Genomic DNA, 55,406 nt, shown 5'->3' with positions numbered 1-55,406 from the left:
CGACCGTCTCGACCGGCAGGTCCGAGGCCATCACGGCGTCGGCGATCTCGCGGGCGGTCGCGGGGTCGTCCTCGTCCAGAATCACGATGTCGCCGAGTCGCTCGTAGGTGGGTTCGAAGCCGAGCAGGTCGGCGGGCGTCTCCGGCGTATCGCGTTCGCCGACCGCTCGCGTCACGATCTCCAACTCCTCGGGCACTGCATCGGCGTCCGTGACCGGGAGGTAGAGGCGGCCGTCTTCGACCTCGATTTCGAACTCGTTGGCGAGCAGACCCGCCTCCGCCAGTCGCTTCCGGGTCTCCTCGCCTCGCTCGCGCTCGACGCGCACGCACGGCGCTTCCATACCACTCGCTTCTCGCGGCGGGCGGTAAGCGTGACGCTTCGCGGGCGTCAGGCCCCGCCGGTCGCGGCCCCGTGTCGCGGTGTTCGCGCAGGTGCGCCCCGAGGTCGATGGCCGTCTCTAGCGCGACCAGCAGCACGAGCGCCGAAAGAGGCGACCCGAGCGAGAGACGTCCCGTGACTACGAGACCTCGGCTTCGGTCGACTCCGGGGTGCGCTCGTCGTCGCGCGTCCGGTCGAGCACGTTCATGACCCAGTTGGCCGAGACGCCGTGGACGACGATGGACGCGAGCGCGACGAATCCGATCAACGCCCAGAGTTTGTCGGCGGCGACGAGTAGCTCTATCTCGCCGAACGACGCCTCGTTGAGCGCGAACGCCAGATAGTAGAACGAACCGATGCCCCGGATGCCGAACGAGGAGACGACGAGTCGCTCGCTCCACGGCATCTGCGACCCGAGTAGGCCGACGACTCCGGCGAGCGGCCGGACCACGAAGATGAGCGTGAGACCGACCACGACGTCAAGCAGCGTCAGGGGAGCCAGCAGACCGCCCGCGATGGCCCCGCCGAACAGCACGAGCACGGTCGCCATCACGATTCGCTCTATCATCACGGCGTAATCGTGGAGCGCGACGTAGTACTCGTGTTCCCACTCGTAGTGGCGGAGTTCGAGCGCCGCGACGAACACCGCGATGAAGCCGTAGCCGTGGACGAGTTCGGTCACGCCGTACGTGATGAGGGTAGCCGCCAGCGCCTCCGCGCCCTCCATGACCTTTCCGAGTTGGGTCGTGACGGGTTCGCTGAAGATGAATCGGGCGAGCACTTGCCCGGCGAGGTAGCCCATCACGACGCCGACCACGATTTCGTAGAGGAAGTGGACGAGGAACCACTCGCCCAACCACTCCAGCGACGAGGCTCCGGCGGCCGCCGCCATGGCGATGGCGAGGTGCGTGAACGGGAACGCCAGTCCGTCGTTGAGACCCGCCTCCGAGGTGAGCGCGAACCGGACCTCTCCTTCCTGCTCGGTGGGGTCCACCTCCTCGTCCATCCCCTCGGTCGGCGGCGACGCCTGCACGTCGGAGGCCAACACCGGGTCGGTCGGCGAGACTATCGCGCCGAGCAGGACGGCGGTCGGGAGGAGCGTCCCGAGCACGCCCCACCCGAGCAGTGCGGCCGCGACGATGGTAATCGGCATCGTGATGCCGAGCAGTCGCCACGTGTTCGACCACGCTCTGGGGTCGAAGGGTCGGTCGAGTTTCAGTCCCGCACCCATCAGCGCGATTATCACCACGAACTCGGTGAGTCGCTCGGCGAGTTCCCCGTGTTCGACCGGGTCTGGAACCTCGACCCCCAACGGGAGCGAGAACAAGACCACTCCGGCGGCGACGTATATCAACGGGAACGACATCGGCTTGTCCGAGAGAACTCGCGGCAGTACGACGGCCCCCAAGATTGCGATACCGACGAGCAGCAAGGCGGCTTCGTAAGCGGCCATTCGTCACGACGTACTGTATTTCGACGTAAATGCCCGTGGGCCATATGACGGGGTTGAGATACGTTCCGCGGACCAGACCACGCGGGAGTCGTCTCGGTCCGCACCGACTCGAAAGGCTATAGCCGTCCCCGGTCCCTATCGCTTACATGCTCACATTCGTCGGTCTCGGTCTCTACGACGAGCGTTCGATAACCGTCGAGGGGCGAGACGCCCTGCGAAACGCCGACCGCGTCTTCGCGGAGTTCTACACCAGCAAACTCCTCGGCGCGACGGTCGATGACCTCGAAGCCTACCACGACGCCGACATCGAGGTCCGCGACCGCGCGGGCGTCGAACAGGACCCCGAGGACATCCTACGCGCCGGGAACGACGGCGACGCGGTGTTCCTCACCGCGGGCGACACCATGATTTCGACCACCCACGTGGACCTCCGACTCCGCGCCGAAGAACGCGGTATCGACACGCAGGTCGTCCACGCGCCGACCGCCGAATCCGCCGCCAGCGGACTGACCGGACTCCAGAACTATCGGTTCGGCAAGGCCACGACGCTCCCCTTCGAGTACGCCCACGGTGCCGACGGCGTCCCCGCGAGCGTCACCGAGGCGCTCGACGAGAACCGCGAGCGCGGTCTCCACACGCTGGTCTACCTCGACATCAAAGTCGGGGAAACCCCGACAGGCAATCGGAACGCGAAGCGTCCCGATGACAAGGTCCAGAACGACGAGTACATGACCGCAGACCACGCCGCCCGACTGCTCGCCGACGACTACGGCGACCTGCTGGCAGTCGTGGTCGCGCGCGCCGGGAGTCCGGACCCGCTAGTCGCGGCCGACCGACTCTCGGACCTCGCCGACCGCGAGTTCGGCGACCCGCTCCACCTGCTGGTCGTCCCCGGCGACCTCCACCACATCGAGGCCGACGCGCTCGGCGAACTCGCCGACGCGCCCGAAGAACTCCTCCACGTCGAGTAGTCGCCCTCACCGGACGAGCTACAACTGGCCGCAGTACCGCCGAAGAACTCTCTCACCGTTCCGAGTGATTCTGTCCGCGAGAGCACGGACGACAGCGTCGCCGGTCACTCGCCGTTACCGTCGGCGGCGACCGGCCGGTCGGTCCCCACCGCCGCGTGGAGGTCGTACTCGTCGCCGGTCACGACGTAGAGAATGTCCTCGCCGACAGTCAGTAGTTCGGGCACCTCGCGGGCGACGGCCCACGCGATGCCGACCAGCGCGACGACGGAGAGACTCTGGGCTATCACGCGGTCGGAGATGAAGTACGACACCATGTACGGATTCTCGTAGCCGACCAGCGACATCGTCGGTTCCACGAACACCTGCAGCCACTGCTGGCTGAACGCGAGCGTGATGAACACGACGCGGGCGAGGTTCAGCGCCCAGATGACCGGGATGGCGACGGCGAGGGCTCGCAGCTTCCGGCGGACGGGGGTGCGAACTGCGGCGATGAGGCCGCCGAAGATGGCCATGCTCCCGAGACCCGTGCAGGCGAGCAGGACGTTGATGGTGAACTCGCCGTGGTTCTCGGTGGCGAAGAAGTACGCGCCGCGGATGGTCTCGTCGCGTTGGATGACCTCAAACTCGTAGCCCAGCGACCGCATGACGAACTCGCCCTGCCACGCCACGGTCTCGATGAGCCACTCGTTGGCGGGTGAAATCATCGTGAACGGCATGTAGATGAGACCCATGAACGCGACGGCTCGCGAGAGCAGGAAGAGAGTCTCCCGCCCCTGCAGAAGCAGGTAGCCGACGTAGAGACAGGCCGGGAGCGCGACGAAACTCAGCGCCCCCTCGATGAAACTCCGCTGTTCGAAGGCGAAGTGGGGGAACAGGGCGAGCCAGAAGACGCCGAAGACGCCCCACGCGCCCGCCGCGAGGTAGCGTGCGCGTCCGCGTCCGTGGCCGTCGTCGTACCAGTCGAGCGCGGTGGCCGCGGCGAACAGTCCGATCGCGAGCCACGCGAGTCCGTCGGTTAACGGCGAAGTCACTGTTAACGGAGTGAAAGCGTCCCCCGAATAAAGAGTTGACGGCTCCGGTCGGGGTGGGTAACGTCGGCCTACGAGTATGGAAACGGTCCGTTTCGTCCGCGCGAGTGCAGTCGCTACGGAGTCGAACGCACGAAAAATGGGGACTGCGAAAGACCGGGAAACCCGGTGGTTAGTTAGCTACGATCAGTTGCTGCGGCGGAGAGCCAGCAGCGCGGCGGCGACGAGCGCAACCATCGAGACGGCGACACCGAAGCCGGGGATACTACCAGTCTGTTCGGTGGTGGTGGTCTCCTCGGTGGTGGTCTCTTCGGTCGTGGTCGTCGTGTCCGCGGTCGTAGTCGTCGTGGTCGTCGTCTCCGTCGTGGTCGTCGTAGTGGAGTCCGACGTGGTGGTCGTCTCGCCGACGTTGGCTTCCGTGCTCACGGTGCCGGAGATGGAGTCGTAATCGACACTGCCGACTCCACCGGTGTTGCGGAGCGAGACGGTGAACTCAGTCCCGTTGTTGGCGTTGCTGAAGTCGAACGGAGCGGAGAAGTTACCGCTCTGGCCGACTTCGGCGGTGGCCGACTTCAGGAAGTTACCGCCAGCCTTGGACTGGACGGTGAGTTCGGTACCGGGTGCGAGGTTGGTCGTACCCGTGATGTTGACCTCGCCCTGCGGGACGACAACGTCGTTGCCGCCGTTGATCGTCGCGGACGGTTCCTCGACGGTGAACGTCGTGGAGACCGTCTCGTTGTTCTTGACAAGCTTGTGGAACTCGGGGGTCACCTTGAAGGTGGCGTTCCACTCGCCAGTCGGGAGCTTCTTGTTACCGTTGACGAGAGCCTCACTGTTCGTGTTGATCGCAGCGTAGAACGTGTTGTTCTTCGCGTCCTGGAAGAGGGTAACGCCTGCGTTGTTACCTGCGAACGAAGTGACGTTCGAGTTCGGACCAGGGTTCGCGTCACGGACGGTGAAGTTGAGACCGTCCGAACTGGAGTCGGAACTGAGGTGCTGCTGGCTCAGGTCGCCGTAGAGGCCAGAGGCCTTGACCTGAACGATCGCGTAGTCGCCCTGCGCGGCGTTGTCACGCTGGGTGACGACGTCGGGCAGGTCGCTAGTTTCGGTGTCGGAGTTGATCGACGACTGCGGCGCAATCCACGACTGCGCGCTGTCGGTCGAACGCTGGCTGATAGCGAGCGTCGCAACGTTGACGGGTCGCCATCCCTCGTTGGCGTTGTCCGGCACCGAGACGCTCAGCTCGTAGTTACCCGAGGCGAGCGGACCCGAGATGTCAGTACCCTTCCGGTACTTGACATCGTCGGTCAGCGTAAGGCTGTCCGACGAACCTTTCACCGAGATGAATTTTTCGTCGCCCTGCGTCAGAGCAGTGTTGAGCAGGATGGTCGCGTTCTTACCATCGTCGTTATTGTCCTGGACGTGGACGTCCGCAACGAAGTTCGTCTCGGCGGACCCGATGGTAACGTTGGCGGTCTGGGTGTTCTCCATCTCGACCGGAATCTCGACGACGTCACCGCGCTCTTCGCCGATGACGGTCTGCGGGAAGTACGCGTTGACCTTGCCGGGCTTGTTGAGTTGGAGGTTGATGTCCTTGTTCGCCGCTGTGTCAGTGACGTTGACGTTCAGCGTGTAGTTGCCAGTACCGGACTCTTTGGCGAGTCCCTCGATGGGGACCGTGATCGACTTGCCACCGTCCACTTCGCGGTTGAAGGAACGAGTAACGTTGGTGAAACCGTTTGCGTTGGATTCGACGGTCACGTCGAAGCTACCCGCACGGTTCGTGTCCTTCAGGTTGATGGTGATATCTTTTGAGTCGGTTGTCGTCGTAATGTTCGTCTTCTTGAACTCGAGCGTCTGCGGGACGACCTGGAACTGTAGGCCGGTGTTACCAGACTGGTCCGGACCCTGAAGGATGTACTTACCTTCGAGGTCGTTCCGGGTGAACTGGATGGCACCGCTCTCGTTAGCGTCGTACTGGTCGACGTACGTGCCGACACCATCGTCGTAGGTGTACAGCGTTACGGTCTTGCCGCTCCAGTCACCGTCGTCTCCACCTGCGTCGTTCTGTGCGTAGATCGTCTCCCCATTGAAGACGATCTTGTCGTTGTTGAGGTTCGCGGCAGCAGCACTTCCTGCGAATGCCGTGACGCCGGCGAAGACCGACGTGACGAGCATCGCAGCCAGAAGTACGCTGCGCATTTTGTCTGTTGTCGTTGTCATGTTTGGTTTGGTTATTCGGTCGGCGACAGCACCTTTCCTGTGCCCTTCGGGGAAACCCGGCACCGCGCCGGGTGTGGGCCGCTCGTACTCGCTACTGCCACCATGGGTAGGGGTACAGACATAAGGTTATGCCAAGGTTATAAGTGCTTTGTGGTCTGTGACTTGGCTCGTTACTCCGTCTCACGAAAAGTTATTGGTCCGTTTCTGGGCAGCCTCAGCGCTTCAAGAGCCGAAATAGCCGAATTTGTCGGTGAAGTATCCTGAGAGACGTTCGCACGACCGCGTTCGGTATTGCGAAGCATCGAGACCGCTAGAAACGGCCGATTTCGTCCGCCCGTGACGTCGGTTACGGGACACGTCCGAACGTCGCGATTCCCTTATAAAAGAAACGTGCCACTCGCGACGCTACGGTCAGCGTGTATTCGCGACGAAAAATGGAGTCGGACGCGACGTTACGCTCCGTCACTGACTGCGGCGTATCGCCAGCAGTGCCGCCACCACGAGCGCGACGAGCGCGACGCCCACGCCGAAGCCGGGGATACCGCCCCCGCCGCCCTCTTCGGTCGTCGTCGTTTCCTCGGTTGTCGTCGTCTCTTCGGTCGTTGTTGTCGTCTCTTCGGTCGTTGTTGTCGTCTCTTCGGTCGTCGTTGTCGTAGTCGTCGTCTCCACCGTCGTCGTCTCGTTGGCGGCGGGTCCGCCCGCCGCGAACTGACCTTCGACCAGTAGCGCGTCGCTACTCACGTTGTAGTTCGGAACGAGCACCTGCGCGCTGGTTCCGTTCTCGACGTTCGGCAGGTCGAAGTTCACCGTCCAACTCCCGTTCTGATTCACGGTGGCCTCTTCGGTTCGCAGGAACGCGTTGGAACCGGAACTCTCGATGCGAACGTCGAACGTGCTCCCGGGCGCGAGCGTCGAGTTACCGGAGACGGTGCCGCGTCCGAGCGCGACCCGAAGCGGTTGGTCGCCGGTCGCGTTCTGGAGCGTGACCTGTCGGTCAACGACGTCGAACGTCGCCGATACCGACTGGTTCTGCTGGACGTAGGGGTTCTCCTCGGTCATGGTGAACGTGACGTTGTACCGACCGTCGGTCTCCAACCCGTTGGTGTCCAGCAGCATGAAGAAGTGGTTGTTCTGCGGGTCGGTCACGAGCGTGACGTTACGGGCCGGAATCGACTGGGCCTCCGCGTTCGGACCGAGGTTGGTCCGCCGGATGGAGGCTTGCAGGCCGAGCGACCGATTGGTCAGGTTGGCCGACTCTTGGAGGTACCCGTACAGTCCGGACCCGCTGACCTCGACGACCGCCCAGTCCCCGCGCGCGATGGTGTCGTCGCGGCTCACTGCGCCCAATAACTCGGAGACGCTACCGGGTTCGGCCGAATCCGGGGCGGTCCACACCGTCATCGACTGCAACGACGGTTCGTTCAGTATCAGATTCGCCACGTCTGTCGGGGTGCCGTCTACGAGCGTCCGCACACCGTACTCGCCCGCGTCGAGCGGCGTCGTCAGCGGTTGGGTGTCGAGGTTGTAATCGATTATCTCGTCGCCCTCAGACACCGTGAACCCGCCCGTCGGTGCGATGTTCCGACCGGCGACGAACGTGTTGAGTCGGAGCGTGACCTGCCCGTCGTCGTCCGCGTCCCGGACGCGCACGGTGGCTTGGTAGTTCTTCTCCTGTGAGCCGACCGTGACGGTCGCGGTCTGCGTGCCGTTGAGTTGCACGCTGAACGTGGCCACGTCACCGCGCTGTTCGACGACCACGCTCTGGTTGAGGTTCGCGCCCTGTTCACCCGGTTCTCGAACCTGGATCGTCGCGCGTGCGGTCACGTTCGTGTCTACCGGACTCACGACGATTTCGTACTCTCCGGGACTCACTGTGCTGAAGTTGGCGTCAAGAGCGTCGCGCGGACCGGTCACGGGGCGTGACAGGACGACCTCCTGCTGGCCGTCGCCGTCGATGTCCGTCCGGTTGGCCGCGAATATCTCGGTGAGTTGCCCGGCACCGAGTTCGTCCGACCGCAGGACGACCCGGAACTGACCGCGGTTCGACCGGAGTTCCAAGTCGGTCAGCGAACTATCGCCCGACGCGGTCGTGACCGTCTCGTCCGAGAAACTGGCGTTCAGCGACTGGGACGCGATCTCGAAACTCGGGTCGTTCGCCGTCGGGGTCTCCGCTATGGTTCCGTTGGCGAAGAACACGGGGGTCCCGTTCTCGTTCACGACCACGTACTGGCCGACGAGATCGGACGTCTGAATCGTCGCCGCGCCCGACCCGTTTAGCAGGAACTCGGTGACCAGCGCACCGGCGTTCCCCTGCCCAGACTCGTCCCACTCGCGTAACTGCCAAGTCTCGCTGGCGTTGCCTTCACCGGCACGCACTACCAACTGTTGACCCTGCCAGAACGTCTCTCCAGAGTCGAGTCGCTCTAACGTCCCATCGTCCGCGGGTTGAGCCTGTACCCCCCTCGCGTCGGACGCCGCCCCGGCGAGGGCGGCCGGTCCGACGACCATCGCCGAAACTACCAATATCGTCAGCCAAACGCTCCGTAACTGATGTACTCGTGTCATGTGTAGACTCTCAAGTATTCGTTCGAATGGATGCCGTTGCCGACTCTACCCTCGTCCCCACCCAAGGCCGCGCTTAACGGTAGTGCCTCTCGGCAAAGAGAACAGCATGGCTAACAGCATATGCCTTGTGGGGAAATAGAGCATTTCAGCGCCTACGCAGGCTGAAAACGGCGTATTTAGGCGCGGATATATCGGTTACGGAGGCGACCGTACGGTCGCCCTACTCGTCGCGTTCGAGAATCTCGATTTCGTGGCCGTCCGCGTCCTTCGTGAAGGCGTAACGGTTGTCGCAAGATTCGGGGTCTCGGTAGTCCTCGGCGTCGCGTTCCATCAGCGTCGCCCAGTCGTCTTGGAGGTCGGCGGCGCGGACGGCGAGGTGGCCCCACGCGTCGCCCAACTCGTACGTCCGTCCGTCGTAGTTGTACGTGAGTTCGACTGCCATCGCCTCGTCGGCCGCGCCCTCGGGTTTCATGAAGTAGTTGGCGAAGGTGTCGGACTCCCAGCGGCCGGTGTGTTCGTACTCCAGTTTCCGGGTGTACCATCCGAGTGCGGCGTCGGCGTCCTCGACGCGAATCATGGTGTGGTCGAGGCTCCAGCGCGCGCCGTGGTCGCGCTCGACGATTTCGATTTCGTGGCCGTCGGGGTCTTTGACGAAGGCGTAGGAGCCACCGCAGGAGTCGGGGTCGCGGTAGTCCTCGACGCCCTCGTCCATCAGTTGCTCGTAGGCGTCGTAGACGTCGTCCACGCGCACGGCGATGTGGCCCCACGCGTCGCCCATCTCGTAGGTGCGGTCGTCGTGGTTGTACGTGATTTCGAGGAGCGCGCCCTCCTCGTGAACGTCCTCGGGACCGAGGTAGACGTTCGTGAAGGTGTCGGCCTCCCAGCGACCTTTCTCCTCGTAGTCGAGGTGGTCGCCGTACCAGTCGAGCGTCTCGTCGAGATCCTCTACGCGCATCATCACGTGGTCGAGTGTGGCGTTCATGCGTTCGACGCTTGGGCGTTCGCGAGCGAAAAGGGTACCGCTCGCGGAAAGGCGGTTCTATCACGCTACGGTAGTCTCCTGTCCCGCTACGCTTGGCCTTCACGCGTGGGCACGCGAACGAAGTAGACCATCAGGACCGCACTGCGGGTCTGGGCGACTCACGGCCACAGCGCGCGCCGGAGGTCCGACCAGTGGAACCACCACGCCGCGGTCCAGAGCAGGACAGACCCGACGGGAACCGCCAGCAACCCCGGCCGCGCCATCCCGAGCGTGAACCAGAAGTCGCTCGCGCCCGCCAGCGCCAGCAACCCACCGGTCACTCGACGGTCCTCCCAGTTCGGACCGAACTGGCCGAGAGCCGCGCTCCCGACCGCGATCAGGTACAGCAGAGTGGCGACGGGCCACGCGAGCAGGCGGTTCGGGAGTCCCCTCGTGTAGACGAACAGGTAGTCGGGAAGCGTCGTGACGTGGAGCGGGTCGAACGTCGCCAGCCCCCACGCGAACACGAAGTCGCCGGTCGAGAAAACCGTCCACGGAGCGAAGAAGAGTGCGAGTAGCGCGAGCAGTCGCCGGGGGTCGGTCGGCCGGTCCATCACTTCCGGACGACGAGTCGGAGCACGTCTTCGTCGGCGAGTTCGTGGCTCTTGCCGACCTGTTGCTCGTCGTGCTTGGCGCTCGGCCCGCTCACGCGGGCGAACCGGAACCGGTCTTCGAGTTCGCCGCCGAGTCGCCGCGCGGCGTCCCCGACCGTGCTCCCCTTGGGGAGGACCAGCGGTTCGTCGCGGTCGATGCCGCGGCCCGGCTTGTCCATGTAGATGCGCATGAGACCGAGTTCCTGCCAGATGGACTCCTTGAGCGAGTCGAGACCCCTCTCGGCCTCGGCCGAGATGAAGATGGCTTCTTCGGGGTCGATATCGTGCTCGCGGAGGTCCTCGTTGACGGTCTCGACGTAGTCGGGTTCGATGAGGTCCACCTTGTTGACCGACACGATGGAGGGGATGTACTCGCGGTTGTCCATCACGCCGTCCACGAGGCGGTCGATGTCCACCTGCTCGCGGATGGTGACGTCGGCGTTGACGTAGCCGTGTTCGCGCAGGACCTCCTTCACCACGTCCTCCGAGAGGTCCAAATCGACGCTCGACGTGACTCTGATGCCGCCCTTGCCCTTCTTCGATATCTTGACGCTCGGCGGCGACTGGTCGAGGCGGATCTTGTTCTCGTAGAGTTCCTTCTGGAGGCGCTCGTACTGGTCTATCTCGAAGACCGAGAGGACGAACACCACGAGGTCCGCTGCGCGGACGACCGACAGGACCTCCTGTCCGCCGCCGCGGCCGTGTGCCGCGCCCTCGATGAGACCGGGCACGTCGAGCAGTTGGATGTTCGCGCCGTTGTACTGCAGCATCCCGGGATTGACGTTGAGCGTCGTGAACTCGTAGTCCCCGACTTCGCTCTCGGCGGCGGTCAGCGAGTTCAGTAGGGTGGACTTCCCGACGCTCGGGAAGCCGACGAACGCGACGGTGGCGTCGCCGTGCTTCTCGACGTGGTACCCCTCGCCGCCGCCGGCGGAGGACTGGTTCTCGAGTTTCTCCTTCTTCTCCGCGAGTTTGGCCTTCAGCCGTCCGATGTGCGACTCCGTGGACTTGTTGTACGGAGTCTCGGCTATCTCCTCGCGGAGGTCCTCGATTTCTTCCTCCAGTCCCATTACCAGTGAGTCGGCCGTGCGCGCCGAAAAAGCCTTTCTTTCTGTGGAGGGGCACCGACGCGTCTTCTCGCACTTCGATACGTTAATATGCCGGTAGAGAACACCTCGCAAACGACGATGCCGGACCCCACCACGCTACGGGATAGCACTCAGTTCGTCCTCCCGGCCGAGGTGCTGGACGGATTCCGGGACGACCTCGACGAGCAGTTCACGCTGACGTTCTTCGAGGTGGACGCGAGCGGCCGCGGGTCCGGTCAGAGAGAGAGCACCGACGCCACAGGAGCGACGGGCGGCAGCGGGGAACCCCGGGAAGGCGAACAGGAAGACGCGAGCGACGAAACCGACCGAAACGACGGTTACGTCCGCGTTATCGGGAGTCCAGTGGAGATCAAAGCCGCCAGCGAGTTTCTGAGTCGACACGGCGTGAGCGTCCGGTGAGAGTCCCGACGACCGAAAGATAAGCCTTAAAACTGCTCCGCGGGTTCGTTTAGGTATGGCTGAGACGATAGAAGTACTCGTTCCCGGCGGGCAGGCGGACCCCGGTCCGCCCCTCGGTCCGGAACTCGGACCGACCGCCGTCAACGTACAGGAGGTCGTCAACCAGATCAACGACCAGACCGAGGCCTTCGACGGTACCGAAGTCCCGGTGACAATCACCATCGAAGACGACGGTAGCTTCGAAATCGAGGTTGGCGTCCCGCCGACGGCGGCGCTCATCAAGGACGAGGCCGGTTTCGATACCGGAAGCGGCGAACCCCAGAAGGACTTCGTCGCGGACCTCTCCATCGATCAGGTGAAGAAGATCGCCGAGCAGAAACACCCGGACCTGCTCGCGTACGACACGAAGAACGCCGCGAAGGAGATCGTCGGGACCTGCGCTTCGCTCGGCGTCACCATCGAGGGCGACGACGCCCGCGAGTTCAAGGAGAAGGTGGACGCTGGCGAGTACGACGACGTGCTGCTCGACGAAGCCGCAGCGTAACCTCGATTCCTTTCGTTCCTGCTTTCTACCTCACCCGTAGCCGTTCGGCCGTCGCCCGCGCGAACGGGCCGTCGGCAGGCGACCCTATCGACGAACGCCCCCTGTCTGGAGACCCTCTCCGGTCACTACGCGAAGAGCGAAGAAGAGAGTCGAACGCAAAGAGGTGAGAGTCGAACACGGAGAAGAGCGGACCTCCATCACTCGTCGAGACGATGCCCCGACCCGACCGAGTGACTACTGACCCACTTCCCTCGCGTGGAGGTTCGAGGGTCGCGTCGCGCGGAACAGGTCCGGTTCGCGCTCGCGCGTGCATCGCAGCAACGGGTCCAGTTCCTCGCCGCCGTCTGCGAGTTCCACCGTGCCGCTCTCGCGGTCGTACTCGATCGCGGACGCATCCGAGAGCCTCGGCAGGTGGGCGTGAACCAGCGAGGTCTCGACTGCACTCGGGTCCGTCTCGTCGCGTTCGTCCGACTGCCACGCGGCGATGCGCCGGGCGAGTTCCGCGACGGACGTTCGGCCGTTTCGTTTCAGGGTGTAGAGAACGCCGCGGCGTCGGGCGTCTCGGAGGAGGTCGAAAGCCACACTTACGTCGTCGACTGACTCGGTTCGCTGTTGGTCCGACATACAGGACCATCCTGGTGCCGGGGGTACATTAACCGGATACTCACTCCCGTCGATTGCAACGAGTTCGTTCCGGCCGTTGCAACTGTTTCAATGCGCGATTACTGTCTTTTAAACCCTGCTGAGGTTCGCGACGACCGACTCGGGGACCTCTCGCCACGGTCGGTTCCAACCCGTACCTCTTTAACCTATCAGGAACCGAACGTCGGGTAATGCTCGCGGGAACCAACGTCGCGCTCGGGGTGACGGGTAGCATCGCGGCGGTGAAGGTAGTCGAGTTGGCGCACGAACTCCGGCGGCGCGGCGCGTCGGTCCGGGCGGTGACGACCGAGAGCGCACGCGGAATCGTCCACCCGTGGGCGGTCGAGTTCGCCACCGAGAACCCCGTCGTCACCGAGATCACGGGGCAGGTCGAACACGTCGAGTTGTGCGGCCGCGACGGGTGGGCCGACGTACTGCTCGTCGCGCCCGCGACCGCGAACACGGTCGGGAAGATAGCGGGAGCCATCGACGACACGCCGGTCACGACCTGCGCGACCACCGCGCTCGGCGCGGGCGTGCCGGTCGTCGTCGCGCCCGCGATGCACGAACCGATGTACGACCACCCCGGCGTCCTCGACGCCATCGAGCGCGTCGAATCGTGGGGCGTCGAGTTCGTGGACCCCCGAATCGAGGAGGGGAAGGCCAAAATCGCCACCGTGGACACCATCGCGCTCGACGTCGCGCGCGCCACCTCGCCCGACTTGTTCGAGGGCGCGAACGTCGTCGTCACCAGCGGCGCGACCAGCGAACCCATCGACCCGGTGCGCGTGCTGACCAACCGCGCCTCGGGCAAGACCGGCCGGGCGGTCGCGCGCGCCTGCTACGCGCTCGGCGCGGACGTGACGCTGGTCCAGCAGGGCGGCGACGTGCCCTACGCCGAAGTCGCGCAGGTCGAGACCGCGGCCGAGATGACCGAGGCGGTCCTCGACCGGGTGAACGCCGGGGCCGCCGACGCACTCGTCTCGGCCGCTGCCATCGCGGACTACACCGTCGAGACCGCCGACGAGAAGATTCGTTCGGGACAGGACCTCACGCTCGACCTGTCGCCGACGCCGAAACTCATCGACGAGGTCCGGGACGCCAGCGACGTTCCCATCGTCGGGTTCAAAGCCGAGACCTCCGGCGACGACGAGGCGATGGTGGCCGAGGCGCGGGAAACGCTCGAACGCGCGGCCCTCTCGTTCGTGGTCGCCAACGACGCCAGCGTGATGGGCGACGACCGGACGCGGACGCTGTTCGTGCGCGAGAACAGCGTCCGGGAGTACGAGGGGACGAAGGCGGCGCTGGGGTGGCGAGTGGCCGAGGAGTTGGCAGCGGAACTGTCGCAGTAATCGGTGGGGCTTCGACGGAGTCCGAAAATCGAAGACGCTCGTCAGTCCGACCCGGGTTCGTCTAGCTCTTCGGGCCACTCGGCTTCCTTCCCGAAGAACGGCACGCCCATCTTGTGGGCCGACCGGGAGATGAGGTGGGAACCGGTCGGCGCGGTGATGAACAGGAAGAGGATGCCGACCAGCGAGGTCAGGCCCGCGCCCTGCGGGCCGTAGTAGGCGAACGCCGCGAGGAACATCGAGGACGCCCCCAGCGTGGTCGCCTTGCTGCTGGCGTGCATTCGGTTGTAAACGTCGGGGAACCGGAGCAGGCCGACGGTGCCGACCAGCAGGAAGAAGCTCCCGACGACGACGAGCGCCGCGACGACGAACTGTTGAATCACGTTCATTCGATGATGTCACCCTCGATTACGTACTGACTCACTGCGATTGTGCTGATGAACCCGATGATGGCGAGGACGAGACCCACCGTGACGAACAGGCCTTCGCCGGTCGAAACCGCGAACAGCGCCGCGATTGCCACGACGTTGGTCGCGATGGTGTCGAGCGCGACCACCCGGTCGGGGACCGTCGGCCCGCGGATGACCCGGTAACCCGCCAGTAGCGTGAGCGCGGCGGTGAGGACGAGCGCGCCGTACACGACCGTCCCGAGCAGTTCACTCGCCATCGGACTCACCTCCCTCCGACCGGTCGGTCCCAGCGCCGGAGTCCTCGCTCCCGACGGTCGGTCCGCCGTCCGCGCGCCCGCCGCGGGACGGGACCGGGACCTCCGGCACGGGGTCGCCGGGCTTGCGGTCCTCGTCGAAGATGACCAGCGCGTAGTCCTCCCACGTGCGGATGGGTTCGACCACGGCCTCGCGGTTCCGGCCGGTGATACCGTGTACGTACAGCGTGTTGGTCTCGTCGTCGTAGTCCATGGTGAGCGTGCCGGGAGTCAGGGTGATGGAGTTGGCAATCGTCGTGATGGCCGCGTCGGTCTCGACCCGGAGCGGTACGACCACCACGTCGGGGTCGATGGGCATGCTCGGCGCGAGGACGCGGTACGCGACGTCGAAGTTCGCGGTCGCCAGTTCCTTGAGGAACACGCCGACGTAGAGCAGCGCGTAGGGTGCCGCCCGGAGGTTCCGCGTGAGCGAGGTCCGCTCGGTGTAGAACCGACGGAAGGCGAACGCGACCGGCAGCCCCAGAGCGAGACCGATGAGGAACTCGCCGAGAACGTCGGCCGGGTCGAGCGAGACGCCGCGGACGAACAGCCAGAGGACCGCCAACAGGACGCCGATGACCGGCCACTTCCGGGGCTTCACGCGTGACCACCTCCGTTACCGAGGACGGCCTCGACGTACTCCTGTCTGTCGAGCGCGGCGTGAGCGCCCGCCTCGGCGGCCCGCATCACCACGTCGAAGCCGACGCCGAGGACCGCGATGGCGAGTGCGAGAGCGACCACGACCGCGACCAGCGAGAACTTGGCCTCGCCGTGCTGGACGAGCAGCGGCGGGTCGCCCCAGAAGCCGCGAGTCCACGCCCGCGAGAAGTACGCGATGGTCAGAATCGCGCCGAACAGCGCGACCCCCAGCGCGGGCCACGACTCGACTCGCCCTGCCGCGTCGAACACGAGCATCTTGCCGAAGAAGCCCGACAGCGGCGGGATGCCGATGAGCGCGAGCGCGCCGACGAAGAACCCGCCCGAGAGCCACGGCGCGGTCTCGGTCAGGCCGCCGAGGTCGGGGAACTGCTCGGTGCCGACCGCGTCGTACACCGCGCCGCTGGCCATGAACAGCAGGCTCTTGGCGAACCCGTGGTTCAGCGCGTAGACCAGCGCGGCCGCGACGCCGAGGACGCGAATCTCCTCGGTCGGCGCGGTCGCCGCGATGGCCAGCGGCAGGACGATGAACCCGACCTGTCCGATGGACGAGTACGCGAGCAGGCCGTCGATGTCGTCGCGACCGACCGCGCCGACGCCGCCGACGATGATGCTCGCGGCCGCCATCACGAACAGAACCGGGCCGTAGAACGCCAACAGCGCGCTCCCGTCGTCCGGGACCGCGAAGCCCGGAAGCGACACGCCGGAGAGCGCCGCCGCGCCGAACACCGTGAAGTAGACGCGGATGATGGCGTAGACGCCCACCTTCTTGACGACGCCGGCCAACATCGCCGAGACCGGCGCGGGCGCGGCGCGGTACGCCGCGGGCACCCAGAACTGGAACGGCGCGAGTCCGGCCTTCAGCGCGAAGACGGCGAACAGGAGCGCCGACAGGCCGAGGACTGGGGCGATTTCCCCGCCTCCGAGACCGTACGCGGCCGGGTCGGCCACGCGCCGGGAGAGGTCGGCCATGTTGAGCGTCCCGGTGGTCGCGTAGAGACCGCCGATGGCGAGCAGCATGACCGCGCTCCCGACGAGGTTGAGGACCACGTAGTGGAGCGCGGCGCGGGTGTGTTCCGGACCGCTGTAGAACACCACGAGGACGTAACTCGACATCAGCATCACCTCGAACCAGACGAACAGGTTGAAGATGTCGCCGGTGAGGAACGACCCCGTGACCCCGACCAGCATGAAGTGGAACAGGGGGTGGTAGGAGACCCGCTGACCGTACGTATCGACGTAGCTCGCCGAGAAGACGAGCGCCGCCAAGGCGACGACCGCCGAGAACGCGAGCATGAACGCCGACAGGGAGTCGGCCACGAGCGTGATGCCGAACGGAGCCTGCCACCCCGAGAGCTGGTAGCTGAACACATCGGCCGTACCGAGCGGGTCAACATTCGAGACCAGCCACGCGACCGCCCCGAGGTAGCCCAGACCGCCGAGCAGACTGACCGAGACCTGCACCCGGTCGAACCGCCGGGTCAGCAGGGTAGCGATTGCGGTGAGCAGCGCCACGAGGAGCGGCGCGACGACGAACTGCTGGCTCATGCGCTATCACCCAGTTCGATCAGGTCGATGGTTCCGTGTTCCTCGTACACCCGGTACGTGAGGACGAGCGCGAACGCGGTCGTCCCGAACCCGATGACGATTGCGGTCAGCACGAGCGCCTGCACCAGCGGGTCCGTGACGCCGTGACCGCCGCCGTGTCCGCCGTGCCCGAGGATGGGGACGGCCCCGGAGAGACCGCCCATCGTCACGAGGTAGACGTTCGCCGACTGGCTGATGATGGTGACCCCCCACACGACTCGGACCACGTCCCGGCGCAGGACGAGGAACGTCCCGAGCGCGAACAGCACGCCCAGCACGGCGGCGAGGACGAACTGCGTCATTCGGTTCCCACCACCGCGAGAATCGTGAGTAGCGCGCCGACCACGACGAAGTAGACGCCGAGGTCGAACGCGAGCGCGCTCGCGACGTGGAGTTCGCCGTAGATGGGCAGGTGGTGCAGGACCCAGAAGTCCTGATAGAGGAAGTTGTAGCCGAACAGCAACGGGACGAGACCCGCGACGGCGGCCACGCCCAATCCCACCCCGAAGGCGAGTTGGTAGTTCTCCACGATGCCGTGTTCGACCGACTCCAGCAGGGGTTCGCGGTTCTGGTGGAGCAACTCCTCTTCGAGGTAGTCCAGCCCGTAGATGACGTATATCAGGGCGAACGCGGTCACTGTCAACACCCCGCCGATGAACCCGCCACCGGGGAGGTTGTGACCCTGCAACAGCAGGGCGATGGCGGTCACGAGGATTAGCGGTACCACTGTCCGGGTCACGGTTCGTGCGATTACCGTACTCATTGGGTCTCACCTCGCTCTCGCATCGCAACTAGCGTCAGCACCGAGAGGGCGGCCATCGCGACGACCGATATCTCGCCCATCGTGTCGAACGCTCGGAAGTCCACGAGGATGACGTTGACGACGTTGCCGCCCCCGCCCTCGGAGACCGCACGCTCGACGAACTCGTGGGCGATGCCGTCGTCGGGCGTCGCCGCGGTCGAGACCAGCACGGTCACGAACACGGTCGCGCCGACGACCGCCGAGAGGACGCCGTCGCGCATCATCTTCCCGCGGCCCGCGTTCCCGTAGAACGCCGGGAGTTTGTCGAGGACCATCAGGAAGATGACCAGCGTGAGGGTCTCGACGACCAACTGGGTCAGCGCGAGGTCAGGGGCGGACGCGAGGACGTAGAACACCGCGACCATGAACCCCAGAATCGAGAGGGTCAGCACGCCCGAGATGTGCGAGGGCGCGATGGACACCGCAATCGCGCCGACGATGGCGACCCCCAGCACGAGCGCGATAGGGAGGGTGACGGCGAAGTCCGTGAAGTCGGGAAGCGCGACGCTCGTCGCGGCGTATCCGGCGAGCGCGAGGGCCGCGACCGCGGCCATCGCCCACGTCACGTAGGTCCGCAGCAGACCGTTCTGGACGACCTCGCTCGCCGTGTCGCTCCAGTCGTTCAGACCGAACACCGCCGAGTCGTAGTACCAGTTGGCGCGCAGGAGGTCTACGTCGGTCAGGCGGTTCACGCCGCGGTGAAGCCGACCGTAGAAGGGGTAGGCCGCCGCGCCGAGAGCGATGGTGACCGCACTCATCGCGGCCGCCGGGGTGAGGTGGGTCGGGACGTGATAGCTGAAGCCGCCGTGAAGGTCGGCCTCCGGCGGGAGCGTACTCGCCCAGACTTCTTCGACGAAGTGGTCGAACGGCGCGAAGTGAACTCCGAACGTGCCGAGGACGCCGCCGAGGCTGATGAGGCCCGCGACGACGCCGAGGACGAGCGGGGGCACGAGCATCGTCTTGGGCGGCGAGTGGACCTTGTGGAGGCCCGTCGGCTTCTCGCCGAAGAACAGCATCAGGAACCGGATGGAGTAGAGGAAGGTGAAGACGCTCCCGAACACCGCGACCGTGGGGTAGAGCCACGCGAGACCGCCCGCGTGCGCGGCGGCCTCCCACGCGGCCTCGAACAGGAGTTCCTTGGAGTAGAAGCCGTTGAACGGCGGGACTCCGGCCATCCCGAGTGTCGCGACGGCCGTGATACCTGCGGTTATCGGGAGGTCGTCCTTCAGTCCGCCCAGATTCTCTATCTTGCGAGTCCCGGCCTCGTGGGCGATGATTCCCGCCACGAGGAACAGCGCGGCCTTGAACGCCGCGTGGTTGACGATGTGGAACGCGCCGGTCTCGCCGCCGAGTTCGGAGACGAAGCCGAACCCGGCCACGATGAGACCGAGGTGACTGGCCGTCGAGTACGCCAGCAGTTCCTTGATGTCGGTCGCGCCGACCGCCAGAATCGCGGCGACGGTCATCGTCGTCAGTCCGAGGACGGCGAACAGTAACTGCCACTCCTCGCCGACCAGAATCGGTCGGAAGCGCCCGAGGAGGTAGACGCCCGCCTTCACCATCGTGGCCGAGTGGAGGAACGCCGAGACCGGTGTGGGTGCCTCCATCGCGTTCGGCAGCCAGATGTGAAGCGGGACCTGCGCGGACTTGGCGGCCGCGCCGATGCCGAGGAGTCCGAGGACGGGCAGGAAGAGTCCGGCCGCCCGGAGTTCCTCCTGCACCAGTTCGGGGTGTTCTAGCATCCAGACGATGCTGAACGCGTTCGCCCCGGAGGTCACGTCGAGCAGCACGTCGTGTAGCAGCAGGAACCCCACGAGCATGAACAGGCCGCCCGAGACGGTGATGAGCATCGACTTCCGGGCGGCGTACTGCGAACTTTTCTGTCGCTGGTAGTGACCGATGAGGACGAACGACGAGAGACTGGTCAGTTCCCAGAAGACGAACAGTGCGACGAGGTCGGCGGCGAACGCCACGCCGAGCATCGACCCCATGAACGCGAGCAGCGCGGCGTAGTACTTGGCCTGTGCCGGTTCGCCGTGCATGTAGCCGCCGGAGTAGGTGAGGATGAGGACGCCGACGCCGCTGGCCAGAAAGCCGATGAGCAGCGAGAGTCCGTCGACGTAGAGACTCACCGAGACCCCGAGCGAGGGAATCCACGGGACCGAAACCGCGCCGTGCGTGCCGTACTGGCTCGCCACGAGACCGAAGCAAGCCAGCGCCACCGCGGCCGCGTAGTAAGCGGTGCGCTCGCCCAGTACCCGATAGACGAACGGCACCAGTGCGGCGGCCACGAACGGCAGGAACACGACGGCGAGTACCGCCGACGCTGCCGGGTCCGGTGTCGGTTGCACGTGCGAGACTCGCCTCGGACCGGACTTAACAGTTCTCAAATTTGGGTCGCGGTCTCGGGATTGTCTACGAGTGCGCCCGCATGCGAAAGATGATTCAGCTACGGTCCCGTGCGGGAGCAGTCTCACGGCGTAGAGAATCCCTCGCACGGTAGCCACGCGATTCCGTCAGCTTTTATTGTCGTGTCGAGTACCCCCAACATGGATAAACTGAGGCAGTCGCTGCTCGACGCGCCGATCATCGAGAAAGACGGGTACCACTACTTCGTACACCCCATCAGCGACGGGATTCCGATGCTGGAACCCGGCCTGCTTCGAGAGATAGTCATCCAGATCATCCGGAAGGCCGAACTGGAGGACGTGGACAAAATCGTCACACCCGCGGCGATGGGCATCCACATCTCCACCGCGGTGTCGCTGATGACCGACATCCCGCTGGTGGTCATCCGCAAGCGCGAGTACGGACTGGAGGGTGAAGTCGCGCTCTCCCAGCAGACGGGCTACTCCGAGAACGAGATGTACGTCAACAACGTCCACGACGGCGACCGCGTCCTCCTCCTCGACGACGTTCTCAGTACGGGCGGGACGATGAAGGCCATCACCGAGGCGCTCGAACACATCGGCGCGGACGTGGCCGACGTGCTCGCAGTCATCAAGAAGGAGGGTCCAAACGAACTCGACGACACCGACTACGACGTGAAGACGCTCATCAACGTGGACGTGCGGGACGGCGAAGTCGTCATCACCGACGAACACGGCGACGGATAGGAAAGCGAGAAGTGGCCGCTACCGGGTTCGAAGCGGGATTAGCGGTCTTTTCATCGACGTTTTGCAAGCGAGCGTCCGGAGGGCGCTCGCGCAGGAAAAGGTCGTCGTGAAGACGCTCATCAACGTGGACGTGCGGGACGGCGAAGTCGTCATCACCGACGAACACGGCGACGGATAACGTCCGGTCCTCTTTTCGGTTCGACGCCACAGTTCGGTTGCCCCACGAGCGACGTCTCCGTCCCTGTAACCCGGAGGTCTGCAGCAGGTTCGCGGCCGAAAAGCGGAGGGTGGATTCGCGGCCGAGGGGCGTGAACGGTTCTCGCGTGGGTATGTGTGTTATTCTCCGAGTAAATTCATGTTCCCCCGGACCTATGTGCGAATACAATGTACGTAGCTTCCCAATCGCGGACAGGTCGAACCGCTACAGACGTGAAGAAGGGTCGAATCAAACGGCGAACGACGCAGTTCGCGTTCCTGTAATCGGCCTCGAAACAGTCGATTTTAGATCTTTTCCTCGTCCGACAGAGTAGTCGGACAGTCGCGCGCGGACGGCAGCCACCTCGTCGGAGAGCGGCGCGGAGATGGACAGCGAGCGCCTTCCGGCGATGCCCGCCCAGAGAACGCCGGTCGACAGCGCACCGGACGCCGAGAATGCAATCCCCACGTTGTAGAAACTCGCGCCGTAAACGACGCCGAGCGCGGCCGACGGGAGACTCGTCCCGAGCGAGAAGACGAGGTCTTGCCAAATCACGAGTCCACCGCCGCGGAGAGAGCGTACGCAGTCATCACCGCTCAGTAGACCGGTCGCGGGTGTGACGCTGGTCCGTGTCCTTGTGTCGTCCCCGCCCGGTGTTCGGTAGGGGAATGGGCGTGAGCAATCGCGGTGGGTCGTGCGACCTCACGGATTCGAATCCCTGCACCGTTCTCGGTCTCGCGTCGCTGGACACGAGAACGGGCGTGACGGGATTCGAACCCGCGGTCAGGAGGTTAGGAACCTCCTGCCCTATCCACTAGGCCACACGCCCCCGACGAAAAATGGCGGATTATTCGGAGTCGGTGCTGGTGTTCGTCTCGGTCGCGGGTTCCGTCTCGGTCGCGGGTTCCGTCTCGGTGGCGACCGAGTCGGTGCCGCTCTCCTGCATCTCGCGGAGTTCGTCTTCGACTTCCTGACGCCCCTTCTTGAATTCGCCCATGGCCTCGCCCGTCGAGCGCGCGAGTTTCGGAATCTTGTTCGCGCCGAACAGCAGGACGGCGATGAGGAGAATCACCATCATCTCCATCCCGCCGGGCACGGGTCCGAACAGTGGAATCATCTGTACCATCTCTACGTTAGGATAGCTTATTCTGGATTATAGGCTTTTTGCTAGTTCCTCGGACGCGAGAAGACGGCCGAACGCATCAAGAAGGACCGTTGAACTGTCGGTCGAGTTGCAGTCCGCCGCCGGGACGAGGGTCGTCGTCGTACAGGAGTCTCCCCGTCGTAGGCTTCTCTGGCGGTCCAACGAAATTCGGAACTGTCTTTTCGTGGATGCGTATAGTGAGACACGTAATGGTAGAAGTTGGCGACGACGCACCTGATTTCACTGCACCGCTCGCAAACGGCGACGTAACGGAGTTCACGTTCTCGGACCACTTCGACGAGGCGCCCGTCGTCCTCGCGTTCTTCCCGGGCGCGTTCACCGGGGTCTGCACGACAGAGATGGCCACCTTCGAGCAGAGACTCGACGAGTTCGAGGACGAGGGCGCGACCGTCTACGGTGTCAGCGTGGACGCGCCGTTCTCGCTCAACGAGTTCCGCGACCAAGAGGACCTGAGTTTCGGTCTCGTCAGCGACTCCAACAAGGAGATTATCGACGCCTACGACGTGGAGATGGACTTCGCGGACATGGGCTACTACGGCGTCGCCAAGCGCTCGGTCTTCGTGGTCGACGGCGACGGTACCGTCGTCTACAAGTGGGTCAGCGACGACCCCGGCGTCGAACCCGACTACGACGAAGTCCTCGAATCGTTCGCGAGCGCCGAGAACTAATCGAGAGAGACCGCGGTCGGTATTTTGCTGACTTCGTTCGTGACCCAACAGTACCCGGTCGTGTGATAGGACCGTCTCTCGTCGTTCGATTTTCCGACGTAGACACGTTACTGTGAACGCGTCGTACCCGTGAGACCGACCGGATAGTTCCATCTCGACACGGAACTTCGATTGCTTTGCTTCGAGGTCGGTCCCAGTCGAAACGCACGAAACAGTTTCCAAAGATTTCAATCTCCACCACACTTCAAACTTCCTATCATATGAATAAGAAAATTAATTATCTGCTCGCCGCCCATAATCGAATTATGGACAACACGGAATTAACCAATCTGGTCGAACGCGAAGTGGGCGACGAACTCCGAGACGTCCTCCACAAGCGAAGCGATATTCTCGACGCAGTCGCCGACCGACCTCGGACGAAGCCAGAACTCATCGACATCGTAGACAAATCACGGTCGACAATCGACCGTGGCGTCGACGACCTCGAATCCGTCGATTGTATCGAACGTCGCAACGGAGCGTATCACCCGACGACGAAAGGACGTCTGGCGTTGGCAGAATACGCTGATTTCACCGAAATCACGAATCGCCTCGAGACGGCCGGTGAGATCCTGAACCACCTTTCGTCAGAGAACCCCATCAGTCGCGTGTTCCTCGAAGACGTCACGATACATTCTGCGAATCCACACGTCCCCGGAGCAGCACTCGAAGAGCGCAACGAATTGCTTCGGTCGTCTACGCGGATGATCGGTCTCACGCCGACCGCTCTCTGCTCGTTTCCCGACACCCTCGCGGAGGTCGTTCGCGACCAGTCCATCACGATCGAGATAGTCGTGGAAGAGGCCGTGTTCGAATCGCTCTCCGAGGTGAAAAGCGACCGAATCACGGCACTGGTGGCGCACGACGACGTTACGTTCTACACGTTCGAGGGAACGCTACCCTACGCACTGTGGGTGATGGAGCAGGAGGACGACACGTACGCGGGTATCACCGTGTACGAGAACGGTGGCGTCCAAGGGGTATTGATAAACGACACGACCGAGGCAGTCGCGTGGGCCGAGCGAGTCTACCAGAAGTACCGCACGCGGGCAAACTAAACAGCGTCGCTGCGGAAACGGAAGAATCGTACGAACCCGCAATGGGTCTGGACTGACCTTCGAAGGATAACTGTCCTCCGACGACGGAGAGTTTCTCGACTCCACCCGGCTAGTCTCTGCGAGTCGAAGAGGACCTTCAGCGGAGCGCTGCTTCGGGGAGCCGTCGTATTCCAAAATTATTTCTGTCACGTTTGACCGCAAACCGGGACTCGTCTACCGACGACCGGGCCTACTCACGCGTAGCGAAGAAATCGTCACGGTCCGGTAAGTAGGATATTGTTCGTGTTACGGCCAATAGATGATTTAATCATGTCTCAGTGTTTATTCCAAATTGCGATGTCAGAAGAAAAAGGCAGTGATGATAGCAGCGAACAGACCCTCCCCCGACGAAAGATGCTCCTGACCACGGGCCTCCTCAGCGCAGGCGCAGTTGGCGTTCCCGGTGTATCCGCCGCTCAGGACTCCGGTTCGTCCCCCAAGATCGACGAGGAGGACTTCTCGTGGAGCGAAGTCGACCACAGCAAGTGGGAGGCAGTGCCGCAGGGCGATACGCCGCAGTCGCAGGTGTACGGCGCCGAAGTCGCCCAGTCCAACGACCGGATTACGACGCAGGCGTTGCCGGAAATCGTCATCTTCAGCAAGGACATCCCGTCGTACGTGCCCTACATCGGCGGCGATACCCTGACGGTGAAGATCGTTCCGACCCTGTCGTGGCAGGCGGTTTCGCTCGACGTCGTCGTCTGTCTCAACAGCAGTTGCGTCTCCGTCGGTGGGTTCGGCATTGAGAAGAAGAACTCGGACGTGTGCGTCGACTTCAAGCACGGTAGCGTTCCGCTCGATATCGGAATCTGTGCGAACGCTTCGTGGGACGGCGGTTACGACGTCACCCTCAGCATCGACGCCGAAGTCTGCGTGAAGTACACCAACTTCTGCGTCAGCGGTTCGGTCATCGACGCGGAAATCTGAGGCGAAGGCCATACGCACCCGTTCCCTGACCGTGTGCCAATTTGGCACACGGACAGACTGCTCGACCGTGCGAACCGGCAACTCGAACGCAGGGACGGTTCGAGTTCGGGTATTGATCCTCGTCCCGAGTTATTTCGTCGCAATCGTCAGACCGGAACTTCGGAGGCGACGGTATCGACTCGCTGCTCGTGGTACTCCCGAAACGGGACCGCCGAGATATCGAGAAATACCGGCCGCCCTTCTCGAACTCCTTACAGAATGTCCGGTGTGAATGGATACCGCCATTCCTGCCCACGAAGCGCTTTGACTGCCGCTACGAGACAGAACACCGTATTGAGAACCACCAATAGTAGCGTCCCCAAGGCCGCGAGTATGACGAACCAATCCGAGACCATTTTGAGACCAAACGCCATTACGCCGAGCAGAGCGCCGACCACCAAGACGAAAATCTGCCAGTTTAACGCGTTTCGGGCGTTCGTTTTCGTGAACGCCGCATCGGACAGGAGATAGACTACTCCTACACCGAGAATTCCGAAAACGAGACCGAGTAGATGTACGATCGTCCCGAAAATCGTTCGCTTGGCAGCGCTTCGGTCCTCCGAGGACTCCGTTACTGAATCCATATGGAAAATTTAGACCCCAATACACATATATTTATTGCTTAAACGAATGTTTATGTTGGCGGCGGCTGACCAGCCGTCAGTTACGAACGGGACATCGACTGCGGTACTCTTCGATTCGCCGTCCGCGTCCAACACTCGAGTCGGAGTTGCTGTCACCTGCATCCCCAACAGCAGTGACCAGACCGCTCCGACGACCGAGACGCTCGCAGTCGGGAAGTCGTGCGACACTCCGGTCGTACACGGTAGCTGAACGAGTCTCGACCGTGGTGGGCGTATCGTGGGGGTAGCCCACCAACCTACGGCTTGTAGTGTTCGCGGTGGACGACTTCCTCCGTCCCGTTCTGGATCGCTGTCACGACGATTTGGTCACCCGTCGGGTTCAGAGTGACGACTGCCCACGACCCGGACCACGAACCGGTGAACTCGGCTTGGTACCCGCTTACGGTCGCCTCGACCCTGATTTTGTTTGCTTCGATGCCGGGTGAGTCAGTGAGAGAGACCGTCGCCGTGTGTTCTCTCGGGTCGCCGTACGTAATCTCCTCGACGACGCTCGCGTTCTCGTCTTCGATCGGTTCCTCGAACACCGTCTCCGGGTTCTCGGGTACCTCGTTTTTCTCTCCGACCCAGAAGACGCGCCACTCGCCACCTTCGGTAACGAGGACCCACGTGTTCGTCTTCGGGTCGGACCCCGATTTCTTCAGTTCGACGGTAACGAGGCTGATGTCCGAGTCACCGATGTCGTTCCGGAGGTCGCTGTTATCGAACTGTACCGAGGCGTACTTCAGTTTAAATATATCTGCTACTGACCCGTTTTTGGTTACGATTTCGGTTTCACCCCGGGTTCGGCCCTCACTGATGTTGAACATGACTTTATCCTGAGCGAGGGCGTTCTGCATCGGACTCGAACTGTGGACGATGTCTCTCATCGCGTCCAGGTCGTCGTTTTTAGCCGCGGCGAGGTACGCGTCGATTACCTCCGTGGGGTCACCCGTGCCGTCACCCCCGGAGCCGTCGGTATCGGTGGTAGTCGTGGAACTCGTACTGTCGTTCTCGTCGGTGGTCGTTTCGGTGCCGTCGTTTCCTGTCATGTCGGTGGATCCGCTTATGCAACCCGCGAGGAGGGACGGTACAGCGGCGCCAGCAGTGACCAAATACGTTCGGCGGTTCATAGCCGATTACAACTTCGGTGCGGTGCGAAATAAACAACACGCGATTTTGGCGGACGCCAACCCACGTTTACCGGTTAGGCCCGCCGGTCGCCAACGTCCTCCGGTGAAAAATGCGGTTCAGACCGGCACGAAACAGGTCTCCCATCCCGGAAGACGAATTTCGGTTCGTGAACGCATCTGACGGTGACTCTCGCTATCGGCACCCGATTTTACGCCTGCATATTCGAATTTGACGCCCGCCAAACAGTAGAAGCATTTAATTTACGGAGCCGATATAGTTACAACGACGACACGATGTCATCCCTTCCAGAGTGGATCGGGGACCGAATCGACGTCGGTCTCGACAAGAAGCTCACCCAACGTCACGTCGTCGAGACCATGATCGAATCGGAGCGTCCGTTCTTCTCGATTCGACAACTCGAGGCACTCGTCAAGCCCGACGTGAGCAACGAGACGGTTCGCAACCGGCTGGACGAACTCCGAGAAATCGACGTCGTAGCCGCAGAGACGTACCCCGAGTCGATCACGCTGTACTACGTGAACTACTCCGAATCGGACTGGCCGCTGTCGCCCGAAGGTAAAGATGCACTCGAAGACGACACACCGCTCGAATCGCTGTCGGCGGCGGACTTTCTGCGTCTCAGAAACCCGGCCGGAATACGAACGTTAGTCCTCGCTGGCTTCCAATTGAGCCTGTTGCTGTTCTGTGCCGGAACGGTCCTGATGCTCTTCGCGGTCGATGCACCGGTCCAGAACGACCACGGACTGTGGGAAGCCGCCGGCAACCTCCTCGTCGCGTGCGTAGTCCTCCTCCTCTCGGAGCGAATCGTTCGGAAAGTTCGCCACGACGGCCCTCGCGGAGTGATTCCGCGACGGTTCGTCTCGAAGTAACGGATTCGGAGCCTCCAACATCAGATTCCAACACATGTCACGGAAACCCAACTCCGCCTCGCCGAAATCGCCCTCGACCCAACCCGGACCGTCACTGCTCGCAGAGCGGTCGCTGCTGGGAATCTTCGTTCACGTCATCGGTCTCCTTTCGGGGTTCGTCGGACCGTGTTTCGTTTACTGGGTGTCGGACCACGAGTTCACGCGGGCCAACGCTCGCAACGCGCTCAATTGGCAACTGTTCCTTACCCCAGCGTTCCTCGTCGCAACCGCCGTCGTCGCCGTACCGATGGGCGTGTCGAACTGGTTCGAGATTCCGGACGTAATCGAGTTCGTCCTGTTCGTTCCCGTGGCCGTCGTCGTCGTCGCCTTGACGCTACTCAGTCTGATGGCGTTCGTGTTACCAATCGTCGCGACGGTGAAGGCCATCTTCGGCAAGACGTGGGAGTACCCCATAGCGCCGGACTTCGTGTCGCGAGTGGGCGGACTCACGTGACCGCTCTGGGTCGACGCGACGCAAGACAACTGCCCGGTCGGCAGCGTTCCCGTTCGGTCCGGTCGAGACTCGCCACCGAAACCGATACTCGTCGGACGTTCCTCGAACACCGACGACGTTCCAGCCGAGGGCTTTTTCCGCTAGACCACGACGTACAAAACATGAGCGAGACCGAAGACACCGAGCAGTCTGACGACGAAGGTCGCGCGTACGACCCGCAGGCCGACCACGCCTTCCCCGACGAACGCCTCAACGAAGTTCTGGAGTTCGTCGAGAACGACCCCGAGATTCAGACCTACCTCCGGGCTCAGAACGTCAACCCAGTGAACCGGAAAGGGTACAACGACCACGGCCGCAAGCACATCGAGATCGTGCGGAACCGGGCGCTATCGCTATACGACCTGCTCAAGCGGGGCGACGTCGAGTTCAACGGCGCGTCCCAGCAGGGACTGGAGGAGGCCGACGAGAGCGTCATCGTCGCGCTCGCCGCGACTATCCACGACATCGGTCACGTCGTCCACCGCGACGAACACGCCTACTGGTCGATTCCGCTCGCGGCCGACCTGCTGGACCGAATCCTGCCCGAGTTCGGCTTCTACGACACCGAGGAGGTCGTCCGCGTCAAGGGCGAAGTCCTCCACGCTATCCTCTGTCACCACACCGAGGAGGACCCCCTCACGACCGAGGCCGGAGTCGTCCGGGTCGCCGACGCGCTCGACATGGAGAAGGGTCGCTCGCGGATGCCCTACGAGAAGGGCGGTCGAGGCATCGACACGGTGTCGAGTCAGGCCATCCAGCGCGTCACGCTGATGCAGGGCGACGCAGTGCCGGTGCTGGTGGAAATCGAGATGCTGAACGCCGCGGGCGTCTATCAGGTGGACAACCTGCTGAAGGCGAAACTCCGCGACTCCGGACTCGAAGACGACATCCGTATCATCGCGGTCAACATCCGCGAGGACGGCAATCAACTGGTCGAGCGCGTCGAACTCTAAAACCGAATCTCGAACCGCGCGCCACCGCTCTCCGACTCCGTTATGCGGACCCGCCATCCGTGAGCGTCGGCGATTCGCTGGACGATAGCTAACCCCAGTCCGGTCCCGGTCGCGGCGGTGGTGTACCCGTCTTCGAACACGCGGTCGCGGTCCTCGACGGGGACGCCGCGGCCGTCGTCGGCGACGAAGAACCCGTCCTCGAGGTCGAGCGTCCCGACGACGACCGTCCTCTCGTCGTGGTCCACGGCGTCCTCGTTGGCGTGTGAACGAGGACTCGCGGAGCCGTGCTCCACGGCGTTCCGGAAGCAGTTTTCGAGGACGTGGTTCAGCAGTTGCGGGTCGGCCTCGAACTCGGTCGAACCGGCGACCGAGAGTTCCGCGTCGTCCGTCTCGACCTGCTCCCAAGCGCGATTCGCCCGCTTCCGTAGTTCGACCGTCCTCGTCGTGGCAGTCTCGTCCGACTGGACGAATTCGAGGGCTTCGGAGATGATGGATTCCATCCGCTGGAGCGACCTGACGAGGGGTTCGGCGTGTTCGGACTCGACCAGTTCCGCCCGTCCGAGAGCGACGTTCAGAGGGTTGCGGAGGTCGTGACTGAGGAGACCGGCGACGGTTTCGAGTTGGGCGTTCTGGTTCCGAAGTCCGATTTCGGACTGTTTGCGGTTCGTGATGTCCACGTGCATGACCAGCGCGTACCGTTCGCCTGACTCCTCGAACTCGATACCGCGCATCGTGAACCATCGGTCGCCCCTCGGCGTCGGACAGAAGTACTCCACCGAGACGCGCTCCCTGTCGCCGTCGAGGAGCGCTCGGAGTCGGTCGGCGATTCGAGACGCTTCGTCGTCTCCACCGGCCTCACAAACCTCGAGATAGTTCGTGCCGACGTGGTCGTCGGCGACTGCGCCGGTTTCGGTCGGGAACTCGCGCCACGCTCGGTTCGTGAACACGATGTCTCCCGTCCCGTCGAGTATCGCCACCTGACTCGGAAGCACGTCCAACCCCGACAGAAGCATCGAGTCGTTGACGGTCACGAACGGAGGATAGTATCGTCAGAGCTTATATTCCGGGGGTCGTTATCAGAGCCGACACTCACGCGATTTCGCGGTAGACCTCTCGGAGGCGCTCGACCGCGTTCTCGACGCTCACGTCGTCGCGACGGGCGAGACACGTCTCTCGGAGTCGCTCTCGGTCGGCCAGCGTCCGGCGAATCGCGTCCCGGAAGTCGTCGATGTTCCCGCTCTCGTAGTGGTAGCCGGTCTCGCCGTCGTCGATGGTGTTCGCCAGCGCGCCCGCGTTCGCACCGACGACGGGCGTCCCGCAGGCGTTTGCCTCCAGCGCCACCAGCCCCTGCGTCTCGACCGGACTCGGGAACGCGAAGGCGTCGAGCGCCGAGTAGAACGCCGCCATCTCCTCGCGGTCGAGGAACCCGAGGAACCGAGCGTCCGCGCCGAGGTCCTCCGCCTGCGCTTCCAAGTCCGCGCGGGCGGGACCGTCGCCGCCGAACACCACGGTCACGTCCATCTCCGAGGCGGCGGCGACGAGTTCCGAGAGGCGTTTCTCGTAGCCGTGGCGACCGGTGTAGCCGACCAGCGGTCGCTCGCCGTCGAGGTCGTATCGGGCCAGAAAGTCGTCGGTCTCGACCGGTTGGAACCGCTCGGTGTCGATGCCGTTCGGGACGACCTCGACGGTCGTGTCCACGCCGACCTCCTCCGTGAGGTGGTCGCGAGTCGCCGCGGAAGGTGCCAGCACCGCGTCGGCCCGACCGAAGAACCAGCGCTCGTAGGCTTCCGACACGCGCCCGACCAGCGACGCGATGGAGTCGGTGGGCGAGACGTACTCGGCGTACTCGCTGGTCGGCGTGTGATAGGACGCGACGAGGGGCACGTCGTTGTCGCGCGCGAGTCTGAGACCGCCAAGACCGATGCTGAAGGGCGTGTGTGCGTGGACGACCTCGGCGTCGCGGACCGCCTTCGGAATCTTCGGGGTGCCGAGGCGGAACCCGTCGTAGAACGGGAACGGGAGGCTCCCGACGGGGTGTTCGCCGTCGGTGGGTCGGTGGCCGTCCGCGTTGGGGTAGACCACGTCCATCCGGCCGCCCGCCCGCTCCCAGCGGTCGCGCCACGACGCGATAGTGTAGGTCACGCCGTTGACGGTCGGCAGATAGGTGTCGGTGAACGCGGCGACCTGTTCCATTACTGGCTCCTTTGGCAACCGATACTTAAGACCTTTTGAAGTTGCGCTACCACAGAGACGTTCGAACTCGGTCGTCGATCACGTCAGTTTCCGGTAGAGCGCGACGAGGTCCTCGCCCACCGCGTCGAGTTCGAACTCCCGACTCTTCTCCGCGGCGCGCGCACCGAGTCGCTCGCGCAAGTCCGGGTCGCGGAGACGGTCGAGTTTCGACGCGAAGTCGCCGACTGCGCCGCTCGACTTCAGGCAGTGGGTGTCGTCTTCGAGCCAGTCGTACGTCGGGATGTCGCGGATGAGCAGCGGTTTCCCGCAGGACATGGCTTCGAGCAGCGCGATGCCCTCGTTCTCGTTCTTGGATGGCCAGAAGAACACGTCCCCTGCCGCGAACGCGCCGCGGATGTCCTCCACGTAGCCCGTGAACTGGCAGTTATCGGGGGAGTTTTCGACCAGTCGCTTGGTGTCTCGACTCTTGAGCAGGCGGTCGAGTTCGCCGCCCGCGGGGTTCAGGTAGCCGAACCAGACGAAGTCGAGGTCGGGCATCTCGCGGGCCGTCTCGACGAAGGCTTCGAGCCCTTTGCGCTTGATGACGTGGCCAACGTTGAACACCACCGGTGGGTCGAGGTCGTAGCGGTCGAGATACTCCTCGCGGAGGTCCTCGTCGTCGGCCCCCGCCACCTTGTCCGGGTCGAACCCGTTGCTGATGACCGTCTTGGGCGCGTCGGCGTACTCCTCGACGACCGCCCGGTTGTGGTCCGACGGGCAGACGAGGTGGTCGGCCTGCGAGTAGGCGTACCGGAGGTAGGGCTTCATCGGCCGGGAGAGCGCGTTCGAGAACGCGAAACTCTCCCGGAAGTCCGCTGCGGTCTGGTGGGTGTGGACGAGGACCGGCACGTCGGCGCGTCGGGCGCGCTTGGCGTAGTACAGCGACTTCGGTCCCATGTTGTTGAGGTGGAGCAGGTCGGCGTCGAGGGTGGGTTCGGTGGTGTACTCGATACCGCGTCGGTCCATGATCTTGCGCTGGTTGTCCACCGACTGGACGTGGCCGCCCGTGATGTACTTCTCCCACTCGAAGTAGTGGCTCACCTTCATGGTTCGAGTCCGATTTCGCACCCGAAACCGCCGATTCCGGGGTCGTTGCGCGCGCTCACTGTCGGACGGAAAACACGGACGCGACAAAACCCTACCGGAACGCGGTCGGCGAGCGCGCACAACACCGTCGATTTCACCCGCAGAAACCAAAAAGTATTTTAGTCATTCGGAGAATGACCCCGATGGGGCAACACAGGCACTTTCTATCCTTGTCCTGTCTCGCCCCGGAAACCCCCAACCCCCCCATTCCCATATTGCATGACGATAGCCGAAGAGCGCATCGAGCGTCTTGCATCGCTCGCCCGCGAGGCCGCCGCCGAGTGTCACGACCGGCGCGCACGCGAGTACGTCCGCCTCGCGCGACGACTCGCCGAGCGCAACCGCGTCTCGCTCCCCGAACAGTTCAAGCGGTTCACGTGTAGCGACTGCGATAGTTACCTCCGCCCCGGCAAGAACGCTCGCGTCAGGCTACAGGAGGGCCACGTCGTCCTCACGTGCGACTGCGGAGCGCAGAAACGACACCCCTACGAGTAGCCCGATTTCTCTCGATTCAATTGGCGAACCGCCGAGCGAGGAACGCGCTCGTCGCCATCTCGACGACGCCGAACAACACCGCGGGCAGCGACGCGCTCGCCGGAAACCCGGCCGCCGTCACAAGCGCGGCCGCGACCGCGAAGTCCCGCATCCCGACCGAGAGCGTCCCGGCGACCCGGGCCGGACCGTCGGCCGACCGCGTGCCGATCCACCCGAGCGCGTAGCCCGCGAGGTTGACCGCGAGCGCGCCCGCCCCGACGGAGACGAGGAGGTCCGTCTCCGTGCGAATCAGGTCGGCGTTGGCCGCGGTGACGCCGCCCATGATGAGAACGACCATGACCGCCGAGACGGACGCGTAGTAGTCCTCGTACGCCCCCACGCGACGGTCGTAGCGCGTCCGCACGCCGACCGCGAGTACCATCGGGACGACGACCGCGACCAGCAGGCTCTCGGCGATGCGCCAACCGTCGATTTCGACGCCGGACCCGAGCAGGAGCGTGACCGCGACCGGCGTGAAGACGGTGCTCCCCGCCCCGATGACGACGAGCGCGGTCGAGGCGAGCGCGGTGTCGCCGTCCGAGAGCGCGGTCATCGTCGGCGTCACGAGTTCGGGCGTGACCGCACCCAGCAGGACGAACCCGGCGACGAGGTCGGGGCCGAGGCCGAGAGCGCGGGCGACCGCGAACGCGACCACGGGCATCGTGACGTGGCCGAGGAGGATGCGACCGAGCGCCGACCGGTCCACTGCTCGGAAGCGGTCGGCCGAGAGGGTCAGCGAGACGCTCCCGACCATCACCGCCAGAATCGGCGCGGAGAAGTCGGCGACGACCGCCAGTCGCGGTTCGGCCACGCCGAGCGCGACTGCCGCGAGAATCCACGCGAACAGGTAGTCGTCGACGACCGCGGTAACGCGCATGGACCGACGGTTGACACGAGAGGCCGAAAAAACCCGTCCCCGTCGTGCTCCACGTGCTTTAAGTTATTCGGCTCCTCAGAACGTGGTATGACAGACGAAGACCTCCGGAAGCAGGCCCACGACACGGACGTGACCGTCTGGGTCGGCAAGTCCGGTATCGACGCAGTCACCGACGAACTCGCCGACCAGTTGGCGGACCGCCAACTGGTGAAGGTCAAGTTCCTCCGGGCCGCGCGCGGCGGCACGACGACCGACGAACTCGCCGAGGAACTGGCCGACGAGGTGCACGCCGACCTCGTGGAGACGCGAGGCAACACCGCAGTCCTGCACTGATGGTTACCCCGCTGCCCATTCTGGAGCGCCTGCTCGGCGATTCGGGCTACGCACTGGCCGTGACGCAGGCGTTGTACTTCGTCGTCTCGTTCGTCGCTATCTACGTCGTCGGCCGACTGACCCTGATTCCGCTGGTCGGACGGTTCCTCGACCGGCGGAACCTCGACAGCCACGCCAAGAAACCGCTGGTCAAACTCACGAAGTTCGCCGTCGTGTTCGTCGCCATCTCGGTCGCGTTCGGATTTGCCCAGTACGGCAACTTCCTAACGTCGCTGGCGACCATCGCGGCCGCGGCCACGCTCGCCATCGGGTTCGCGATGCAGGACGTCATCAAGAACTTCGTGGCTGGCGTGTTCATCTACACCGACAAGCCGTTCAAAATCGGTGACTGGGTGGAGTGGGACGGCGGTAGCTACTCGGGTATCGTGGAGGACATCGGTCTGCGCGTGACCCGCGTCAGGACGTTCGACAACGAACTGCTGACGGTGCCCAACTCCGCGCTGACCGACGGCGTCATCAAGAACCCCGTCGAGGGCGACCGACTCCGCCTGAAGTTCCTGTTCGGCATCGGTTACGACGACGACATCGACCGCGCCACCGAGGTCATCGTGGAGGAGGCCGAGGCCCACCCCGACATTCTGGACGACCCCGCGCCCTCGGTCCGCCTGACCGAACTCGGCGACTCGTCGGTCGGTCTCCAGTCGCGCATCTGGATAGCCAACCCGTCCCGCAGCGACTACGTGCGGACTCGCGGCGAGTACGTCACCGCGGTCAAGGAGCGGTTCGACGAGGAAGGCATCGACATCCCGTACCCGAACCGGACTCTCGGAGGCGGATTCGAACTGACGAGCGTCGAAGAGATGGTCGAAGCCGCGGACGACTGACGCTTCTGCAGAAGGCGGTTCCACTTTCCCGGACTCGACCGCGAGTCTCCTCTCGAACTCGGCTCCGAGCCACTGCCACGTCGCGTCCGGGACCCGGAACGTAGCTAGAAGCGGCCGACCACGGCGGCGAAAGCCAACAATTAAGGAGCGGATTTGAGACTCTGCCACCTGCATGGCACGCGAGCGGTTGGAGAATCCGCCTCCACGAGTAGCAGGTCGTATCGACCGCGCTGGCAGCGAACCCTTCCCATCTGCGCCCGGTGGCCCGCCGCGATGAAGCGCGTCGCAGTGCTCGCGCTCACCGCACTCTTGGTGAGCGGTGTGAGTACCGGGGCGCTCGCGTTCGCGGACTCCGACGCCGACGGCGTCTCGGAGGTCCGCGAGTTCTTGGGACCGACCGACCCCACGGTCGCCGACACCGACGGTGACGGTCTGGACGACGGGACCGAACTCGAACGCGAGTCCGACCCGACGGACGCCGACACCGACGACGACGGACTGAACGACCGCGAGGAGTCCGCGGTCCACGAGACCGACCCCGTCCGAGCGGACACGGACGGTGACGGACTCCCCGACGCGGCGGAGGTGAACGAGTATCCGACGAGTGCCACCGTGAGCGACACGGACGGCGACGGACTCCCCGACGCCGACGAGGTCGAGGAGCGCTCGACCGACCCGACGGTCGCAGACACCGACGACGACGCGCTGGACGACGGACCGGAGGTGCGCGAATACGGAACCGACCCGACGGCCGCCGACACCGACGACGACGGTCTCGGTGACGGCGTCGAGGTTCGAGGCGGGTCGGCGCTGGCACAGGCCGACCCCCTGCGAAAGGACGTGTTCCTCGAAATAGATTACATGCGCGGGACGACCGTTCCGGAGAGGAAACTGGAACGTGTCGAGCGCGCGTTCGCGAACGCCCCAGTCACCAACCCCGACGGGTCGAGCGGAATCTCGCTCCACGTCCGCGTGAGCGACTCGCCCATCGCGGCGGAGCAGAAAACGTCGCTCTCCGAGTACTCGAACACCTACTATCGGTCGGCGTACGACACCGCGGGGAACGGCTACTTCCACGCGCTCGTCGTGAAGGAGGTCCCCGACGAGTCGGGCAACCGAGTCGGTCTCACTTCGACCGGCAACTCCGGGATGATAATCGAGGACCGACCGAGTCGGGTCCGCGTCGCCAAGACAATCATGCACGAACTCGGGCACAACCTCGGTCTCCATCCGGACGAACACCGCGGGATAGACTCCTACGAGGTCCAGCCGAAGCGCTATCCGAGCGTGATGAACTACCACCGACTCGGCGGCTGTGACTGTCACTACGACTACTCCGACGGGTCTCACGGTCCGGGCGACTTCGACGATTGGGACCACATCGCGTCGGTACTCGACGAACAGACACCGAACGCGAGCGAGGCGACGGTTCCCTGACGCTCGTCGGTCTACCGACGAACCGGACGAGTCGAGTGCCCCGATTTTTCTGGACGACCGGGCGCTGTCGAGCGACGCATCGCGAGTCGTATCGCTGTGTAGATGACACCAACGTCTACGCAGTTCCGTGAGAATGCAGTATGAATGCGGACAGCCGGAATCGCCCGGCGTTCCGCGTCGGGGAGTCCCGGTCGCGTCCTCCACCCCGCAACCCTGCGAGCGATAGCTGTCCAGTGGTCCGCTGCTCGCTTCCGCGCCTGGCGGATTACCACCGGCTAACTCCGACTGCGACACTCCTGCGAGTGCCCGCCGGAGACCGCTATCCCCGCAGGACGAGGCTTCGAAGTTGGCTTCCGGGGCCCGGCGCGGTCTGACCGGACGCCTCCGGGGTTCGGTCCCCGCTAAAGGCCATAGTGCGGGAGACGAGCAGGGCCTAACTGCCCGACCTAGTCCATCTACAAGTAAGCGGGTACGGACTTAAGGGCTTTTCGCAAATCGCGCGACGGGAGAGTTTCGTTCGGCGAGAGCGAGGGTCAACTGACGGCGAGGATGGCCCACACGTTGCCGACGACCACGAGCAGGCCGACGAGGAGGAAGACAGCGCTCCCGGCGCGGAACGTCCGGCGAGCGTCGTCGGTCAGACCGGGCAGGAGGAGCAGAACTACCGCCGTCATCGCCTTCAACAGGACGAGTCCGCCGAGACCCGCCTCCGCAATGACCGCGGCGGCGACCGGGTTGACCTCGTCGAGTCCCATCGCCATCCCGACGCCGGTGGTTATCACGTCGCCGACCATCACCGCGAGGACCACGCCGAACAGGAGCGGCGAGACGTACCCCCACCACGACCGGCCCTCGTCGCGGAGGACGTACTCGCGGTCCGCCTCCAGCAGGAACTCGTCGTCCCGGAGCATCCACCGCTCGCGCGCTCGCTCGGACTCGGCGAGGTCACCCAACCCGTCGGCTTCGTCCCGAGCGTCGTCCGACGCGCGGTGCCAAGCCGTCGCGTCTCCCGGCGCGCCGGTCCCGGGGGGTTCGTTCTCGGACACGATGCCGACTACCGGCGCGTTCGGTTTTGTTATGCATCGGCTGACAGCGGTTCACGCACGGTCTGTGAGGGAGTAATCGGTCGCTACCGCTACAGCACGTCGTTTGCGAACCACCCGGCGGTGGCCGCGACCGCGAACGCGGTCACGAGGAGGAGCCAGCGGTGGTAGTCGAACGCCGCGACCGACGTGAGACTGCCGACGAGTCCGCCGACCTCGACGGCCCACCAGAGGACGAGTAACGTCATGAACCCGCCGAGGACCACCGTCGCGCCCGCCGCGGTCGGCGGGTCGGTCCGACCGTTGCGACCGGCGGCGAAGACCACGACGGCGACCATCGCGAACAGGCCGACGACGAGGTGAACAGGGAGGAACGTCGGCGCGCTGTAGTAGACGCCGACTTCGGGCGCGTCGATGAGGAAGTACGGTGCGACGACCGCGGCGAGCACCGCCAGCGCGGCGACGATGCCGACCGTCGGGGCGGGCGTCTCGGGCAACCGTTTCTGCGACATACGCGACAGTTCTCCGGTGGCGTCAAAAAGACCGGCGGTCGAGTCGGAAAAGTCACGTATCGGGCGACACAACGTATCGGGCATGGGATTCGGAAGCACGGCCAAGAAGGTCCAGAAGTTGGCCGACACCGCCGAGAAACTGTACGGTAAACTCAACGAACTCCGCGAGCAGGTCGCGGAGATGCGCGAGAAGTTGGACTCGACCAGCGAACGCGTCGAGCGACTGGAGCGCGAGAACGCCCAGCAGCGCGCGCTCCTCGAAGCCATCGCCGAGGAACAGGGCATCGACACGGCGGACGTCGAGGCCGAGAGCATCGACGGCGAAGACGCGGAGACCGCGGCCGACGAAGCGGAAGCGTAGCGGTTCGGAACTGACGCCGACCCGGAGATTTCGCCACCGCCGGGAGCGCCACACAAAAAAGGTTAACCGCCTTCCCAACTTTTGCCTACCCGATGACAGACCACCGGACGCCCCTCGATTCCGTGTTGGACACGGTGGGCGAGACGCCGCTCGTCCGCGTGCAGGCGGCACCCGACGAGGTGCCGGTGTACGCCAAACTGGAGTCGTTCAACCCCGGCGCGAGTATCAAGGACCGCATCGGCGAGTACATGGTCGAACAGATGTTAGAGCGCGGCGAGTTGGAACCCGGCGGCACCGTAATCGAACCCACCGCCGGGAACACCGGCATCGGGTTCGCCATCGCCGCGGGCCAACTCGGCGTGGACGCCGTCTTCGTCGTCCCGGAGCGCTTCAGCGTCGAGAAACAGCAGTTGATGGACGCGCTCGGCGCGGAGGTCATCAACACCCCGACCGAGGACGGCATGGGCGGGGCCATCGACCGCGCGCACGAACTCGCCGAGGAGATGGACGGCGCCGTGGTCCCCCAGCAGTTCTCGAACCCCCTCAACGTCGAGGCCCACTACGAGACGACGGGACCGGAGATCTTCGAGGCGCTCGACGGCGAGGTCGGCGCTGTCGTCGCCGGGACGGGCACGGCGGGGACGCTGATGGGCATCGCCGAGTACGCGCTGGAGCAGGACCCCGACACCCACGTCGTGGCGGTCGAACCCGAGGGGTCGCTCTACTCCCGGACGAAGGGCGAGGACGTGGAGGAGGCCGAGTACAAAATCGAAGGCATCGGCACTCACGACCCCGCCACGAACGAACTGTTCGACCCGGACCTCGTGGACGAGGTGCTACAGGTCCCGGACCGGCGCGCCCACGAGGAACTGAAACGTCTCGCGCGCGAGGAGGGCCAACTCGTCGCGTCCAGCGCGGGCGCGGCCAGCGCGGCGGCCCGCCACGTCGCCGAGCGCATCCGTGACGGCGAAATCGACGCGCCCCACGACTCGGTGGCGACCGTCTTCCCGGACTCCAGCGAGCGCTACCTCTCGAAGGGCATCTATCGCTCCTTCGAGGAGTGGGAAGGGTAGTCGGCGCTGGAGACGTTCGGTTCGCGGTTTCAGTAGCGCGGTAGGACGAGTGGCATCGGTCACAGGTGGCTTCCTTCGCATCTTCTCGATAACTGTGACTCTCCCCGACGCCGACGACGATTCGGAGGACACCGAGGATTCAGCAGACGCGGCGACCCGACCGGCAGTGACGAGACCGCAGACAGCACCGCAAGTTCGTGCTTGAGCCACGGCGTTACCGCACGGCCCCGCAACGCGACCTCGAACCTCCTGCGATACCTGTCCGCCGCCGCAGGTCACACCCACGGCGGTTCGTGCAGGTCGTGCATCGATTCGATGGTGTGGTGGGGCGTGTGGTCGGCCGTCGCGTCGGGTTGTTCGAGCCACACCGACCGGACGCCCGCGGCGTGCGCGCCCGCCACGTCCGCCCGGAGCGAGTTGCCCACGTGGACCGTCTCGTCCGCCGAGGCGTCCATCGCCGCGAGGGTGCGGTGGAAGTGGTCCGGGTCGGGCTTGACCGGGCCGCCGGGTTCGGTGAACGTCGTCGCGTCGAAGTAGTCGGCGATGTCCAGCGCGGCGAGTTTCGCGGTCTGGGTCTCGCGGTCGCCGTTCGTCACCAGCGCGAGTTCGTGGTCGGCCGCGAGCGCGTCGAGCGCCGACGCTGCGCCGGGCAGGAACTCGACCCCGGTCGGGTTCGGGTCCTCGTAGGCGCGGGCCACCGCGAGCGCGTCGGCGGTAGCACGGCCCTGCTCGTCGGCGATGCTGGTGAAACACCGCTCGCGGAGTTCGACCGCAGAGTCGGCCGTCACCGTCGCCAGCCACCGCCGGAAGTCCGCGGTGTCGAAGAACGGTTCGACCCCGGCCCGGTCGAAGGCGTCGGCGAGTCGCTCGCCGGTCGAACGCGGATGCTCGCAGATTGTCTCGTCTAAGTCGAGGAAGACCGTCGAGATATCGGAGGAAACGTCGGCGTCGGGAACGTCGGCGTGGTTCATTACCGGCGTCTACGCTCTCGGTGGCAAAAAGCGGTTCGTCGGTCGCCGTCCCGCGGCCTCACGCGACCAGTCGCTGGTGTTCGACCTTGATGCACTTGTCTTGGACGACCCGCCGTCCGGCGTCCTCTGCGCGCTCGGCGGCCTCCTCGTCGGCGATACCGAGTTGGGTCCAGACCACGGCCACGTCGTCGCGGTCGAGCGCCTCCTCGACGATGCCCGCCACCTCGTCGCTCGGTCGGAACACGTCCACGATGTCCACCTCCTCCTCGACCTCGGACAGCGAGTCGTAGGCCTCCCGGCCGAGAATCTCGTCGGCGGTGGGGTTGACCGGAATCACGTCGTAGCCGTTGTCGAGTAGGTACTTCGGAATCTCGTGAGCGTCCTTGCCGGGCGTGGACGAGCATCCGACGACCGCGACGCGCTCCATCCCCAAGATTTCGCGCAGTTCGGCGTCGCTCTGTACGGGCATACCTCACGTGAGGTCGCCTGCGTGCAAAAGGATTGAGGTAGCAGTAAGACCGACCCGGGCGCTCGCTGCGACCGCACGTTTATATCTGATAGCGAACAACTCTCAGACATGAGCCTCCGACGGAGTCAGGTCGTCGGCATCGCTCTCGTGGGAGTTTCGGCGCTCCTCAGCCTCGTCGCGTACCCCGAGATGCCCGCGGAGATGGCGACCCACTGGAACGCCGCGGGCGAGGTGGACGGCCGGACGCCGAAACTCGTCGCGCTCGCGGCGTTTCCGGCACTCCTCGCCGCCACGCTCGCCGCGTTCACCGTGTTGCCGCGAATCGACCCGCTGGGCGAGAACGTCGCCGAGTTCCGCGAGCAGTACGACGCCTTCGTCGCGCTGTTGCTGGGGTTCCTCGCGTACCTCCACCTGCTGGTCGTCGCCGCCAACGCGGGCTACGAGTTCGGGATGATTCGGGCGCTCGCGCCCGCCGTCGGCGCGCTGTACTACTACGTCGGCGTCCTCTCGGAACACGCCGAGCGCAACTGGTTCGTCGGCGTCCGGACGCCGTGGACCGTCTCCAGCGACGAGGTCTGGGAGCAGACCCACGAACGCGCCGCGCCGCTGTTCAAACTCGCGGGCGTCGCGGCCGCGCTGGCCGCGCCCGTCCCGACGTACGCCACGGTACTTCTCGTCGCACCCGTCGTAGCGGTCGCGCTGTACGTCACGGCCTACTCGTACGCCGAGTACCGGCGGATCGGCGCGTAGCGACGAAGCGAGACAGAGTCGAGTTCGGCCGTTCTACGTCCAACTGTCGAGACCGGTCTGGACGACCGACTCCTCGATGCGCTCGAAGCCGCGTTCGACCTCGTCGGCGTGGACGCCCCACTCCTCGACCACGTACTCCCGCGCGGCGTCGAGGTCCGGGTCCATCTCGGCGTCGAACTCGTAGTCGTCGCTGACCGTCGGGTTCAGGAACAACTCCCGAATCACGTCCACGTCCTTGTCGATGCTCACGCCGCGGGCCTCCAGCACGCCCCAGATGTCGCCGTGTTCCTTGACGCCCTTGAGTGCGGTCTTCGGACCGATGCCCGAGACGCCCTCGTTGAAGTCCGTGCCGCAGAGGATGGCGATATCGACCAACTGCTCCCACGTCACGTCGTGTTCCGCCAGCGTGGCCTCGAAGTCCATGAGTTCGGGGTCGCCCTTGCTGGTGAGTTGCCGGAGCGTGAGCGGTGCCCCGAGCAGGAGCGAGTCGTAGTCCTCGGTCCCACAGTAATCGACCGCGCCGGTGCGGTTCATGTGCGCGGCCTGCGACTCGCCTTCGCCCGGTGCCTCGATGTAGGGCACGTCGAGGCGGTCGAACAGTTCGCGCGTCGTGCGCTGAATCGTGTCGGTCAGGCGCTGGGTGTGAGCGTCGAGTCGGGCGACCTCGACAGCGTCACCCGCTTCGCGGGCCTCCTCCAGTTTCTCTTCGCGCTTCTCGCGCTCCTCGCGGCGCTGTTCGATTTCGGCGGTCTTGTGGTCGGTCACCGCGCCGTCGAAGACGAAGACGGGCGTCAGGTCGTTCTCGAAGAACTTCGGCAGGCCCTGCACGACGCCGACGAGGTTAGCGACTTCGGTCCCGTCGTCGGTGGTGTACACCTCGTCGCTGGTCCACTTGACGGTCGTCGTGAGGTACTTGTAGAGCCAGTTGTGTGCGTCCACGGCGACGACGCTCCCCTCCAGTTCCTCGAAGGGGACCTCCTCCAGCACTGCGAGTTGGCGCAAATCGGAGTTTCCCATTGGGTGACGGTAGGCATCGCGGGGGTTTGAAAGCTACTGCTCGGCGCGCACCGAGACCGGGACTTACTCCCAGCGACTCGGCAGGTCCTCCACGGCGGGGCCGTCGAGTACCTCGCCGTCCATCGAGAACCGCGACCCGTGACACGGGCAGTCCCACGACCGCTCGCCGTCGTTCCAGTGGACGAGACACCCCATGTGGGTGCAGACCGCCGACCTGACGTGGAGGTCGCCCTCCTCGTCGCGGGCCACTGCGAGCGGTTTGCCGTCGCGCCGTACCACCTCGCCCTCGCCCGGCGGAACCGTCTCGTCCGCCGTCCCGAGCAGCGCCTCGGCCCAGTCTCGGGTGAACTCCTTGCCGACGTTGGCGTTCTCGGTGAGGAGTTTCTTGCCCGCCGCGCCGGGGTCGATGCGCTCGGGGTCGAACGTGTGCGCCCAGAGTCGGTTCGGGTCGCCGCGGGCGAACTGCGCCAGCAGCATCCCCGCGGCGGTCCCGTTGGTCATGCCCCATCCGCCGTACCCCGTCGCGCCGTAGACGTTCTCGTACCCCGGCCCGAGTTGCCCGACGTAGGGAATCTCGTCGGCCGTGCTGAAGTCCTGCGTGGACCACCGGTACTCCACCGACTCCACGTCGAAGTGTTCGCGGGCCTGTCGTTCGAGGTTCCGGTAGCGCTCGGTCGTCGAACCGCCCTGTCCGGTCTTGTGGCTCTGGCCGCCCACGAGGGTCAGGGTCCCCTCCGCGCCGGGGTACGGGCGCACCGAGAAGTACGACTGGGCCTCCCTGTAGAACATCCCCTCGGGCGGTTCCTCCGCGAGGCGGACGCCGAGGATGTACGACCGATGCGGGAACTGTCGGGCGAAGTAGGCCGCCGGGTCCTCGATGGGGAAGTGGGTCGCGACGAGGACGGTGTCGGCCGTCACGGTGCCGTGGGGGGTCTCGACTTCGCAGGGCGACCCGTCCTCGATACCGGTCGCCTCCGTGTTCTCGAAGACGTGACTTCCCTCACCGGGAATCTCCTCGGCGAGGTCGAGCAGGTACTTCCGGGGATGGAAGTGGACCTGCTCGTCGAACCTGACCGCGCCCGCAGTTCGCCCGGGAAACGGCGGGTCCTCGACGAACGTGGCGGGGAGACCCAGCGACTGGGCGACCGACACCTCGCGCTCGACCCGACTGCGCTCGTTCTCGTCGGTGACGTAGGTGTAGGCCGGAAGCCGACCGAAGTCGCAGTCGATGTCGTGGCTCTCGACGCGGTCGGCGATTTCCTCAACGGCGGCCGAGTTGGCCTCGGCGTACCCCAGCGTTCGCTCGCGACCGTGTTTCTCCAGCAGTTGGTGGTAAATCAGCGAGTGCAGCGACGTGACCTTCGCGGTGGTCTTCCCCGTGACTCCTTCGACGATTCGGCCCTTCTCCAGCAGCACGACGTCCTGACCGGCCTCCTTGCAGTGGACCGCCGCGGTCACCCCAGTGATGCCGCCGCCGAGGACAACCGTGTCCACTCGGCGGTGCCCGTCCATCGTCGGAAAATCCGTCCGAGGCGTCGTGTCCATCCACAGCGATTCGTGGCGCCCCCGTAGCGAGTCTCGTTCACTCATTCCCAGAACCCCCGGATTCGATACTGGTTCGACGCCGCTCGGTTTAACCCCGGCGGCCGTCACCAGCGCGGTCGCGGTCCGTCGAGGCCGGGTCGCAGGACACGTCACATGGTCTGAGTAGGGGCCAGTCGGAGTTACGGCGATTCGACTCGCTCGGGCGGGTCGACGTCGGACTTCGCGGCCAAGAACGACTGCTCTTCGTCCGCGAGGCGGTCGCGTTCGCGGTAGACGTCCAGTCCCGACTGGTAGCGCTCGCGCGACCGGTCGCCCGGCAGGGCCAGCACCAGTTCGGCGAGACCGGTCTGTTCGCCGGTGTAGCCGAATCCGGCCTTGTAGAGGGCGTGGTACGCGAAGGCGTTGTTCACCGCGATTTTCACGCGGTCGTACTCTCGCTCGCGGAGGCGCGCGGTCGTGAATCGGGCGAGGCGCGCGCCGAGACCCTCCCCGCGACGGTCCTCGCGGACGGTCACGTACCGAAGCCACGCCGTCGCCGAATCGGTGCGGTCCTCGTTGAACGCGATGGCGGCGACGATTCTGTCGTCCTCGACCCAGTCGCGGTCCCGCTCGGGGTCTCGCCCGTGGTCCACGCCCCCGTCGTCGGTCTCGGCGTCGCGTTCATCGACTTCCCCTCCGTCTTCGCCCCCGTCGTCTCCCTCGCGCACGACCGCCTTCCCCGTGTTCGACATCACGAACTTCCCGGCGTAACTGAACTCGCGGTGGTCGAGTCGTATCTGGGGACCGTCCTCCGGCCATCCCACCAGCGAGTACTCCATGCTGCTGGCTTCGGTTCCGCGCGGTAACTGTGCTTCGCTCGGGGTCCCCCGTTTCCGGACCTCCGTCTCCGCGGTCCGACCCGCGTTTCGAGCGACCGCTCGACTGGCCGATTCCCGACTGCCGACCAGCAACCGACAGTCGCGCCGACCGGACTCCGGTTTTTTGCCGCGTCGGCACGTCGTCCCGACCATGAGCCACGCGCTCGGCGACACCGCCACCTTCGACCGAACGGCCCGCTTCTACGACTGGTTCGCGCCGACGCCCGACGCCGCCGCGTTCCGCGACGCGCTCTCGTTCGCCGACCGAGAGGTCGAACGCCTCCTCGACGTGGGCGGGGGCACCGGCCGGGGAGCGAGCGCGCTCGGCGTCTCCGAGCGCATCGTCGCCGACGCCGCCGAGGGGATGACGAAGCAGGCACGCAAGAACGGGTTCGAGGCGGTCCGGGCCGACGCCGCGACCCTCCCGTTCGTCGCCGAGAGCGTCGATGCGGTCCTCGTCGTGGACGCGCTCCACCACTTCGGGGACCACGAGCGCGCCGTCGCGGAGGCGGCGCGCGTCCTCCGGCCCGGCGGCGTCCTCGTGATTCGGGAGATAGACCCGACGTCGCTGGTCGGCCGAGTCGTCGAAGTCGGCGAACACCTCTACGGCTTCGATTCGACGTTCTTCGCGCCCGAGGACCTCGGCCGGACGGTCGCCGACGCGGGACTCGACGCCAGATTCCGGACGTCGGGGTTCGAGTACACCGTCGTCGGGCGCGCATCGCGGGAATGATAATCGCCCGGGTCTAACGCGCCGCCATGAGCAACGCCGACGGACTCCTTCGCTCGCGGGTGAACCGCTCTCCGGGTACGGCGCGCCTCGCGCTCGGCGACCTGTTGGTGATGGTCGGATTCCTCGTGATGGGCGAACTCCGCCACGGGGTGAACCCCGTCACGATGCCGGGCCGCGTCGCGGGCACGATAACCCCGTTCCTCGTCGGGTGGGTCGTCGCCGCGTTCGTGGTGGGGACGTACGCGCCGGGCGCGACGCGAACGGTTCGGACCGCGGTACAGCGAGCGGCCGGAGCGTGGGTCCTCGCGGCCGCCGTCGGGTTGGCGCTCCGCTCGACAGAAATCTTCCACGGCGACGCACCGTGGACCTTCGCGCTCGTCGTGACCGCCACGGGCGTCGTCTTCTTCTCGGCGTGGCGCGCGACGGTGGCGTCGCTGCGCTGAGGGTCTCGCGCCGAGCGGACCAACGTTTATGGGGGAGAGCGCGCGATGCTCGGGCATGACGACCGTCACGACGAGTCGGCGCGGACGGAGTCGGGAACGCCGTCGCCGGATTGCACCGTCACGGAACGCCTTTAGGCACCGGACGCAAACGACGAATTGATGACACGGGTGATACACACGGGGGACACCCACCTCGGGTATCGGCAGTACCACTCCCCCGAGCGACGGGAGGACTTCCTCCGGGCCTTCGAGCAGGTGATAGACGACGCCATCGACGAGGACGTAGACGCCGTGATTCACGCCGGAGACCTGTTTCACGACCGTCGCCCCGACCTCGACGCCCTCCACGGGACTATCTCGATTCTGGGCCGACTCCGGGACGCCGACATCCCCTTCCTCGCTATCGTCGGCAACCACGAGGGGACGCGGGGCCGCCAGTGGCTCGACCTCTTCGAGATGCTCGGTCTCGCCACGCGACTCCGCGACGAACCGGAAGTCGTCGGCCAGACCGCGTTCTACGGTCTCGACCACGTCCCCAAGTCCAAGCGCGACGACCTCGACTACCGGTTCGAGGGACACGACCGACCCCACGCCGCGCTGGTGAGCCACGGCCTGTTCCAGCCCTTCGACCTCGGCGACTGGGACGCCGAGGAGGTGCTGACCGAGGCCAACGTGGACTTCGACGCGATGCTGCTGGGCGACAACCACAAGCCCGGGACGAAGGAAGTCGCCGACACGTGGGTCACCTACTGCGGTTCGACCGAGCGATGCAGCGCCGACGAGCGCGAGGACCGCGGCTACAACATCGTGGAGTTCGACGGCGACGTGACCATCACCCGCCGGGGACTCGACGCGACCCGGGACTTCGAGTACGTCGAAGCGGACCTCGCCGAAGACGAGGGCATCGACCGCGTGCGCGAGAAACTCCGGGAGCACGACCTCGAAGACGCTGTGACAATCGTGGAAATCGACGGCGAGGGCGAACAGGTCACGCCCGCCCGCGTCGAGGAGTTCGCGCTGGAGGCGGGCGCGCTGGTCGCCCGCGTCGCGGACCGCCGCGAGGTCGAGGACGACGAGGGCGAGGTCGAAGTCTCGTTCGCCGACCCCGACGACGCCGTGCGCGAACGCGTCCGCGACCTCGGCCTGAGCGAGGCCGCCCGCGGCATCGACGAGACGGTCCGGGCGAGTAAAATCGCCGACTCGAACGTCCGGGAGTCGGTCAAGGGCCGCGTGAGTCAACTGGTCGAGGACGGCGACCTCGCGGCGTTCGAGTCCGCGCCGGACGACGGAGACGGTTCGGCGAGAGCGGGAGGAACCGACGACTCCGACGGCGGAGAGAACGAAGCGGACGCCTCGACCGGCGAGAGCGGAGAGAGAGCGCCCGACCCGGACGACCCCGAGGCCGTGCAAGCAGTCACCGAGGCCGCAACGGAAGCCGACGCCGAAGCGACGGGTGACTCCTCGCCCGAGGAGACCGGAGGGAGCGACGGAACGCTGGAGGAGTACCTATGAAGTTCGACCGCGTTCGCCTCCGGAACTTCAAGTGCTACGCCGACGCCGACCTGCGACTCGACCGCGGCGTGACCGTCATCCACGGCCTGAACGGGAGCGGGAAGTCCTCGCTGCTGGAGGCCTGCTTCTTCGCGCTCTACGGCGCGAAGGCGCTGGACCGCACGCTGGACGACGTGGTGACCATCGGCGAGGAGGAGGCGGTCATCGAACTCTGGTTCACCCACGACGGCGGCGACTACCACGTCCGGCGGCGGATTCGCGCGACCGGCGAGCGCGCGACGACCGCCGAGTGCGTCCTCGAGACGCCCGACGACACCATCGAGGGCGCGCGAGACGTTCGCGGCGAGATTACGAAGCTCTTCAGGATGGACTCGGAGGCGTTCGTCAACTGCGCGTACGTCCGACAGGGCGAGGTCAACAAACTCATCAACGCCTCGCCCGGCCAGCGCCAAGACATGATAGACGACCTCCTCCAACTCGGCAAACTGGAGGAGTACCGCGAGCGCGCCAGCGACGCCCGACTGGGCGTCACGTCGGTGCTCGACGACAAGCGCGGGAGCCTCTCTGAGTTGGAGAGCCAAATCGAGCAGAAGGAGGAGAAGAATCTCCACGCTCGCCTGAACGACCGGAAGTCCGACCTCAAGGAGGTCGAGGCCGAGATCGAGCGCTTCGAGGACAACGAGGAGACCGCCGAGCGAACCCGCGAGCAGGCGGTCGAGATACTGGAGACCTACGAGGAGAAACGCGAGGAGTTGGAGTCGCTGTCGGAGGACATCGACGAACTCGAAGACGAAATCAGCGAGACCGAACAGCGTCGGACCGAACACGGCGAGCGCCTCCGCGAACTCCGCGAGCGCGTCGAAGACCTCGAAGCGGAGGTCGCCGACCTGCTGGCCGAGACCGACCTCGACTCGGCCGACGAGGAGGCGCTCGACGCCCGACGGGACGAACTCGACGCAGAAGACGAGGACCTCGCGGAGGAACTCAGCGACGCCCGGACGCAGGCCCAGATGTTCGACACGCAGGCCGGGAACCTCGCCGAGAAGGCCGAGGAACTGGAAGGGCGCGCGGCGGACGAGCGCGAGCGCGCCGAGACGCTCGACACCGAGGCCGACGAGGCGGAGGCCGACCTCGAAACGCGCTGCGAGAAACTCGACCAGTTGAGCGACGACATCGCGACCGAGAAGGCCGCGTTCGAGGACGCGCCCGTCGAGTTCGGGGACGCCGACGCCCACCTCGAAGACCGACGCGAGGCCCAAACCGACCTCCAGAGCCGCATCGAGGACGTGAAAGCCGACCTCAAGAGCGCCCGCGACAGCGTGGCCGAGGCCGAGCAACTCCTCGACGAGGGCAAGTGCCCCGAGTGCGGCCAACCGGTGGAAGACTCCCCGCACGTCGATACGCTGGCCGAGGACCGCGAGCGCGTCGAGGAACTGGAGACCGAACTGGCGGACCTCCGCGACGAGCGCGAGACCGTCGCCGACGAACTCGACGAGGCCGAGCGCCTGCGCGAGGCCGAGCGCGAGGTCGAGAACCTCCGGGGCCGCCGCGAGAACGTCGAGCAGTTAGTCGCCGACAAGCGGGAGTCTGTCGCCGAGAAGCGCGAGGAGGCCGAGGAGCTACGCGGGGAGGCCGACGATCTCGAGGCCGACGCCGCGGACAAGCGCGCGGACGCCGACGAACTGCGCGAGAAGGCCGAGGACCGCGAGTCGAAGGTCGAGGAACTCGAAGCCGAGCGCGAGCGACTCGCGGCCAAACGGGAGCGACTGGCGGAGATTCGGTCGCTGCGCGAGCGAATCGAGGACGCCGAAGACGACATCGAGCGCCACCGCGAGAAGCGCGCGAGTCTGGAGGAACAGAACGACCTCCGGCGCGAGCGCCTCGCCGAGAAGCGCGAGCGCCGGAGCGACCTCCGCGAGAGCTACGACGACCAGAAGGTCGAGTCGGCCCGCGAGGACAAGCGCGAGGCCGAGGAGTATCTGGAGAAAGTCGAGGTCAAACTCGACCAACTCCGCGACCGGCGCGACGACCTCCAGAGCGCCGTCGGCGCCGTAGAGAGCGAAATCGAGGAACTCGAACACCTGCGCGACCGGCGCGACGACCTCACCGAGCGGGTCGAGTCGCTGGAGTCGCTCCGCGAGGAGACCGAGGAGCTACAGGAGATGTACGGCGACCTCCGGGCCGAACTCCGCCAGCGCAACGTGGACCAGTTGGAAGCGATGCTGAACGAGGTGTTCGACCTCGTGTATCAGAACGACTCGTACGCGCGCATCGAACTCGACGGCGAGTACGAACTCACCGTCTACCAGAAGGACGGCGAACCGCTGGACCCCGAGCAACTCTCCGGCGGCGAGCGCGCGCTGTTCAACCTCAGCCTCCGGTGCGCCATCTACCGACTGCTCTCGGAGGGCATCGAGGGGACGGCCCCGATGCCGCCGCTCATCCTCGACGAACCGACCGTCTTCCTCGACTCGGGCCACGTGGCCCAACTCGCGGAACTCGTCAACTCGATGCGCGAACTCGGCGTCGAGCAGATCGTGGTCGTGAGCCACGACGACGAACTCGTCGCGGCGGCCGACGACGTGGTGTGGGTCGAGAAGGATTCGGTGTCGAACCGCTCCACCGTCGAGCGTCGGGAGAGTCTGCTGGAAGCGGCGGACTGACGACGGTGGCTCTCTCTTCGTGTCGAAGGTGCTGCGAGAATACTACTGGTCGCTTTTTTCCCCGGTGAGCCGTGCGAGACCCTCGTCCGCTCGGTCGGTCGTCGCGTAACCGCGTTCACCGAGTACGCGAGTCTCCTCGACGAGTCCGGCGGCGCGGAACTCCGTCAGCAGACCGAGCAGGTCGCTCTCGCAGAGGTCGGTGTCGTCGAGCAGGTGGCGGACCGAGTGGGGGCCGCGCTCGCGCAGGTCCACGAGCAGACCGAGGGCGCGCTCGTCCGGCGTCGCGGTCAGGACGCGCCGGGCCGGTTCCGGGACGGCGCGAGCCGCCGTCGTCAGCGTCGACTCGCCGGAGACGGGTTCGAGTTCGTCGCTGTCGCGGTAGCTCTCTTCGCCGGTCTCGGGGTTCCGAACTCGACAGGCGTCGCTCGACTCCTTGAGGAGCAGGTAGACGGTGCCGGAATCGTCCCGGACGGTTCGCATGGCCGGTCGTTGGCGCGGCGCGCGGTTAGTCCTTCTGGAGTTCGGCGTCGTCGGTCGTTCCGTCGGAGGCCTCGCGTTCGGCGTCGTCCGCGTCGGTCGCGTCGTCAGAATCCCCGAGCGTGCTAGTCGCCTTCCGATAGCCGTACCACCCGCGGGCGAAGGCGAACGCGCCCACCGCGAATATCGCGCCGCCGAACTCCCACCGACCCTCGAAGCCGACGAGCATGATACCGAGGCTCATCCCGAACAGCGCGACGTTGAACAGCAGTACGAGCGACCAGAACTCCTTTTTCACCGCCGTCGGCGCGTCCTCCTCCGACGGGACCGACACCTGCGGTGGGTCCGGAGCGAGGCCCTCGGAGGGGTCGTCGGGGAGCAAGTCGGCTTCCGCCTCCGGCGGGTCCTCGGGCAGTAAGTCGGTGTCCGGCGGGTCGGTGTCGTCCGGCGTCGAGTCGTCGGGAGCCACTGTTCGACAGTCGAAACGGGACGAGGAAAAGCGCTTCGTCCCGCCGACCTCAGAGTTGCTCGTTGAGTGTGAGCGGTTCGCCCGCTTTCAACCACGCCAACGGGTTGTCCGCGTCGTAGAATACGACCCCGTCCTCGGTCTGATAGGACTCGACAGTCGCTTCCGCGTCGTCGGGTTCCGGAAGCGCCGCTTCCGCACGGTCCAGCTCGTCGCTCGGGTTGACGTGGTCGGACATAGGCGTCACCTCGTCCCATGGTATGCGTTAACACATTATATGTCTTTGCATTCAGGAAACCGTTTCGTCGGCCACGTGACCCGCCGCGGTCCGCCGAAAGCGAGGGTTTTTAGCCGAAAGCCCCAAACCCCGAATACATGAGCGATTCGGGGTCTACGACGACACTTACCGACTTCTCCGACGGTGGTGACGACGAGCGAGACGTGGAGGCGGAGGCCCGCGCCGTCGCCGGAGGCGACCACCAGCGCGCCGACGCGGTGGTCGGGGACGACGACTGGCTTCCCGACCCTGAGGGCGAAGTCGAACTCTCGGTCGTGCAGATCGATTACACCGTCGAAGGTTCGGGCGACGACGAGGAACCCGTCGTGCACGTCTTCGGTCGCACGGACGACCAGCGCTTGGAGCACGTCAAGGTCTACGACTTCGAGCCGTACTTCTACGCACCTGCAGAGAACGTCGACGACGAGCGAATCGCACAGTACGAGGGGTTGCTCACCTACCGCGAGACCGACGAGAACGGAGAGCCCTTCGAGTCTATTCGTGGGGAACGCCTCGTCAAGATCATCGGTCGAACGCCGCGAGACGTCGGGCAGGTCCGCGACGAGTTCGACCACTACGAGGCCGACATCCTGTTCCCCAACCGCCTGCTCATCGACAAGGACATCAAGAGCGGCGTCAGGCTCCCCGAGCGGCGCGACGACGACGGGGACATCCGCATCTCTCACGAGGAGATCGAACCCGTCGATGCGAACATCACGCCGCGGGTGAACACCTTCGACATCGAGGTCGACGACCGGCAGGGCTTCCCCGAAGACGGCGAGGAGACCATCGTCTGTCTCACCTCTCACGACTCCTACCGCGACGAGTACGTCAACTGGCTCTATCAGTCGCCAGCAGGCGTCGATGGTCCCGCGGCACTGGCCGGGTACGACCCCATCGAAGACGACTTCGAGGCCGACGTCCGGGTGTTCGAGGAGGAAGAAGCGATGCTTGAGGCGTTCGTCGAGTACGTCGAGAAGACGGACCCGGACATCCTCACGGGCTGGAACTTCGCGGACTTCGACGCGCCGTACTTCCTCGACCGGATGGAGCAGCTTCAGGGGTCCCACCACGACTACGACCTCGACATCGACCGTCTTTCCCGCGTGAACGAGGTCTGGCGTTCGGACTGGAACGGCCCCGACGTCAAGGGCCGGGTCGTCTTCGACCTGTTGCGGGCGTACAAGAGCACCCAGCGCACCGAACTGGAGTCCTACCGCCTCGACGCAGTCGGCGAAGTCGAACTCGGCGTCGGGAAGGAGCGCTACAGCGGGGACATCGGCGACCTCTGGGAGAACGACCCCGAACGACTGCTTGAGTACAACCTCCGGGACGTGGAACTCTGCGTGGAACTCGACCGTAAGCAGGACATCGTTGCTTTCTTCGAGGAGGTCGCGTCGTTCGTCGGGTGCAAGCTAGAGGACGCGCCGACGGCTGGGGACGCCGTCGACATGTACGTGCTTCACAAGGCCTACGGGGAGTTCGCGCTCCCGTCCAAGGGGACCGTCGAGTCCGGCGAGGAGTTCGAGGGCGGTGCCGTTTTCGAACCCATCACGGGCGTCCGCGAGAACGTCTCGGTGCTGGACCTGAAATCGCTGTATCCGATGTGCATGTGGACGGTCAACGCCTCGCCCGAGACTAAAGTGGACCCCGACGAGTACGACGGCGAGACCTACCGCACGCCGACGGGCCAGCACTTCCAGAAGGAACCCGCCGGGATGATGCGGGAGATGATAGAGGAGTTGCTGACCGAGCGCGAGGAGAAGAAGGAACTCCGCGACCAGCACGAACCCGGGACGGAGCCCTACGAGCGCTACGACAACCAGCAGGCCTCCGTGAAGGTCGTCATGAACTCTTTATACGGCGTTTCGGGATGGGACCGGTTCCGCCTGTACGACAAGGACAACGCCGCGGCCGTCACGGCGACCGGACGCGATGTCATCAACTACACCGAGGAGACGGTTTCGGACTTCGGCTACGAGGTAATCTACGGCGACACCGACTCGGTCATGCTAGAAATCGGCGACGATGTCGGAACGGAGGAGGTCATCGAGAATTCCTTCGCGCTCGAAAAACGAATCAACGAGTCCTACGATGACTTCGCGCGCGAAAACCTCGATGCCGAGGAACACCGCTTCCAGATCGAGTTCGAGAAGCTCTACCGACGGTTCTTCCAAGCGGGGACGAAGAAACGCTACGCGGGCCACATCGTGTGGAAGGAGGGCAAGGACGTAGACGACATCGACATCACCGGGTTCGAGTACAAGCGCTCGGACATCGCGCCCATCACGAAGACGGTCCAGAAGCAGGTCATCGACATGATCGTCCACGGCGAGGACTTGGACGACGTGAAAGACTACGTCCACGACGTCATCGAGGACTACCAGAACGGGAACGTGAACCTCGACGACGTGGGCATCCCCGGCGGTATCGGAAAGCGACTCGACGACTACGACACCGACACCGCGCAGGTCCGCGGTGCGAAGTACGCCAACCTCATGCTCGGGACGAACTTCCAGCGCGGGAGCAAGCCCAAGCGACTCTACCTCGAAGGAGTCCACCCGGACTTCTGGCAGCGGATGGAGTCCGAGGGGGGGTTCGACCCCAGCGGCAACTCCCGCAAGGACCGCCTCTACCGGGAGTTCAAGAAGGACCCCGACGTCATCTGCTTCGAGTTCGCCGACCAAGTGCCACCGGAGTTCGAGGTCGATTGGGACAAGATGCTCGACAAGACGCTCCAAGGACCCATCGAGCGCATCCTCGAAGCGCTCAGCATCTCGTGGGACGAAGTGAAGTCCGGGCAAGAACAGACCGGACTCGGCAGTTTCGTCTGACGGGGCGTCGGCGGCGATATCCCACCCGTATCGTCGTCTCACGGGATAGTTTTTCACAATCCGGAAAGTTATTTTCCGACCTGCGAAACCATTTACGTGGGAATGCGAAAGCATTATGAGACGCACAGCCCTTTCTCCAAACGACTTAGGTGAACCTAACAATGGCAACGCTCGAACTCAAAAATCTACATGCAGAGGTCGTCGAAGCCGACGAGAAGATTCTCAACGGCGTCGATCTCGAGGTACAGTCCGGTGAGATTCACGCCCTGATGGGTCCCAACGGGAGCGGGAAGTCCACCACGGCGAAGGTAATCGCGGGCCACCCCGCCTACGAGGTGACCGAGGGCGAAGTCATCCTCCACCTCGACGACGAGGACGTCCCCGAGGACAAGCAGTCGTGGAACCTGCTCGACCTCGAACCGAACGAGCGCGCGGCGCTCGGCGTCTTCCTCGGCTTCCAGTACCCGGCCGAGATCGAGGGCGTCACGATGGTCAACTTCCTCCGACAGGCGCTCAACGCCAAACTCGAAGAGCGCGAGGAACTCTTCGAGGACGAGGAAGCCGAGGCCGAAGAAGAAGAGGACGCTGGCTACGAGACCAGTCCGATGGAAGGCCCCGCC

58 protein-coding genes, 1 tRNA gene and 1 other RNA gene (2 of these 60 cut by a window edge) are annotated in these 55,406 nt (G+C 65.0%); 24 read left to right on the top strand and 36 right to left on the bottom strand.

The genetic code is table 11. The features are described from left to right. Positions 1-340, bottom strand: partial view of a class I SAM-dependent methyltransferase gene (locus tag NGM06_RS10885; protein WP_254266982.1) — the start only. The gene continues 683 nt to the left of window position 1, outside the view; only the first 340 of its 1,023 coding nucleotides appear in the window; it begins with the start codon at positions 338-340; its stop codon lies off the left edge, out of view. A 177-nt stretch (positions 341-517) separates the two neighbouring features. Beyond that, positions 518-1,831: a cation:proton antiporter gene (locus NGM06_RS10880; RefSeq protein ID WP_254266981.1), complete on the bottom strand. Its 1,314-nt coding sequence runs from the start codon at positions 1,829-1,831 to the stop codon at positions 518-520. 146 nt (positions 1,832-1,977) lie between these two features. Here NGM06_RS10880 and dph5 point away from each other — a divergent pair, with 146 nt between their 5' ends. Then, complete coding sequence (gene dph5 / locus NGM06_RS10875; RefSeq protein ID WP_254266980.1) at positions 1,978-2,802, top strand: diphthine synthase; 825 nt, start codon at positions 1,978-1,980, stop codon at positions 2,800-2,802. 104 nt (positions 2,803-2,906) lie between these two features. On the opposite strand, the gene artA is transcribed toward dph5, so the two are convergent. From artA to NGM06_RS10845, 6 genes are all read right to left on the bottom strand, one after another. Then, positions 2,907-3,833, bottom strand: a complete 927-nt coding sequence (gene artA / locus NGM06_RS10870) for an archaeosortase A (protein ID WP_254266979.1) — start codon at positions 3,831-3,833, stop codon at positions 2,907-2,909. Between the two features lie 183 nt (positions 3,834-4,016). Continuing rightward, positions 4,017-6,032 (bottom strand): DUF7827 domain-containing protein, encoded by a 2,016-nt coding sequence (locus NGM06_RS10865; RefSeq protein WP_254266978.1) that lies wholly within the window; start codon positions 6,030-6,032, stop codon positions 4,017-4,019. Positions 6,033-6,515: 483 nt separating this feature from the next. Continuing rightward, on the bottom strand, positions 6,516-8,561 hold the full coding sequence (locus NGM06_RS10860; protein ID WP_254266977.1) for a DUF7827 domain-containing protein: 2,046 nt from the start codon (positions 8,559-8,561) through the stop codon (positions 6,516-6,518). A 277-nt stretch (positions 8,562-8,838) separates the two neighbouring features. Then, positions 8,839-9,600, bottom strand: coding sequence for a VOC family protein (locus NGM06_RS10855; RefSeq protein WP_254266976.1), 762 nt, complete (start codon positions 9,598-9,600; stop codon positions 8,839-8,841). 158 nt (positions 9,601-9,758) lie between these two features. Beyond that, complete coding sequence (locus NGM06_RS10850) at positions 9,759-10,193, bottom strand: TIGR04206 family protein (RefSeq protein ID WP_254266975.1); 435 nt, start codon at positions 10,191-10,193, stop codon at positions 9,759-9,761. Then, complete coding sequence (locus NGM06_RS10845) at positions 10,193-11,302, bottom strand: OBG GTPase family GTP-binding protein (RefSeq protein ID WP_254266974.1); 1,110 nt, start codon at positions 11,300-11,302, stop codon at positions 10,193-10,195. The genes NGM06_RS10850 and NGM06_RS10845 overlap by 1 nt, the downstream gene beginning before the upstream one ends. Before the next feature lie 117 nt (positions 11,303-11,419). On the opposite strand from NGM06_RS10845, the gene NGM06_RS10840 reads away from it, so the two are divergent. Together NGM06_RS10840 and NGM06_RS10835 are read left to right on the top strand one after the other, a co-directional pair. Beyond that, on the top strand, positions 11,420-11,740 hold the full coding sequence (locus NGM06_RS10840) for a VNG_1110C family protein (RefSeq protein ID WP_254266973.1): 321 nt from the start codon (positions 11,420-11,422) through the stop codon (positions 11,738-11,740). A gap of 55 nt (positions 11,741-11,795) precedes the next feature. Then, a complete protein-coding gene (locus NGM06_RS10835; protein ID WP_254266972.1) occupies positions 11,796-12,284 on the top strand; it encodes a 50S ribosomal protein L11 in 489 nt (162 codons plus the stop codon). Between the two features lie 234 nt (positions 12,285-12,518). On the opposite strand, the gene NGM06_RS10830 is transcribed toward NGM06_RS10835, so the two are convergent. After that, on the bottom strand, positions 12,519-12,866 hold the full coding sequence (locus NGM06_RS10830; RefSeq protein ID WP_254266971.1) for a DUF7344 domain-containing protein: 348 nt from the start codon (positions 12,864-12,866) through the stop codon (positions 12,519-12,521). Between the two features lie 251 nt (positions 12,867-13,117). Between NGM06_RS10830 and coaBC the strand changes: the two genes are divergently transcribed. Continuing rightward, a complete protein-coding gene (gene coaBC / locus NGM06_RS10825) occupies positions 13,118-14,278 on the top strand; it encodes a bifunctional phosphopantothenoylcysteine decarboxylase/phosphopantothenate--cysteine ligase CoaBC (RefSeq protein WP_254266970.1) in 1,161 nt (386 codons plus the stop codon). 41 nt (positions 14,279-14,319) lie between these two features. Here coaBC and mnhG read toward each other — a convergent pair whose 3' ends face one another. The 7 genes from mnhG to mbhE are packed head-to-tail and all read right to left on the bottom strand — an operon-like array spanning position 14,320 to position 20,375. Beyond that, positions 14,320-14,664 (bottom strand): monovalent cation/H(+) antiporter subunit G, encoded by a 345-nt coding sequence (gene mnhG, locus NGM06_RS10820; RefSeq protein WP_254266969.1) that lies wholly within the window; start codon positions 14,662-14,664, stop codon positions 14,320-14,322. Continuing rightward, the gene (locus tag NGM06_RS10815; protein ID WP_254266968.1) at positions 14,661-14,942 is read right to left on the bottom strand and encodes a monovalent cation/H+ antiporter complex subunit F; all 282 of its coding nucleotides are present in this window, start codon (positions 14,940-14,942) and stop codon (positions 14,661-14,663) included. The genes mnhG and NGM06_RS10815 overlap by 4 nt, the downstream gene beginning before the upstream one ends. Beyond that, positions 14,932-15,579 carry a Na+/H+ antiporter subunit E gene (locus NGM06_RS10810; protein ID WP_254266967.1) on the bottom strand — a complete coding sequence of 216 codons (648 nt, stop codon included), beginning with the start codon at positions 15,577-15,579 and terminating at the stop codon, positions 14,932-14,934. The genes NGM06_RS10815 and NGM06_RS10810 overlap by 11 nt, the downstream gene beginning before the upstream one ends. Further along, positions 15,576-17,183, bottom strand: a complete 1,608-nt coding sequence (locus NGM06_RS10805; protein WP_254266966.1) for a complex I subunit 5 family protein — start codon at positions 17,181-17,183, stop codon at positions 15,576-15,578. The genes NGM06_RS10810 and NGM06_RS10805 overlap by 4 nt, the downstream gene beginning before the upstream one ends. Then, entirely contained in the window at positions 17,180-17,524 is a 345-nt protein-coding gene (locus tag NGM06_RS10800; RefSeq protein WP_254266965.1) for a sodium:proton antiporter, read from the bottom strand. The genes NGM06_RS10805 and NGM06_RS10800 overlap by 4 nt, the downstream gene beginning before the upstream one ends. Next, on the bottom strand, positions 17,521-17,985 hold the full coding sequence (locus NGM06_RS10795; RefSeq protein WP_254266964.1) for an MnhB domain-containing protein: 465 nt from the start codon (positions 17,983-17,985) through the stop codon (positions 17,521-17,523). The genes NGM06_RS10800 and NGM06_RS10795 overlap by 4 nt, the downstream gene beginning before the upstream one ends. Continuing rightward, the gene (gene mbhE, locus NGM06_RS10790; RefSeq protein ID WP_254266963.1) at positions 17,982-20,375 is read right to left on the bottom strand and encodes a hydrogen gas-evolving membrane-bound hydrogenase subunit E; all 2,394 of its coding nucleotides are present in this window, start codon (positions 20,373-20,375) and stop codon (positions 17,982-17,984) included. Before mbhE ends, NGM06_RS10795 begins: the two co-directional genes overlap by 4 nt. 198 nt (positions 20,376-20,573) lie before the next feature. On the opposite strand from mbhE, the gene hpt reads away from it, so the two are divergent. Further along, on the top strand, positions 20,574-21,140 hold the full coding sequence (gene hpt, locus NGM06_RS10785; protein ID WP_254266962.1) for a hypoxanthine/guanine phosphoribosyltransferase: 567 nt from the start codon (positions 20,574-20,576) through the stop codon (positions 21,138-21,140). Positions 21,141-21,585: 445 nt separating this feature from the next. Here hpt and NGM06_RS10775 read toward each other — a convergent pair whose 3' ends face one another. The 3 genes from NGM06_RS10775 to NGM06_RS10765 all read right to left on the bottom strand — a co-directional run bounded on the left by NGM06_RS10775 (position 21,586) and on the right by NGM06_RS10765 (position 22,462). Further along, positions 21,586-21,891 carry a hypothetical protein gene (locus NGM06_RS10775; protein ID WP_254266961.1) on the bottom strand — a complete coding sequence of 102 codons (306 nt, stop codon included), beginning with the start codon at positions 21,889-21,891 and terminating at the stop codon, positions 21,586-21,588. A gap of 201 nt (positions 21,892-22,092) precedes the next feature. Beyond that, positions 22,093-22,165 (bottom strand) — tRNA-Arg (locus NGM06_RS10770). A gap of 18 nt (positions 22,166-22,183) precedes the next feature. Continuing rightward, positions 22,184-22,462 carry a Sec-independent protein translocase subunit TatA/TatB gene (locus NGM06_RS10765; RefSeq protein ID WP_254266960.1) on the bottom strand — a complete coding sequence of 93 codons (279 nt, stop codon included), beginning with the start codon at positions 22,460-22,462 and terminating at the stop codon, positions 22,184-22,186. A gap of 227 nt (positions 22,463-22,689) precedes the next feature. On the opposite strand from NGM06_RS10765, the gene NGM06_RS10760 reads away from it, so the two are divergent. From NGM06_RS10760 to NGM06_RS10750, 3 genes are all read left to right on the top strand, one after another. Next, complete coding sequence (locus NGM06_RS10760) at positions 22,690-23,169, top strand: redoxin domain-containing protein (protein ID WP_254266959.1); 480 nt, start codon at positions 22,690-22,692, stop codon at positions 23,167-23,169. 305 nt (positions 23,170-23,474) lie between these two features. After that, complete coding sequence (locus tag NGM06_RS10755) at positions 23,475-24,266, top strand: helix-turn-helix transcriptional regulator (protein WP_254266958.1); 792 nt, start codon at positions 23,475-23,477, stop codon at positions 24,264-24,266. Positions 24,267-24,602: 336 nt separating this feature from the next. Then, positions 24,603-25,232, top strand: coding sequence for a hypothetical protein (locus NGM06_RS10750; protein ID WP_254266957.1), 630 nt, complete (start codon positions 24,603-24,605; stop codon positions 25,230-25,232). 251 nt (positions 25,233-25,483) lie between these two features. On the opposite strand, the gene NGM06_RS10745 is transcribed toward NGM06_RS10750, so the two are convergent. Then, positions 25,484-25,855, bottom strand: coding sequence for a DUF4870 domain-containing protein (locus tag NGM06_RS10745; RefSeq protein WP_254266956.1), 372 nt, complete (start codon positions 25,853-25,855; stop codon positions 25,484-25,486). Between the two features lie 296 nt (positions 25,856-26,151). Beyond that, positions 26,152-26,943: a hypothetical protein gene (locus NGM06_RS10740; protein ID WP_254266955.1), complete on the bottom strand. Its 792-nt coding sequence runs from the start codon at positions 26,941-26,943 to the stop codon at positions 26,152-26,154. A 375-nt stretch (positions 26,944-27,318) separates the two neighbouring features. On the opposite strand from NGM06_RS10740, the gene NGM06_RS10735 reads away from it, so the two are divergent. The 3 genes from NGM06_RS10735 to NGM06_RS10725 all read left to right on the top strand — a co-directional run bounded on the left by NGM06_RS10735 (position 27,319) and on the right by NGM06_RS10725 (position 29,400). Then, entirely contained in the window at positions 27,319-27,915 is a 597-nt protein-coding gene (locus NGM06_RS10735; protein ID WP_254266954.1) for a hypothetical protein, read from the top strand. Between the two features lie 34 nt (positions 27,916-27,949). Then, the gene (locus NGM06_RS10730; RefSeq protein ID WP_254266953.1) at positions 27,950-28,408 is read left to right on the top strand and encodes a DUF4870 domain-containing protein; all 459 of its coding nucleotides are present in this window, start codon (positions 27,950-27,952) and stop codon (positions 28,406-28,408) included. 161 nt (positions 28,409-28,569) lie between these two features. Next, positions 28,570-29,400, top strand: coding sequence for an HD domain-containing protein (locus tag NGM06_RS10725; protein WP_254266952.1), 831 nt, complete (start codon positions 28,570-28,572; stop codon positions 29,398-29,400). On the opposite strand, the gene NGM06_RS10720 is transcribed toward NGM06_RS10725, so the two are convergent. The 3 genes from NGM06_RS10720 to NGM06_RS10710 form a co-directional block, all read right to left on the bottom strand. Then, positions 29,397-30,431 (bottom strand): sensor histidine kinase, encoded by a 1,035-nt coding sequence (locus NGM06_RS10720; RefSeq protein WP_254266951.1) that lies wholly within the window; start codon positions 30,429-30,431, stop codon positions 29,397-29,399. The genes NGM06_RS10725 and NGM06_RS10720 overlap by 4 nt on opposite strands. Before the next feature lie 58 nt (positions 30,432-30,489). Further along, positions 30,490-31,593 carry a glycosyltransferase gene (locus NGM06_RS10715; protein WP_254266950.1) on the bottom strand — a complete coding sequence of 368 codons (1,104 nt, stop codon included), beginning with the start codon at positions 31,591-31,593 and terminating at the stop codon, positions 30,490-30,492. 78 nt (positions 31,594-31,671) lie between these two features. Beyond that, complete coding sequence (locus tag NGM06_RS10710; protein ID WP_254266949.1) at positions 31,672-32,679, bottom strand: glycosyltransferase family 4 protein; 1,008 nt, start codon at positions 32,677-32,679, stop codon at positions 31,672-31,674. Between the two features lie 258 nt (positions 32,680-32,937). Between NGM06_RS10710 and NGM06_RS10705 the strand changes: the two genes are divergently transcribed. Further along, on the top strand, positions 32,938-33,213 hold the full coding sequence (locus NGM06_RS10705; RefSeq protein ID WP_254266948.1) for a ribonuclease P protein component 4: 276 nt from the start codon (positions 32,938-32,940) through the stop codon (positions 33,211-33,213). A gap of 16 nt (positions 33,214-33,229) precedes the next feature. Here NGM06_RS10705 and NGM06_RS10700 read toward each other — a convergent pair whose 3' ends face one another. After that, the gene (locus NGM06_RS10700) at positions 33,230-34,129 is read right to left on the bottom strand and encodes a bile acid:sodium symporter family protein (protein ID WP_254266947.1); all 900 of its coding nucleotides are present in this window, start codon (positions 34,127-34,129) and stop codon (positions 33,230-33,232) included. Between the two features lie 87 nt (positions 34,130-34,216). Between NGM06_RS10700 and NGM06_RS10695 the strand changes: the two genes are divergently transcribed. From NGM06_RS10695 to NGM06_RS10685, 3 genes are all read left to right on the top strand, one after another. Continuing rightward, positions 34,217-34,462 (top strand): YhbY family RNA-binding protein, encoded by a 246-nt coding sequence (locus tag NGM06_RS10695; protein WP_254266946.1) that lies wholly within the window; start codon positions 34,217-34,219, stop codon positions 34,460-34,462. Next, positions 34,459-35,346 (top strand): mechanosensitive ion channel family protein, encoded by an 888-nt coding sequence (locus NGM06_RS10690; RefSeq protein ID WP_379793589.1) that lies wholly within the window; start codon positions 34,459-34,461, stop codon positions 35,344-35,346. Before NGM06_RS10695 ends, NGM06_RS10690 begins: the two co-directional genes overlap by 4 nt. A gap of 273 nt (positions 35,347-35,619) precedes the next feature. Beyond that, positions 35,620-36,783, top strand: a complete 1,164-nt coding sequence (locus tag NGM06_RS10685) for a zinc metalloprotease (RefSeq protein WP_254266944.1) — start codon at positions 35,620-35,622, stop codon at positions 36,781-36,783. A gap of 144 nt (positions 36,784-36,927) precedes the next feature. On the opposite strand, the gene ffs is transcribed toward NGM06_RS10685, so the two are convergent. From ffs to NGM06_RS10670, 3 genes are all read right to left on the bottom strand, one after another. After that, positions 36,928-37,240: signal recognition particle sRNA (gene ffs / locus NGM06_RS10680), an RNA gene on the bottom strand. A 76-nt stretch (positions 37,241-37,316) separates the two neighbouring features. Then, positions 37,317-37,829 carry a DUF5658 family protein gene (locus NGM06_RS10675; protein WP_254266943.1) on the bottom strand — a complete coding sequence of 171 codons (513 nt, stop codon included), beginning with the start codon at positions 37,827-37,829 and terminating at the stop codon, positions 37,317-37,319. Positions 37,830-37,918: 89 nt separating this feature from the next. Continuing rightward, positions 37,919-38,338 (bottom strand): DUF7548 family protein, encoded by a 420-nt coding sequence (locus NGM06_RS10670; protein ID WP_254266942.1) that lies wholly within the window; start codon positions 38,336-38,338, stop codon positions 37,919-37,921. Positions 38,339-38,420: 82 nt separating this feature from the next. Between NGM06_RS10670 and NGM06_RS10665 the strand changes: the two genes are divergently transcribed. Both NGM06_RS10665 and NGM06_RS10660 read left to right on the top strand, forming a co-directional pair. After that, a complete protein-coding gene (locus NGM06_RS10665) occupies positions 38,421-38,699 on the top strand; it encodes a DUF5798 family protein (protein ID WP_254266941.1) in 279 nt (92 codons plus the stop codon). 92 nt (positions 38,700-38,791) lie between these two features. Then, entirely contained in the window at positions 38,792-39,772 is a 981-nt protein-coding gene (locus tag NGM06_RS10660; RefSeq protein WP_254266940.1) for a PLP-dependent cysteine synthase family protein, read from the top strand. A gap of 275 nt (positions 39,773-40,047) precedes the next feature. Here NGM06_RS10660 and NGM06_RS10655 read toward each other — a convergent pair whose 3' ends face one another. Then, entirely contained in the window at positions 40,048-40,743 is a 696-nt protein-coding gene (locus NGM06_RS10655; protein WP_254266939.1) for an HAD family hydrolase, read from the bottom strand. A gap of 58 nt (positions 40,744-40,801) precedes the next feature. Then, complete coding sequence (locus NGM06_RS10650; protein WP_254266938.1) at positions 40,802-41,212, bottom strand: CoA-binding protein; 411 nt, start codon at positions 41,210-41,212, stop codon at positions 40,802-40,804. Positions 41,213-41,320: 108 nt separating this feature from the next. Between NGM06_RS10650 and NGM06_RS10645 the strand changes: the two genes are divergently transcribed. Beyond that, positions 41,321-41,962, top strand: coding sequence for an SdpI family protein (locus tag NGM06_RS10645; RefSeq protein ID WP_254266937.1), 642 nt, complete (start codon positions 41,321-41,323; stop codon positions 41,960-41,962). Positions 41,963-41,995: 33 nt separating this feature from the next. Here the strand turns inward: NGM06_RS10645 and fen are convergent, their stop codons facing one another. The 3 genes from fen to NGM06_RS10630 all read right to left on the bottom strand — a co-directional run bounded on the left by fen (position 41,996) and on the right by NGM06_RS10630 (position 45,342). Next, a complete protein-coding gene (gene fen, locus NGM06_RS10640; RefSeq protein ID WP_254266936.1) occupies positions 41,996-42,979 on the bottom strand; it encodes a flap endonuclease-1 in 984 nt (327 codons plus the stop codon). Between the two features lie 63 nt (positions 42,980-43,042). Further along, positions 43,043-44,473, bottom strand: a complete 1,431-nt coding sequence (locus NGM06_RS10635) for an FAD-dependent oxidoreductase (protein WP_254266935.1) — start codon at positions 44,471-44,473, stop codon at positions 43,043-43,045. 230 nt (positions 44,474-44,703) lie between these two features. Then, complete coding sequence (locus NGM06_RS10630; RefSeq protein ID WP_254266934.1) at positions 44,704-45,342, bottom strand: GNAT family N-acetyltransferase; 639 nt, start codon at positions 45,340-45,342, stop codon at positions 44,704-44,706. A gap of 190 nt (positions 45,343-45,532) precedes the next feature. Between NGM06_RS10630 and NGM06_RS10625 the strand changes: the two genes are divergently transcribed. From NGM06_RS10625 to rad50, 4 genes are all read left to right on the top strand, one after another. Further along, positions 45,533-46,114: a class I SAM-dependent methyltransferase gene (locus NGM06_RS10625; protein ID WP_254266933.1), complete on the top strand. Its 582-nt coding sequence runs from the start codon at positions 45,533-45,535 to the stop codon at positions 46,112-46,114. Between the two features lie 26 nt (positions 46,115-46,140). Further along, positions 46,141-46,557: a DUF3054 domain-containing protein gene (locus NGM06_RS10620; protein WP_254266932.1), complete on the top strand. Its 417-nt coding sequence runs from the start codon at positions 46,141-46,143 to the stop codon at positions 46,555-46,557. Positions 46,558-46,716: 159 nt separating this feature from the next. Then, a complete protein-coding gene (mre11, locus tag NGM06_RS10615) occupies positions 46,717-48,069 on the top strand; it encodes a DNA double-strand break repair protein Mre11 (protein WP_254266931.1) in 1,353 nt (450 codons plus the stop codon). After that, positions 48,066-50,732 (top strand): DNA double-strand break repair ATPase Rad50, encoded by a 2,667-nt coding sequence (gene rad50 / locus NGM06_RS10610; RefSeq protein ID WP_254266930.1) that lies wholly within the window; start codon positions 48,066-48,068, stop codon positions 50,730-50,732. The genes mre11 and rad50 overlap by 4 nt, the downstream gene beginning before the upstream one ends. A gap of 42 nt (positions 50,733-50,774) precedes the next feature. Here the strand turns inward: rad50 and NGM06_RS10605 are convergent, their stop codons facing one another. The 3 genes from NGM06_RS10605 to NGM06_RS10595 are packed head-to-tail and all read right to left on the bottom strand — an operon-like array spanning position 50,775 to position 51,913. After that, on the bottom strand, positions 50,775-51,212 hold the full coding sequence (locus NGM06_RS10605) for a DUF7346 family protein (RefSeq protein WP_254266929.1): 438 nt from the start codon (positions 51,210-51,212) through the stop codon (positions 50,775-50,777). 25 nt (positions 51,213-51,237) lie between these two features. Further along, positions 51,238-51,678: a DUF7322 domain-containing protein gene (locus tag NGM06_RS10600; protein WP_254266928.1), complete on the bottom strand. Its 441-nt coding sequence runs from the start codon at positions 51,676-51,678 to the stop codon at positions 51,238-51,240. 49 nt (positions 51,679-51,727) lie between these two features. Further along, positions 51,728-51,913, bottom strand: coding sequence for a DUF7331 family protein (locus NGM06_RS10595; RefSeq protein WP_163522029.1), 186 nt, complete (start codon positions 51,911-51,913; stop codon positions 51,728-51,730). Positions 51,914-52,050: 137 nt separating this feature from the next. On the opposite strand from NGM06_RS10595, the gene NGM06_RS10590 reads away from it, so the two are divergent. Then, a complete protein-coding gene (locus NGM06_RS10590) occupies positions 52,051-54,786 on the top strand; it encodes a DNA-directed DNA polymerase (protein ID WP_254266927.1) in 2,736 nt (911 codons plus the stop codon). A 161-nt stretch (positions 54,787-54,947) separates the two neighbouring features. Further along, positions 54,948-55,406: the 5' portion of an ABC transporter ATP-binding protein gene (locus tag NGM06_RS10585; protein ID WP_254266926.1), read on the top strand. It continues 432 nt past the right edge of the window; the window shows 459 of its 891 coding nt (coding positions 1-459); it begins with the start codon at positions 54,948-54,950; the stop codon falls past the right edge of the window.

Origin of the sequence: Halorussus aquaticus (assembly GCF_024218795.1) — an archaeon.
Classification (GTDB): Archaea; Halobacteriota; Halobacteria; order Halobacteriales; family Haladaptataceae; genus Halorussus; species Halorussus aquaticus.
The sequence above is the reverse complement of the archived record's forward strand: the minus strand, read 5'-3'. Positions and strand labels throughout refer to the sequence as shown.

Bases quoted from the DNA above. Each gene is read 5' to 3' on its own strand.
- NGM06_RS10665 (WP_254266941.1), top strand. From the start codon at position 38,421: ATGGGATTCGGAAGCACGGCCAAGAAGGTCCAGAAGTTGGCCGACACC.
- NGM06_RS10740 (WP_254266955.1), bottom strand. From the start codon at position 26,943: ATGACAGGAAACGACGGCACCGAAACGACCACCGACGAGAACGACAGT.
- NGM06_RS10710 (WP_254266949.1), bottom strand. From the start codon at position 32,679: ATGAAGGTGAGCCACTACTTCGAGTGGGAGAAGTACATCACGGGCGGC.
- NGM06_RS10845 (WP_254266974.1), bottom strand. From the start codon at position 11,302: ATGGGACTGGAGGAAGAAATCGAGGACCTCCGCGAGGAGATAGCCGAG.
- NGM06_RS10755 (WP_254266958.1), top strand. From the start codon at position 23,475: ATGGACAACACGGAATTAACCAATCTGGTCGAACGCGAAGTGGGCGAC.
- hpt (WP_254266962.1), top strand. From the start codon at position 20,574: ATGGATAAACTGAGGCAGTCGCTGCTCGACGCGCCGATCATCGAGAAA.
- NGM06_RS10695 (WP_254266946.1), top strand. From the start codon at position 34,217: ATGACAGACGAAGACCTCCGGAAGCAGGCCCACGACACGGACGTGACC.
- NGM06_RS10800 (WP_254266965.1), bottom strand. From the start codon at position 17,524: ATGACGCAGTTCGTCCTCGCCGCCGTGCTGGGCGTGCTGTTCGCGCTC.
- NGM06_RS10880 (WP_254266981.1), bottom strand. From the start codon at position 1,831: ATGGCCGCTTACGAAGCCGCCTTGCTGCTCGTCGGTATCGCAATCTTG.
- mnhG (WP_254266969.1), bottom strand. From the start codon at position 14,664: ATGAACGTGATTCAACAGTTCGTCGTCGCGGCGCTCGTCGTCGTCGGG.
- NGM06_RS10700 (WP_254266947.1), bottom strand. From the start codon at position 34,129: ATGCGCGTTACCGCGGTCGTCGACGACTACCTGTTCGCGTGGATTCTC.
- NGM06_RS10645 (WP_254266937.1), top strand. From the start codon at position 41,321: ATGAGCCTCCGACGGAGTCAGGTCGTCGGCATCGCTCTCGTGGGAGTT.
- NGM06_RS10725 (WP_254266952.1), top strand. From the start codon at position 28,570: ATGAGCGAGACCGAAGACACCGAGCAGTCTGACGACGAAGGTCGCGCG.
- NGM06_RS10605 (WP_254266929.1), bottom strand. From the start codon at position 51,212: ATGCGAACCGTCCGGGACGATTCCGGCACCGTCTACCTGCTCCTCAAG.
- NGM06_RS10765 (WP_254266960.1), bottom strand. From the start codon at position 22,462: ATGGTACAGATGATTCCACTGTTCGGACCCGTGCCCGGCGGGATGGAG.
- NGM06_RS10745 (WP_254266956.1), bottom strand. From the start codon at position 25,855: ATGGATTCAGTAACGGAGTCCTCGGAGGACCGAAGCGCTGCCAAGCGA.
- NGM06_RS10855 (WP_254266976.1), bottom strand. From the start codon at position 9,600: ATGAACGCCACACTCGACCACGTGATGATGCGCGTAGAGGATCTCGAC.
- NGM06_RS10630 (WP_254266934.1), bottom strand. From the start codon at position 45,342: ATGGAGTACTCGCTGGTGGGATGGCCGGAGGACGGTCCCCAGATACGA.
- NGM06_RS10620 (WP_254266932.1), top strand. From the start codon at position 46,141: ATGAGCAACGCCGACGGACTCCTTCGCTCGCGGGTGAACCGCTCTCCG.
- NGM06_RS10595 (WP_163522029.1), bottom strand. From the start codon at position 51,913: ATGTCCGACCACGTCAACCCGAGCGACGAGCTGGACCGTGCGGAAGCG.
- NGM06_RS10815 (WP_254266968.1), bottom strand. From the start codon at position 14,942: ATGGCGAGTGAACTGCTCGGGACGGTCGTGTACGGCGCGCTCGTCCTC.
- dph5 (WP_254266980.1), top strand. From the start codon at position 1,978: ATGCTCACATTCGTCGGTCTCGGTCTCTACGACGAGCGTTCGATAACC.
- NGM06_RS10670 (WP_254266942.1), bottom strand. From the start codon at position 38,338: ATGTCGCAGAAACGGTTGCCCGAGACGCCCGCCCCGACGGTCGGCATC.
- NGM06_RS10865 (WP_254266978.1), bottom strand. From the start codon at position 6,032: ATGCGCAGCGTACTTCTGGCTGCGATGCTCGTCACGTCGGTCTTCGCC.
- NGM06_RS10805 (WP_254266966.1), bottom strand. From the start codon at position 17,183: ATGAGCCAGCAGTTCGTCGTCGCGCCGCTCCTCGTGGCGCTGCTCACC.
- NGM06_RS10795 (WP_254266964.1), bottom strand. From the start codon at position 17,985: ATGAGTACGGTAATCGCACGAACCGTGACCCGGACAGTGGTACCGCTA.
- NGM06_RS10835 (WP_254266972.1), top strand. From the start codon at position 11,796: ATGGCTGAGACGATAGAAGTACTCGTTCCCGGCGGGCAGGCGGACCCC.
- NGM06_RS10625 (WP_254266933.1), top strand. From the start codon at position 45,533: ATGAGCCACGCGCTCGGCGACACCGCCACCTTCGACCGAACGGCCCGC.
- NGM06_RS10715 (WP_254266950.1), bottom strand. From the start codon at position 31,593: ATGGAACAGGTCGCCGCGTTCACCGACACCTATCTGCCGACCGTCAAC.
- mre11 (WP_254266931.1), top strand. From the start codon at position 46,717: ATGACACGGGTGATACACACGGGGGACACCCACCTCGGGTATCGGCAG.
- NGM06_RS10655 (WP_254266939.1), bottom strand. From the start codon at position 40,743: ATGAACCACGCCGACGTTCCCGACGCCGACGTTTCCTCCGATATCTCG.
- NGM06_RS10705 (WP_254266948.1), top strand. From the start codon at position 32,938: ATGACGATAGCCGAAGAGCGCATCGAGCGTCTTGCATCGCTCGCCCGC.
- NGM06_RS10760 (WP_254266959.1), top strand. From the start codon at position 22,690: ATGGTAGAAGTTGGCGACGACGCACCTGATTTCACTGCACCGCTCGCA.
- NGM06_RS10590 (WP_254266927.1), top strand. From the start codon at position 52,051: ATGAGCGATTCGGGGTCTACGACGACACTTACCGACTTCTCCGACGGT.
- rad50 (WP_254266930.1), top strand. From the start codon at position 48,066: ATGAAGTTCGACCGCGTTCGCCTCCGGAACTTCAAGTGCTACGCCGAC.
- NGM06_RS10735 (WP_254266954.1), top strand. From the start codon at position 27,319: ATGTCATCCCTTCCAGAGTGGATCGGGGACCGAATCGACGTCGGTCTC.
- NGM06_RS10750 (WP_254266957.1), top strand. From the start codon at position 24,603: ATGTCAGAAGAAAAAGGCAGTGATGATAGCAGCGAACAGACCCTCCCC.
- NGM06_RS10650 (WP_254266938.1), bottom strand. From the start codon at position 41,212: ATGCCCGTACAGAGCGACGCCGAACTGCGCGAAATCTTGGGGATGGAG.
- fen (WP_254266936.1), bottom strand. From the start codon at position 42,979: ATGGGAAACTCCGATTTGCGCCAACTCGCAGTGCTGGAGGAGGTCCCC.
- NGM06_RS10840 (WP_254266973.1), top strand. From the start codon at position 11,420: ATGCCGGACCCCACCACGCTACGGGATAGCACTCAGTTCGTCCTCCCG.
- coaBC (WP_254266970.1), top strand. From the start codon at position 13,118: ATGCTCGCGGGAACCAACGTCGCGCTCGGGGTGACGGGTAGCATCGCG.
- NGM06_RS10860 (WP_254266977.1), bottom strand. From the start codon at position 8,561: ATGGTCGTCGGACCGGCCGCCCTCGCCGGGGCGGCGTCCGACGCGAGG.
- NGM06_RS10685 (WP_254266944.1), top strand. From the start codon at position 35,620: ATGAAGCGCGTCGCAGTGCTCGCGCTCACCGCACTCTTGGTGAGCGGT.
- NGM06_RS10850 (WP_254266975.1), bottom strand. From the start codon at position 10,193: ATGGACCGGCCGACCGACCCCCGGCGACTGCTCGCGCTACTCGCACTC.
- NGM06_RS10660 (WP_254266940.1), top strand. From the start codon at position 38,792: ATGACAGACCACCGGACGCCCCTCGATTCCGTGTTGGACACGGTGGGC.
- NGM06_RS10730 (WP_254266953.1), top strand. From the start codon at position 27,950: ATGTCACGGAAACCCAACTCCGCCTCGCCGAAATCGCCCTCGACCCAA.